Origin of the sequence: uncultured Tateyamaria sp., from assembly GCF_947504105.1 — a bacterium.
In the GTDB taxonomy this organism is placed as follows: Bacteria; Pseudomonadota; Alphaproteobacteria; order Rhodobacterales; family Rhodobacteraceae; genus Tateyamaria.
Map to the genome: position 1 here is coordinate 1 of NZ_CANNGP010000024.1, position 57,671 is coordinate 57,671.

At 56.5% G+C, this 57,671-nt stretch carries 40 protein-coding genes (1 of these 40 running past the window's edge); 16 read left to right on the forward strand and 24 right to left on the reverse strand.

Annotation, left to right across the window (positions count from 1 at the left end; genetic code table 11):
* Positions 1-342: 342 nt before the first annotated feature.
* The 3 genes from repB to Q1A75_RS14565 form a co-directional block, all read right to left on the reverse strand.
* Positions 343-1,311: a plasmid partitioning protein RepB gene (repB, locus tag Q1A75_RS14555; RefSeq protein WP_299553821.1), complete on the reverse strand. Its 969-nt coding sequence runs from the start codon at positions 1,309-1,311 to the stop codon at positions 343-345.
* Positions 1,311-2,495 carry a plasmid partitioning protein RepA gene (gene repA, locus Q1A75_RS14560; protein WP_299553824.1) on the reverse strand — a complete coding sequence of 395 codons (1,185 nt, stop codon included), beginning with the start codon at positions 2,493-2,495 and terminating at the stop codon, positions 1,311-1,313. Before repA ends, repB begins: the two co-directional genes overlap by 1 nt.
* A gap of 931 nt (positions 2,496-3,426) precedes the next feature.
* Positions 3,427-4,146 carry a helix-turn-helix domain-containing protein gene (locus Q1A75_RS14565; RefSeq protein WP_299592420.1) on the reverse strand — a complete coding sequence of 240 codons (720 nt, stop codon included), beginning with the start codon at positions 4,144-4,146 and terminating at the stop codon, positions 3,427-3,429.
* 178 nt (positions 4,147-4,324) lie between these two features.
* Here Q1A75_RS14565 and Q1A75_RS14570 point away from each other — a divergent pair, with 178 nt between their 5' ends.
* From Q1A75_RS14570 to Q1A75_RS14580, 3 genes are all read left to right on the forward strand, one after another.
* Positions 4,325-4,588 carry a hypothetical protein gene (locus Q1A75_RS14570; RefSeq protein ID WP_299553827.1) on the forward strand — a complete coding sequence of 88 codons (264 nt, stop codon included), beginning with the start codon at positions 4,325-4,327 and terminating at the stop codon, positions 4,586-4,588.
* Positions 4,589-4,691: 103 nt separating this feature from the next.
* Positions 4,692-5,240: a pyridoxamine 5'-phosphate oxidase family protein gene (locus Q1A75_RS14575; RefSeq protein ID WP_299553830.1), complete on the forward strand. Its 549-nt coding sequence runs from the start codon at positions 4,692-4,694 to the stop codon at positions 5,238-5,240.
* Between the two features lie 253 nt (positions 5,241-5,493).
* Positions 5,494-6,678 (forward strand): ATP-binding protein, encoded by a 1,185-nt coding sequence (locus tag Q1A75_RS14580; protein WP_299553834.1) that lies wholly within the window; start codon positions 5,494-5,496, stop codon positions 6,676-6,678.
* On the opposite strand, the gene Q1A75_RS14585 is transcribed toward Q1A75_RS14580, so the two are convergent.
* From Q1A75_RS14585 to Q1A75_RS14595, 3 genes are all read right to left on the reverse strand, one after another.
* Entirely contained in the window at positions 6,660-7,442 is a 783-nt protein-coding gene (locus tag Q1A75_RS14585) for a YdcF family protein (protein WP_299553836.1), read from the reverse strand. The two genes, Q1A75_RS14580 and Q1A75_RS14585, sit on opposite strands and share 19 nt — an antisense overlap.
* 160 nt (positions 7,443-7,602) lie before the next feature.
* Positions 7,603-9,207, reverse strand: coding sequence for a VPLPA-CTERM-specific exosortase XrtD (gene xrtD / locus Q1A75_RS14590; RefSeq protein ID WP_299553839.1), 1,605 nt, complete (start codon positions 9,205-9,207; stop codon positions 7,603-7,605).
* A 154-nt stretch (positions 9,208-9,361) separates the two neighbouring features.
* On the reverse strand, positions 9,362-10,198 hold the full coding sequence (locus Q1A75_RS14595; protein ID WP_299553842.1) for a 2OG-Fe(II) oxygenase: 837 nt from the start codon (positions 10,196-10,198) through the stop codon (positions 9,362-9,364).
* Positions 10,199-10,410: 212 nt separating this feature from the next.
* Between Q1A75_RS14595 and Q1A75_RS14600 the strand changes: the two genes are divergently transcribed.
* Positions 10,411-11,334, forward strand: a complete 924-nt coding sequence (locus Q1A75_RS14600; protein WP_299553846.1) for a glycosyltransferase family A protein — start codon at positions 10,411-10,413, stop codon at positions 11,332-11,334.
* 297 nt (positions 11,335-11,631) lie between these two features.
* On the opposite strand, the gene Q1A75_RS14605 is transcribed toward Q1A75_RS14600, so the two are convergent.
* Both Q1A75_RS14605 and Q1A75_RS14610 read right to left on the reverse strand, forming a co-directional pair.
* The gene (locus tag Q1A75_RS14605) at positions 11,632-12,603 is read right to left on the reverse strand and encodes a glycosyltransferase family 2 protein (RefSeq protein ID WP_299553849.1); all 972 of its coding nucleotides are present in this window, start codon (positions 12,601-12,603) and stop codon (positions 11,632-11,634) included.
* Entirely contained in the window at positions 12,600-14,072 is a 1,473-nt protein-coding gene (locus tag Q1A75_RS14610) for a hypothetical protein (RefSeq protein ID WP_299553851.1), read from the reverse strand. Before Q1A75_RS14610 ends, Q1A75_RS14605 begins: the two co-directional genes overlap by 4 nt.
* Before the next feature lie 370 nt (positions 14,073-14,442).
* On the opposite strand from Q1A75_RS14610, the gene Q1A75_RS14615 reads away from it, so the two are divergent.
* The 7 genes from Q1A75_RS14615 (at position 14,443) to Q1A75_RS14645 (ending at position 31,810) form a co-directional block, all read left to right on the forward strand.
* On the forward strand, positions 14,443-15,744 hold the full coding sequence (locus Q1A75_RS14615) for a hypothetical protein (RefSeq protein WP_299553854.1): 1,302 nt from the start codon (positions 14,443-14,445) through the stop codon (positions 15,742-15,744).
* 115 nt (positions 15,745-15,859) lie between these two features.
* Positions 15,860-17,872: a hypothetical protein gene (locus Q1A75_RS14620; protein ID WP_299553856.1), complete on the forward strand. Its 2,013-nt coding sequence runs from the start codon at positions 15,860-15,862 to the stop codon at positions 17,870-17,872.
* Positions 17,873-18,110: 238 nt separating this feature from the next.
* Entirely contained in the window at positions 18,111-24,554 is a 6,444-nt protein-coding gene (locus Q1A75_RS14625; RefSeq protein ID WP_299592418.1) for a type I polyketide synthase, read from the forward strand.
* Positions 24,551-25,558 carry a glycosyltransferase family 2 protein gene (locus tag Q1A75_RS14630; protein WP_299552975.1) on the forward strand — a complete coding sequence of 336 codons (1,008 nt, stop codon included), beginning with the start codon at positions 24,551-24,553 and terminating at the stop codon, positions 25,556-25,558. Before Q1A75_RS14625 ends, Q1A75_RS14630 begins: the two co-directional genes overlap by 4 nt.
* 14 nt (positions 25,559-25,572) lie before the next feature.
* On the forward strand, positions 25,573-30,219 hold the full coding sequence (locus Q1A75_RS14635; RefSeq protein WP_299552972.1) for a MupA/Atu3671 family FMN-dependent luciferase-like monooxygenase: 4,647 nt from the start codon (positions 25,573-25,575) through the stop codon (positions 30,217-30,219).
* Positions 30,216-30,857, forward strand: a complete 642-nt coding sequence (locus tag Q1A75_RS14640) for a 4'-phosphopantetheinyl transferase superfamily protein (RefSeq protein WP_299552969.1) — start codon at positions 30,216-30,218, stop codon at positions 30,855-30,857. The genes Q1A75_RS14635 and Q1A75_RS14640 overlap by 4 nt, the downstream gene beginning before the upstream one ends.
* 11 nt (positions 30,858-30,868) lie before the next feature.
* Positions 30,869-31,810, forward strand: a complete 942-nt coding sequence (locus tag Q1A75_RS14645; protein ID WP_299552966.1) for a hypothetical protein — start codon at positions 30,869-30,871, stop codon at positions 31,808-31,810.
* A gap of 1 nt (position 31,811) precedes the next feature.
* Here the strand turns inward: Q1A75_RS14645 and Q1A75_RS14650 are convergent, their stop codons facing one another.
* The gene (locus Q1A75_RS14650) at positions 31,812-34,256 is read right to left on the reverse strand and encodes a tetratricopeptide repeat protein (RefSeq protein ID WP_299552963.1); all 2,445 of its coding nucleotides are present in this window, start codon (positions 34,254-34,256) and stop codon (positions 31,812-31,814) included.
* Positions 34,257-34,395: 139 nt separating this feature from the next.
* Positions 34,396-34,983: a sugar transferase gene (locus Q1A75_RS14655; RefSeq protein WP_299552981.1), complete on the reverse strand. Its 588-nt coding sequence runs from the start codon at positions 34,981-34,983 to the stop codon at positions 34,396-34,398.
* Positions 34,984-35,555: 572 nt separating this feature from the next.
* On the opposite strand from Q1A75_RS14655, the gene Q1A75_RS14660 reads away from it, so the two are divergent.
* Together Q1A75_RS14660 and Q1A75_RS14665 are read left to right on the forward strand one after the other, a co-directional pair.
* Positions 35,556-36,617: a glycosyltransferase family 2 protein gene (locus Q1A75_RS14660; RefSeq protein WP_299552960.1), complete on the forward strand. Its 1,062-nt coding sequence runs from the start codon at positions 35,556-35,558 to the stop codon at positions 36,615-36,617.
* An 8-nt stretch (positions 36,618-36,625) separates the two neighbouring features.
* Positions 36,626-37,708 carry a hypothetical protein gene (locus Q1A75_RS14665; protein ID WP_299552958.1) on the forward strand — a complete coding sequence of 361 codons (1,083 nt, stop codon included), beginning with the start codon at positions 36,626-36,628 and terminating at the stop codon, positions 37,706-37,708.
* 5 nt (positions 37,709-37,713) lie between these two features.
* Here Q1A75_RS14665 and Q1A75_RS14670 read toward each other — a convergent pair whose 3' ends face one another.
* From Q1A75_RS14670 to Q1A75_RS14695, 6 genes are all read right to left on the reverse strand, one after another.
* Positions 37,714-39,066 (reverse strand): oligosaccharide flippase family protein, encoded by a 1,353-nt coding sequence (locus tag Q1A75_RS14670; RefSeq protein ID WP_299552955.1) that lies wholly within the window; start codon positions 39,064-39,066, stop codon positions 37,714-37,716.
* 15 nt (positions 39,067-39,081) lie between these two features.
* The gene (gene asnB, locus Q1A75_RS14675) at positions 39,082-41,034 is read right to left on the reverse strand and encodes an asparagine synthase (glutamine-hydrolyzing) (protein WP_299552952.1); all 1,953 of its coding nucleotides are present in this window, start codon (positions 41,032-41,034) and stop codon (positions 39,082-39,084) included.
* A gap of 66 nt (positions 41,035-41,100) precedes the next feature.
* Complete coding sequence (locus Q1A75_RS14680) at positions 41,101-41,934, reverse strand: CpsD/CapB family tyrosine-protein kinase (protein ID WP_299552949.1); 834 nt, start codon at positions 41,932-41,934, stop codon at positions 41,101-41,103.
* A 27-nt stretch (positions 41,935-41,961) separates the two neighbouring features.
* On the reverse strand, positions 41,962-43,500 hold the full coding sequence (locus Q1A75_RS14685; RefSeq protein WP_299552947.1) for a Wzz/FepE/Etk N-terminal domain-containing protein: 1,539 nt from the start codon (positions 43,498-43,500) through the stop codon (positions 41,962-41,964).
* Positions 43,497-44,393: an AAA family ATPase gene (locus Q1A75_RS14690; protein ID WP_299552944.1), complete on the reverse strand. Its 897-nt coding sequence runs from the start codon at positions 44,391-44,393 to the stop codon at positions 43,497-43,499. The genes Q1A75_RS14685 and Q1A75_RS14690 overlap by 4 nt, the downstream gene beginning before the upstream one ends.
* A 161-nt stretch (positions 44,394-44,554) precedes the next feature.
* On the reverse strand, positions 44,555-45,850 hold the full coding sequence (locus Q1A75_RS14695; RefSeq protein WP_299552941.1) for a glycosyltransferase family 4 protein: 1,296 nt from the start codon (positions 45,848-45,850) through the stop codon (positions 44,555-44,557).
* 493 nt (positions 45,851-46,343) lie between these two features.
* Here Q1A75_RS14695 and Q1A75_RS14700 point away from each other — a divergent pair, with 493 nt between their 5' ends.
* Positions 46,344-47,123: a VPLPA-CTERM sorting domain-containing protein gene (locus Q1A75_RS14700; RefSeq protein ID WP_299552938.1), complete on the forward strand. Its 780-nt coding sequence runs from the start codon at positions 46,344-46,346 to the stop codon at positions 47,121-47,123.
* Between the two features lie 194 nt (positions 47,124-47,317).
* Here the strand turns inward: Q1A75_RS14700 and Q1A75_RS14705 are convergent, their stop codons facing one another.
* From Q1A75_RS14705 to Q1A75_RS14740, 8 genes are all read right to left on the reverse strand, one after another.
* Positions 47,318-48,517, reverse strand: a complete 1,200-nt coding sequence (locus Q1A75_RS14705) for a glycosyltransferase family 4 protein (RefSeq protein ID WP_299552935.1) — start codon at positions 48,515-48,517, stop codon at positions 47,318-47,320.
* A complete protein-coding gene (locus tag Q1A75_RS14710) occupies positions 48,508-49,026 on the reverse strand; it encodes a glycosyltransferase family 61 protein (RefSeq protein ID WP_299640295.1) in 519 nt (172 codons plus the stop codon). Before Q1A75_RS14710 ends, Q1A75_RS14705 begins: the two co-directional genes overlap by 10 nt.
* 536 nt (positions 49,027-49,562) lie before the next feature.
* On the reverse strand, positions 49,563-50,678 hold the full coding sequence (locus Q1A75_RS14715; protein WP_299552929.1) for a DegT/DnrJ/EryC1/StrS family aminotransferase: 1,116 nt from the start codon (positions 50,676-50,678) through the stop codon (positions 49,563-49,565).
* Positions 50,679-51,064: 386 nt separating this feature from the next.
* On the reverse strand, positions 51,065-52,480 hold the full coding sequence (locus Q1A75_RS14720) for a mannose-1-phosphate guanylyltransferase/mannose-6-phosphate isomerase (protein WP_299552926.1): 1,416 nt from the start codon (positions 52,478-52,480) through the stop codon (positions 51,065-51,067).
* 70 nt (positions 52,481-52,550) lie between these two features.
* Positions 52,551-53,423 (reverse strand): hypothetical protein, encoded by an 873-nt coding sequence (locus Q1A75_RS14725; RefSeq protein ID WP_299552923.1) that lies wholly within the window; start codon positions 53,421-53,423, stop codon positions 52,551-52,553.
* Between the two features lie 51 nt (positions 53,424-53,474).
* Positions 53,475-54,275 (reverse strand): WecB/TagA/CpsF family glycosyltransferase, encoded by an 801-nt coding sequence (locus tag Q1A75_RS14730; RefSeq protein WP_299552920.1) that lies wholly within the window; start codon positions 54,273-54,275, stop codon positions 53,475-53,477.
* Positions 54,275-55,144, reverse strand: coding sequence for a hypothetical protein (locus Q1A75_RS14735; protein WP_299552917.1), 870 nt, complete (start codon positions 55,142-55,144; stop codon positions 54,275-54,277). Before Q1A75_RS14735 ends, Q1A75_RS14730 begins: the two co-directional genes overlap by 1 nt.
* Positions 55,145-55,148: 4 nt before the next feature.
* Complete coding sequence (locus tag Q1A75_RS14740; protein ID WP_299552914.1) at positions 55,149-56,231, reverse strand: Gfo/Idh/MocA family oxidoreductase; 1,083 nt, start codon at positions 56,229-56,231, stop codon at positions 55,149-55,151.
* Between the two features lie 464 nt (positions 56,232-56,695).
* On the opposite strand from Q1A75_RS14740, the gene Q1A75_RS14745 reads away from it, so the two are divergent.
* A complete protein-coding gene (locus Q1A75_RS14745; RefSeq protein WP_299552911.1) occupies positions 56,696-57,301 on the forward strand; it encodes a polysaccharide biosynthesis/export family protein in 606 nt (201 codons plus the stop codon).
* On the forward strand, positions 57,264-57,671 hold the beginning of the coding sequence (locus tag Q1A75_RS14750; protein ID WP_299552909.1) for a hypothetical protein. The gene runs 1,014 nt beyond the window's last position; only the first 408 of its 1,422 coding nucleotides appear in the window; it begins with the start codon at positions 57,264-57,266; its stop codon lies off the right edge, out of view. Before Q1A75_RS14745 ends, Q1A75_RS14750 begins: the two co-directional genes overlap by 38 nt.

Consider the following 57,671-nt stretch of genomic DNA (forward strand, 5'->3'; position numbering starts at 1 on the left):
TGGGTACAAAAACCCGTTCGCCGGCTTGCGCGTGCTGTTCAGCGACGCCAAGACCCGGCGTTGGCTTGCGCCAACCGGATGGTTGGTTGATGTTAGACATACCTTCACAGTTCTGAGGCATGCCTGTCTCAGGTGCTCCCCACGGAGCCTCGTCGAAGTTTTCCATTGTTTTGTCAGCCGACAAAGAGATCCCTGTCGCTCAAGAGCGTTTTTTCTTGTTCGGTGATTCGGGGACTGCTAGACTCTAGGTGTCAAATCTAAGAGTTGCGTTCTGCGCAGCAGCCCTCAAAGCCTCGGTTTTGGGGGTTTTTCTTTGTTCGCCTTTCTCCTTTCTGCTCATCCTCAGTTTTCATCCGACCGGTTTACAGCTGTAAACTCCGCGTAGGAATTCTTGATTATTTCGGCCAAATTCTCATCCAACCATTCTGCGAACCCGGCATTTGCGCCCGACTTTTTCACCGACATGGACACGGAACTGCGGCCGGTCTTGATCGTTACGCCGTCCACGGGCGAAACCTCGCTGGAACCCCTCCATTGACGGGTCCCACGCTTGGTGGCTTCCTTGATCAACATGTCCAAGCGATCGTCGGAGCTCACCCCGGATCCGAGTTTCTCGAGGAACGTCACTGCCGCTTGCTGAGTCAGCTTTCCTGCAAGGAGAATCTCTGCAAGCGCCGTCCATTTTGGCCGTCCAGACTTGGGTGCAGACCCCACGAGATCCCCAACTTTTGCCGGGACATTTTGGGTAACCTTTGCCAGGTGTGACAGGCCCGACTTGGACAGGTTTAAGACCTGCTTTGCCGTTGCGCTATCATGCCCAGCTTCAAGAATGGCCTCGGCGAACCGAGCCTTTTCGTAAAACGAGAGATTGCGGCGCACGGCATTCTCCAGCCCCTTGGCTAAGAGCGCGGTCGCATCATCGAGGTCCTGGACATTCGCTCGTACCTTGATGCCAAGCTCGCAGCAGGCTTTCAGACGACGGCGGCCGTAAATCGCCTCGAAACGGCCTTCCGTTTTCGAACGCCGCACTAAGATCGGAACCTGTTGGCCGCCTTCCCGGATGCTGTTTTTCAATGCCTCGAAGCTCTCATCATCATCCCCGGGGTTTACAGCTGTAAACTCGTCCAGCCGATCGGATGGCCCCCAGTCATCAACAAGGTCAGGGTCAATTTCGCGTATGGCCGCGAGCGACCCTTGCAGCGCTCCCAACGCGGGCGCGCTTGTTTTCGCGACCTTGTCGGTCGGCTTCGCACCGGAACGGGCAATCGTGCTCGCGATTCCAGACATCTCTTGCAGTGATTTCCTGGCCATTAAGTGCGTCCCCATGCTTGGTGGATCATACGCTCAACCTCGTTGCCAACGGCATCCATTGATCCCTTTGCACGATCATAGGTCGCGCGGGTCATCTCGGACCGAACGACCTCGTAAATCGACTGCTTGAGCATAGTGGCATCGCTGATCGCCGTGCTCTTAAGCGCGGTGGCCGAAATGACCCTTTCTTGAAATAGCGCGCGCATAAAGGAGGTGAGCTGCTGCGAGGGTACGTCCGTGGGTTCGTCCCGCGTAACGAGGAACTTGAAGTGATCATACTGCAAGGACGCACCCGCGTCTTCGATAACGCCCATGTAGGCACCCGCAAGTTCCAGGAACTGCGCGGTGGACGACACGTCCAACATCGATGGCGTGAGCGGCACGACCAGCGAACTCGCCGCCGCCATGCCCGCGATCGTGAGGAACCCGAGCTGGGGAGGGCTGTCCATCAGGACCAGGTCGAAATTTCCTTCAACCTGTGCAAGCGCATTGCAAATACGCGTGAAGAACGGCTGGTCGGGGTTCGAGTGAACGGCTGATTCTGTTTCGAACTCGGAGAGGATCAGCCGCGATGGTGCAATGGACAGACCCGGGAAATAGGTTTCCTCCACGATTTCCGCCATATCCACGGGATCGTCGTAACGGATCGCATCGTAGATCGTGAGCCCATCGAACTCGATCTCCGGGCTGATCCCGCACATCGAAGTAAGTGAACCCTGCGGGTCGAGGTCCACAACAAGTACCCGGTAGCCGCGAAGCGCGAAGTAATGGGCAAGGTGTATGGTCGTGGTGCTCTTGCTCGATCCACCCTTGAAGTTCATGAGCTGCCAGACTTGCAGCTTTTCTCCCGGAGATCGCCGGGGCACGTAGCGGCCCTTCGTACGCGACGATCGCTCGAGAATGTCACGCGCATTCCAGATTTCCTGGGCGGAGTAGTAGCGACGGCCGGCACGGATTTCGATTGGCTCGGGCACCGTGCCCTCGGCGTGTACCTTGCGCATGAATTGGCCGGAGACACCAAGCAACTCGGCCACCTCGGGAGCTGCAAAGCTACGCAGGGACTTGGTATTGTCAGGCGCGAACGCCGCGAGCAAGTGCTCCCTTATCGCGGCGTTCAACCGTTCCGAAATCTCGGTTGCGAGGGTTGATGGCCTTTCGGTATCAAGTGGTGTCACGGGAATCATGTGGTTGCCCCAAATTCTAAAATGTAGCCTTTTTCGCGCCACTTAGGAACAAGTGGTGTGATTCACCCGATTAAGTCAAGATTTTTTGCTTATTTAGTGTCTAGTTAGGCAGGAACAGACTACATTCACGCCCCAACTAACCATGTGGGTTTACAGCTGTAAACCCACCGCCGGGACCAAGCGCCCCGCAGGAGGTCATGGTCAGGTTTCCTTCGGCGCCCACGGAATCATGGCTTGCTGCGAGTCATTGTCCTGATAAGCGAGATTGGGGTTGAAGCGGTAGTCACAGATCGTCATCGTTAACTAGTCGGTGCCGGTGTCACGGTTCTGCTTCTTCCAGATACCGGCGCATTGAACCAGGCGGCCGCGTGGCGAGCGGCCGAGAACGTGGTGCGTGAGGGCTATCGGATTATCGCTTGCAATCGGCTCGACGGTTATGTCGATTTCCGAGGTCAGGATGGAGATCGAACCGACACCATTGGCGGACTCGATACCGGCACCTGCGAATTTAGTACAGTTGGCGGTAATTGCTGCGCTCCTTCATCTGGTGTTGCAATGATGGTCAAAGTGCACGGGCCTAAGACCTAGGTACACCGAAGGCGCATCGAAGCTCAGAAGGGCAGGGGGCCTGAACTATGTTCTGCACGGAATGACGCGACAGGGCAGGGAACAATTCCGGCAACTGACCTTCGTGTTCGGGACAGCCCCTGCGACCAGCATGTCATGCAACGCTATGTGAAGAATAGTGGCCCCATCTAGCGGCAAAGGCGAGGACGGCATATGAAAGCCGGCGAATAACTCTTGCCTGTACGCCCATCTCCGAAAACCGACATTGATAGGGCATAGCTAGATGGCAACAATGCGGACTTTTTTGCCCTATCCCATCAGACGTTGAATGTCTGCTTGCAAACATGGGCGGCCGTTGCACCTGCTAGCTTGTGAGCACAAGATCGTTGATCTGAGCGATATCATCGGCATGAGAGTGCATGCTGAACTTCAGCCACCTCTGGAACGTCTTGATGAACCTTTGATCGCCACTCATGAAGAACTTCTCATCGACCACGGCGCTTTCGAAAGACCTGCGAGCCAAGTAGAAGCTCGTCATGACAGCGACTTCGGTTTCGATGTAGAGGTCGACGTCAAAACCGGGATCACTCGCGCATAGCTCGACGGTCTCGCCGGGCTTGGTGATCAGCCAATATGTCGATGCCGGGGATGTCACATCAGAGAAATTTAACCGCATTACGTTTTGCTTGGCCGGTAGTTCGTCAAGATCGATCTGGCGACGCACGTTCCACATCAGCAAATCTGCATCCCGGTCCGCCAGCGCGATCTCGGCCTTGATGTGATGCTGCGCCCATTTCGCCAGGCCTGCCAAAATTGAATCCAGTTCCGCCGCTTTCTCCGTTCGGAGATAGTCGATGTTGCCGGTCGCCTGATCTTCTACGCGCTGCAGAATTCCGTTCTCTTGCAGCTCTTTCAACCACTTTGTTAGCAGCGTGGGCGAAATCCCCGGAAGCCCGCGCCTTATCTCATTGAAGCGCGTTGAACCGCCCCAAAGCTCGCCCAAGATTTGGATTATCCAGCGCGGCATGAGAATGTCGCATGCCTTCGAGGTGGGGCAAAAGAGGCCATAGGGTTTGGTTGTCATATTCCAAAGCTCCAGCGCAGCGAGCGCGTGATCCCTGTAGCTTACCCGCGCAACGCAATTTCAGGCTGGTACACTTTCTGTATCGGGGTCGGTCCAGTTTCTACACTGCCCGGTGACGGCGGGGGCATGCGAGGTTGATTGCATCAGAACAACGAACACCAACCCAAGGAGAAATCAGATGACCTTCATTTCGCACACCGCACCGCTGAACCAGACCCGGATGACCGAGACGTTTGCAGGGTTGGTTGAGGCCGCCGCAGCAATGGTTCGCAAGTTCATTGATCGCCAGATAATGAAAGCAAGCCTCAAAAAGCTGTCCGACAAGCATCTGCGTGACATCGAGCTGACCCGGAACGATGCATCCTCCATCGCCCACATGCCGCTGCCTTCCAACGGCGCGCTCGCATTGTCGGACATCGGCAAAACCCGGGCTGGCAATTGATAAAACTGTTCCAGCATTCAATGGCGGCCGTGTTGGTCGCGATCTGGCCATCGAGACCCAACACGGTCCTTTTGACTATCAGCTAACTATCGAAGGCATAACCATGGCGACAGGAAAGAAACTCAACGGAACACTTCGGAAATTTATTGAAAAGCAGCCCGTCTTTTTCGTGGCGACAGCGGATACGACCGGGCGTGTGAATGTCTCCCCCAAGGGAATGGACACGCTCAGGATCGAGGACGACAACCGGATTGTCTGGCTCAACCTGTCTGGCAGTGGCAACGAGACCGCTGCCCATGTGCAAGCGACTGGAGGCATGACCCTCATGTTTTGCGCATTCGAGGGCAATCCCATGATCCTGCGCGTCTACGGCCAGGCGAAAACCTATCATCCGCGCGATGCGGAATGGGGTTCACTGGTTTCCAAATTCGCCAAGATGGGCGGAAGCCGCCAAATCTTCGACCTGGATATCGACCTTGTTCAGACGTCCTGCGGCACGGGCGTGCCAGAGATGGACCTGCGCCGATCACGCGGCGAAGAAGATCTTGAACCTTACTATGACAGGTTGAGGCCTGATGGCGTAACAGAATACTGGCAACGCAAGAATGTCGAAACGATTGACGGCCGACCCACCGACATTTTCGAAGACTGACAGTGCCAGCTTTGTAACGGCAACCGGGAGGAACCGAACAACGAGCATTCTGAACACAGGCTTTGACACAAAGCCTATCGAGATGGTGCCGATGTGGCAGGTCGCGTTCCTTGCCCCGGATGAGGACGTAGACCGTGTCTTCGATGCGTCGCCGAAGTTGCACCACTGGTCTATGGAGCGACTGACCGCTGAGCAGCCTAAGTCTTTAGGCAGCCCATAAATAACCCTGTAAATCTTCCATTAGATGGCATAAATGCGAGGTATGATCACGCGAAATCACCTAAATCGGATCAACGAAGCCTTAGCCACCCAAGCGGGGGTCGTGCTTCTGGGACCTCGTCAGGTCGGTAAGACCACACTTGCGCAAGACATCGCAGATGCCCGCGATGCCATTTATCTCGATATGGAGCGTCAGTCGGACCGACAAGTTCTCGAAGAGCCGGATCTTTATCTCGATGAACAAGTCGGCAAGCTCGTGGTCATCGATGAGGTTCAACTGATACCCGGGCTTTTTGGAGCTTTACGCGGTCAGATCGACAGGCGGCGTAGAACGGGATATCGCACAGGGCAATTCTTGCTCTTGGGCTCAGCCTCGAACACGCTCTTGCAGCAAAGCGCGGAATCCCTGGCTGGGCGGGTCAGCTATCATGAACTCACTCCGTTCACATTGGACGAGGTAGGCGAGGAAACCTTACCCGGGCTCTGGCTACGTGGCGGATTTCCAGACAGTTTTTTGGCGACATCAGATAGAACCAGCATGACTTGGCGCGAGGACTTCATCCGTACCTATCTGGAGCGTGACATCCCAAGCTTTGGTTTACGTATTCCAGCAGAAACGCTGCGGCGGTTCTGGACGATGTTGGCACATGAGCAGAGTGGTTTGCTGAACGCTGCGAAGCTGGCTGCAGGACTGGGTGTTTCCGGGCAAAGCGTCGCCCGCTATCTTGATCTGATGGTGGATCTGATGCTGGTCCGACGTTTGCCGTCTTGGCATGCGAATGCCGGCAAACGATTGGTCAAATCACCCAAGGTCTATATCCGTGATGCGGGTCTAACACACGCTCTTTTGGGCATTGAGACCATGGAAGCACTGTTGGGCCACCCTGTAGTCGGCGGTTCATGGGAAGGTTTCTGTATAGAAAACCTGATCGCCGCAGCACCGCGTGGGAGCGAAGCAAGCTTCTACCGTTCCTCCGCCGGAGCAGAGATAGATCTGATCCTGAAGCTCCCCGCAGATGTGATCTGGGCCATTGAGATCAAACGTACGACCAGCCCAAAAGTCACACGCGGTTTCCATATCGCCGCCGAGGAATTGAATGCTGCAGAACGACTTCTGGTCTATGCATCTGACCGCGAAGTGCCGGGGCAGGGGGGTGTCCGTGCGATGCCTTTAGCTGCGGCTATCAAACGCTTGCAGGCTCAAGGAGATGGGAAGTAGGCGCTGATGTGCCCCTGATACCAATAGAGCGTGAGCCCTCTCCATTCCTTGACTGCCGCGTCTGTCATTCTCAGCCCGTCCGTCAGAGGATAAGTGTAGAGCGGGTCGAAAGGTGGAATCCACCGGAAGTCGACCGGGTAGGGCAGGGGTTCCATCCCCATGGTCCGAAAGACACCCATCACCCTGGGCATGCGGTGGGCCGAGCTTATGACCCACCAAGTTTTGTCCTTATCCTCGCCGATCAAGTTGATGGCATTGCGCACACGCTCGACAGTGCTGGTGGAGGAGGGATCGATGGCAATCCGATCCTTGGCAACGCCAAATTCCTGAAGGATGCGTTGAATGCCATGGGCAGGACCCAAAGGCGCAGGCAGTGTGCTGCCCGAACTGACGACAATGCGGGCCTGTGGATAGCGCTGTGCAATTAGTGCCGCGATCGGTACCGCGTCCCCGTTTTCCGTCAACTCCAATATGGCACCGGTGTGTTGGGCGTGTACTTCATTGACGCCACTGCCCACGATTACAATGCCATGGGGCGCTGGGGCCGTGTCGATTGATACTGGCGGAAAGCGGGTCACAAGAGGCGCCATCAGCAACTCGCCGGCGGATGTGTAACCAAAGGTCAAAAGCCCCATCGTGCCGAGCGTGCTACATGACAAGCCCAGCCTTCGCGAGCGCATGAGCATTAGACCCAAACCCAGAACAATCAGGAGGACCAGGAAGTTCGATGGTGTCGTCAAAAAGACAAGACTGGATCTTAACATGGCGTACGCTCCAAATTACTTCGCAGCCGCTAAGCCCTGCAAGAGCGCTGTGGCTGCGGCAATCGATGCCAAGTGCCCCGTCAGAACATTCGCGATACAAAACCTGGCAAATTGCACGGCTTAGAGCCTTTTGAATACTTCCGACCCGCGTGTGCATGCTTCAGTCGATTGGGATGAACCGAGGCAAGGTAGGCATCAGATCGGCGACCATCCCGTTCAATCGTTTAGCGGCATTGGCGTCGCTTTCACCCGCGTCGATCAGAGTTGTTAACCTGACGAGGGCCCCGTCCGTACGACCCGTACGAATACCATCCATCATCAGCCAGTATTTGGCTTCGAAATCCCAAGCGATGCGTCGACCTTTCTGCTCGAACCAATAATAAACCATCATCCGGATTTCACCCTTCTGAATGATCGCCTTATTCAGCTCGAAGGGTGTGGTGCTGTTTAGTTCGGCCGTCATGTCCGTGCGTTCAAGCCAGGCAATTTCCCATCCGCCACCGGGCAGGCAAATCTCTGGGCTGTGTACGCCCCCTTTGGACTGATCATTGTACCAGGCCAAGAAAAGACCGATGTCGGGATCAGAGGTGTCTTTGTGAGCCAGATCGATCTGCAGATAATCATCCGCGCGTAGAACGGTTTCGACATCCGCCGAAAGGTACTGTTGCGGACCTACCTGTTGCCAATCTCCCAAGCTGCGCGGGAACAACGCAAAGCTGTCACGAGGCACCGTGTAGTCGCCGCGTTGGGGGACAGCTTGAAACAGCGCGATTGCTGCCAATATAGCCAGAGTAGCTCCGATCAACGTTGCTGACGGCTGCACCAATCGCAACCGCAACGCCTGTGTCACCAACCCGTCCGTATCCAGATCTAATGCCTGAGGCAGGCTCATTTTTCGCTGATGAAACAGCAGCATGATCTTGGCCAACAAGAACAGTAGGGCAATGCAGATCACAAAAATGACCCAGCCTTCGAAAAAATGGGTGAACCCGTCCAGCCAATCGGGGCCAAAGTAGTCCACGATTACGCCGGCTAGAGCAATCCGCACCGAATTCATGAGCACTGTGATGGGGGCGGCGGAAATCAGAAGAACCGCCTTGTGCCACATGGGGCCGCGGTACAGCACCGCGAAGATGTAGGAAAAGCTGAGGATCGGGAACAGATATCGCAGGCCCGAACAGGCTTCGGCCACGTGCAGTTTCATGACGCCAAGATCGATGATGTTACCGTCAAGGAAGACCGGTATCGACATCAGTTTTAGTAACCACACCCCCAGTTCAGACGAGATGAATTGCAACCAGGTGGTCATCTTGTAGTAAAGTACGCCCGGCAGTGGGAGCATGTAAACCAAGTGCAATACGGGGGGCCAGAAATGCTTGCCCGTTCTCCAGCCAAAGCTGATAAGAAGGATGCCACCGACCCACAGGATCAGCGCATAGGCCACAATGTCATCTATGCTGGCTAGCTTGCCCAAGGTGCCAAGAGCTATTGCCGCAAGGATGACCACTATCCCCGGCCAGCGGGCACGCACCGGCCCAGGATTTTCTGGCACCGATTTCAGCTGGCGCAAGAACAGCAGAGCAGACAGGATTGGGATCAGTGGCCCGTGACTATATTCAGGAAGTTGCCAGGCCGCAAGAAGCGCGCGGGTGCCGTCCCAAAAGAACACCAAAGCCCCAAGAGCCATGATCAGCAGCCAGAATGTGCCCCAGTGCAGGAACGCCGTGCTGCGGTGCCAAAACGAAACGGTTTCCGAAGAATACATGCGCGTTCAAATCCAATAAAACCTTGTACGAATACTAGTCACTTTTGTGGCCTGACTATGGCCAGACTGCAAATACTGGGTCCAGTTTCGGGGCCCATCTGACGGAGTTTTTACTTGCGGCCCACAGTCTTCTACTTATGGGCGAGAGGTGTTTTCAGAACCCGATACGGCTGAGAGGCCCAGCCAGCTTGCGATACATGATGGGCGGCAGAATGTCCTGTATCAGCGCGCGACGCGCGACCAGCCGGTCGGCCTTGTCCTTGGAGCCAGGGCGCGGCTTGAAGAGTGTGGTGTGTTCCTTGCGCGTCGCATCCCACGTGGCGGTGTAGTAATAGAGCGCTATCGATTGGCGTGCTTCGCCCTCGGGATGGTTCACCGGTTCAGGGTTCCCGTGAAACGTATCTGAGCCAGTAGAGAAACAGACCATCCGGTTGAATTTCGGCACGAAGCTGTTCATCTTCTGGGTCATTCCCTTGTCCCAGACCTCGAACGAGCCGCCGTATTCCTCTTTCCAATCCCGGTTGAGGTAGATCAGCACGTTTAGCCGACGCTCGACTTGCATGGGCCCATGCAGGTTGAAATCGGCGTGGATATCCAGATGCCCGCCATTGAGCGTCTTGTGGATGCCGGCGCCCATAAAATAGGGATCAGGGATAAGCCCCTTGATACCGGTCATTTGCTCCAGAAACAGTATGAACGGGCGCGAATTGAACGCATAGAACAGGTTCTTGGTGTATGCGGGCAGGCGTTCGGGAATGAAGGAGAACTTCAGGTTCTCCTGGGCGCGGCTGTAGCCTTCTTCTGGTTCTGGGAGAGTTTTAAGCTCCTCCAGAACCTTTTCGAGCAGGGCTTCGGGCAGGAAGTTATCGATGCATGCGTGGTGATAGGGTTCTGCGACCTGATAGATTTCCGCCTTGGCAGCGCCTGCGGCCTTGGCCGTTTCATTATCGATCAAAAGCGTGTCGGGGTCGATGTTGTAATAAGCGGTCATCGGTCCTGCGTTCCCTGGAAATGCTATACTGTTTCAAAAAAATCGAAGTTTAACCGACACAACAATAGCTCAGTATGGAAACGTTGTTGAGACATTTTACATGTCACCGACGCAAAAAAGAGACCACGTTGCCAGTCGGCAACCCTTGCAGGGACGGCTTCTAACGGGCAAGAACGTTGCCATTGATTAATTCGCATTAGGACCGATGAACCATGGCTGATCCTCTCGGGTATGTCCTGATTTCCCCATGTCGAAACGAGGCCGAATATATGCGCCGCACGTTGGACAGCGTGGTGGCTCAGACTATCACACCGGCTTTATGGGTAATCGTAGATGACGGATCTTCTGACGAGACACCTCTGATCCTTGCAGACTACGCTGCGCGTCACGACTGGATCCGTGTTGTGCCCAAGCCCGACCGTGGCAAACGTGCTGTTGGTCCAGGGGTGATCGAGGCTTTCTATGTCGGTTACGACACGATCAATCCGTCTGACTACAGTTACCTTTGCAAGCTGGATTTGGACCTGGATTTGCCGAACGGCTATTTCGAAGGTCTTATGGAACGGATGGAGGCAGATCCACGCATCGCTTCGTGTTCGGGCAAGGCTTACTTCGAGGATGAAAAGGGCAACATGGTATCCGAGAGTATTTCGGATGACATGTCCCTTGGCATGACCAAGTTCTATCGCGTTACGGCGTTTGAGGCCCTTGGCGGGTTCGTGCGCGAGGTCATGTGGGACGGGATCGACTGCCACAAGGCACGTATGTTGGGTTGGAAGGCGGTCAGCTGGGACGTGCCGGAATTGCGCTTTAACCATCTGCGTCCGATGGGGTCGAGCCAAGCAGGCATTTTTACCGGTCGCCGCAGGCATGGGTTTGGTCAGTATTACATGGGCACGGGCCCTCTGTTTCTGGTTGCCTCTGCTATCAACAAAATGCGTCAAAAGCCCTATGTTTTGGGCGGTCTTGCGATCATGCAGGGCTACTTAGGTGCGATGCTGCGCAGTGCGGACCGCCACGCGGACCAAGAATTACGCGCCTTCATCCGTCGCTATCAGACGCGTGCTTTGATGGTTGGCAAGGCGCGTGCAGTTGCCGAGATCGAAAAGGAGCGGTCGTCGCTTTGGCCGGGATAAGGTCGCGTACCGGCTTGCTCTTAATGCGCCCGTGCTCAGTCTAGGCCTTTGAAGCGCCTGGGGCGTTGTTCGGTCTGGTTGGTGCACTCTTTGGTCTGGGTTTTATCAAAGGGTACGTCTTGCGTAAAAGCTTGTGGCCCCCAGCGCGATGGACAGCCATGTTGATTGTCATCAATGTGATGCTTTGGTGGGCTGTGAGGGCAAATGGCCTAAGAGGCGCATCTGTGTGGTTTTATCGTCGGTGGGGTTCTGGCTAGTGTGCCAAGCTCGCGCCTAGGGGTGGGCGCGAACTGATCCTCATTTGTATTCAATGAGCCCTCGAGGACGTCCGACCAACCGTCTGACATGAAATTCTACTACTCCAAGGGCTTCTGGAAATTTTCCGATGCTCAACAAGAGGGCTCTTTCCCATGCCTCGGCTGTTCCGCCCTCGCGCAGGCCAAAGCGTATGGCGCGTGTGGGATAGACGGCAAGCAACACAAGCGCGATAGGACCTGTGGCAAGGGCGAGAGCGAAGATCATGAACGGAACGGCGATTCCCCAAATCAGAGCCTTTCGCATTTCTGGAACACTGTGCCGTTCCGGGCGAGCGCCATGCAAATAAGCACCTTCGGCCCAGGCATGGCCTGCTCGCCGCGCGCGCGACCAGAACTGGCCAAACCGGGTCATTGCCGCATCATGGAGTGTCATCTCGTGATCGATGCGCTGTATGGCCCAGCCTGCGGCCCGCAGGCGGACACACATTTCCGGCTCTTCCCCCGCTATAAGGCCGGGATTGTAACCGCCTATTGCGTCTAGCGCGTCCATCCGCATCAGAGCATCGCCTCCGCAAGACCGGGCCTCTCCCACGGGCACATCCCACTCCCAGTCGCAAAACCGATTGTATATCGTGGCTTCTGGAAAGCGTTCCCGTCGGCGGCCAAAAACGACGCCAAGGCCCGCATCCGCTTCGAGTACGGCGGCTGCGGCAGCCAGCCAACCTGCCTGCAGCTCGCAATCGCCGTCCATGAATTGCACGAAAGCCGGTCGTGAGCCTGTTGAGCGCAGATGGTCCAACCCTGCATTTCGCGCACGCGCGGCAGTAAATTGGCGCGTCATGTCCAGTGCGACGACTTCGGCTCCAGCGGCGAGTGCCGCGTCTTGTGATCCGTCTGTCGAGCCGCTGTCGACATAGATCACCCGCGCTACGCCCTGCAGAGAGGCCAATCCCCGCGGGAGACGATCTCCCTCGTTGCGGCCGATGATGATTGCGGCGATGGGATCAGTCATGTGCGTCGTTCGATCCGCTTGCGTTGCCGGGTGTAGATGCTGACAGGGTCACCCGTATCATTGGGTTCTGCTTGCGTGGCCGGGTGCCGGGCGCCGAAGCGCAATGGTGGTGCGTCGACAGTTTGCTCCTCGCTTTCACTGATGCGCCCCAATTCCAGCCGTCCCCAAAGGGCCCCAGCGAGCAGCCATTTGTCCGGGGTCATACCTGAGTTGGGAATGAGATCGATCAAGCCGGCGGTCAGTGCTAACGCAATGATTGCGCTTTCCATTCCAATCCCGTCACGGCGAGCCCGCCACCAGATAAGAATGATGGGAAGGCCCAGCAGCCCAAATTTAGAAAAGTAACCGACCCAACCGCTTTCGGCCATGTCGATGATCCACCCGCCATCAGCCACTGTATCTTGATCAGTGAGAAACCAGCGGCCATAACCGCCCCAACCAAATAGCGGGCGTTCTTCGACACGCTGCAGCAATAGTTCCTCGAAGTGGAACCGGAAACCGAGTGATGCAGCACGGTCCGGATCAATGGACATGGCTTTCGCCAACAACCAGTCCACCGGGACAAGGTGGGCACCCCGGGCAACGGGATAGGACAGCGCGATCAACCCTATCAGCGCCGCAGCGAAGATTTGCAGCCGCTTTGGTAAGAACAGTACGAGCGGTATGAGTAGAACGGCGATGACCAGCGCCCCGAGGGATTTGCTGAAAACCAAAATTACAAAGAGCATGCATCCAGTCACCAGAAATTTGGTGCGTGTCGGTCCCGTATTGAGACGGGCGAGTCCGAACGTTGCGATTACGGCGGCTACAAGAAAGATGCTCAGGTAAAGCCCATGGTGCATAAAAACCACCGGGCGATATCCGTCGCCGCGCAAGTGTTGCAGCCAGGAATGCGGAAAGAAACCGTAGATCATGTTGTTGAGCTGTGGCGACATACGGAGTTCGAACAGGATCAGTGGCGTGTAGATCAGGCTCGCAATGCAAAAGCTCATAAGCAGAAGGCGATGCATTTTCGGATGAGCCAAGAATTTTCGCGCCAACAGCAAAGGCAGGATCGTGTAGATGGCTGCCAGAATGATGGCCCCCGCATCGTAGATGCGCAGGCCTGGTCGGAACTGACCGTTGGAAAAGAAAGCGTCTGGATTCGTCAGGACCGTGAGAATGGGGCCGATAATAAGTACGCTGATCAATCCGATGACCAGCATCTGTTTTGGCAGCCACCCCGTCAGAACAGTTATGTCTTTGGTCTGGCGCGCTTGGGCCATTGAGCAAAACAATAAAGCGCATAGAACCGGTATTGTCAGCTTGTCCAACGCACCGGCTGCTGGCAGATCGATACCGCCCTGCTCCGGTAAAAACAGATAGCCACCCAGCACACAGAAAATCAGAATGAACGCTGGTTCACGCCCCCGCGCAGCGACCCAAACGACAAGGGGCCAGCTGAGTAGAGCTGCGACCGGTGGTATCACGATTTTTTATCCATTGGTTTGCAACTTCGCGTTTGCCCCTGCCTGCCGAGGAGCTCAATGACGGCAGTATATGCCACGTTTTTCCTTAAAAATTAAGCACAAACCATGATGATAGCACGGCGCTTCTTATCAGGCCATGGGCCCTGCCCGATGTCTGCGAACGCTTCGTTAACCGCCTCAAAAAGAGTTGGGGCAATGCTTTGGTGCGATGCAGATACCGCTGTGCCTGCGGTCTTTATCAAATTGGCTTTCCAGCCGTTGGCGCAGTATTCCAAACGCATGAAGGGATTTTGCCCATGTCTGATGTTTTTATGTCCCACTGGACCACACCTGAACACTCAGGTGTCCATGTTGTAAGGGTCCTGTTCGGATGAGCGCCGGGACTGGGAGTTCCGGCTTGCGTGCCACGGCTGACAGCCAATTGGTGAGAGATTTGTCGATCAGCTCTGATGTCGACAACATCGTACCGCTGCCAGTCGACCGTGCTGTGATGACAGTGCAGGTGGAGGAGCCGACGCGATACGCTGGCGAGTACAGCGTTGAATACAATCGGCTCGATTACCGCCCCACGTATCTTATGCGCCCGCAAATTGCCTATGATGCGGTGGCTGGCACGCTGTACCTGGTCCAGCCTGGGCTTTGGGCCCATGACGACAGCATTGAGCCTCCGAATCTCACCTATCGGTGGAGACGGGATAAGAAGAACATCAAAGGTGCATGGGGCAGGACCTATGTCCTGCAGCCCGAGGATTACGGTCGTCCCATTCAGCTGCGCGAGCGTGGAATGAATACCCATGGCGGTCGGGCGCAAAACTCCCTCGCAATCATAGTGCCGCCGCCTGGTCAGTTCGAGGTTGTGCTTGAAGCTGATGGCACGTTGCGCATCGACGGCAATGATGGCCGCCGCTTTGCGGTGGACCAGACGAGCGATGCGTATGCAGGCAACTACCGCGTTGACCCAGCGGCACTGGCAGCGGGCCCCGTGGTCCTGGTGCCGCCCGTGCTTGCGGTGTCGACAACCGCCGCGCCGGGCGAGGTGCTGGCCATCTCTCCGGCACTTTTTGCCTATGACCCGGATTTGGGAGAACCAATTATTGACTATTCCGCTGGAGTAGATGCGAGTGATCCCTCCAATCCAGTCTATATCGTGCAGGTCGGCGATCAAGGCGACACTGTCGCGATCACCGCGACGGCAACGCAAGGCGGGCTCGCCACAGATAGCATGTCGAACGCCGTGGACATTGGTGCCGCACCGCCGCCGCCTGACCTGTTCGAGGTTGTGCTTGAAGTTGATGGCACGCTGCGCATTGACGGCAATGATGGGCGTCGCTTTTCGGTGGACCAGTCGAGCGAAGCGTACGCGGGGACCTACCGCGTTGACCCATTGGTATTGGCAGCGGGCCCTGTAGTCCTGGTGCCGCCCGTGCTTGCTGTTTCGACGACCACCGCGCCGGGCGAGGCCCTGGCCATCACGCCTGCTTTGTTTGCCTATGACCCGGATTTGGGAGAGCCGGTGATTGCCTATTCTGCTGCGGTAGATGTGAGCGATCCGGATGCTCCTGTCTACGTGATACAGTCAGGCGATCAGGGCACCACCCTCCGCATTACTGCAACGGCCTCGCAAGGGTTCCTTAACACGGCAAGTAACTCAAACGGAGTGACCGTGCCCTGAATGGGCTGGAACCCGTTGGCTTTCTTGCACAATCCAAACAGATAGGAGTATTCCAATGCCATCCGTGTGCTTTAGTGGTTTTCCGATGGGCAGTGTCGTGTCTATTGACGGCGTGATGACAACATCATGGGGCCAAATGTCAGAAGGCGATTCAATTTGGGACTTGGAGCCAACGCCGGGCGTTTCGGTTGAGATTAAAGCTCGCCGTAGTAATTTGCAGGCAGCGCCCGAGGCGTTCCAGTTCGATCTGACGCTTTCCGGGTTCGATACAAATACGCTCAGCGATGATGCGGCCTATGACCCCAGTTACCATGACAAGTGTGTTTTCTGGGACTATGGCGACAGTTATCAATTCACGGCACCCGAAAAGGTGCAAGACGGCAATCTCGACAGCCGTTGGAGTCGTGGTCCGCTGGGGGCGCACACATATCGCGAGTCTGGTGATTTCGTTGTGCGTGTGGCTGTCGTCGAGCCGTCGTCCGGGAATATTGGGTTCGGTACGTTTCGGATTGGTGGAGCGTCAGCGAACACACCACGCATTCGACCCGCGTCCGAAGCGTTCGAGGGCGCTGCCACGCTGTTCGTTGATACCAATGGCTTGGCTGGCGGCTATCCCAATGCCCCTGCTGGCGCGGTACGCTATGACAATATCCAAGCCGCGATTGAGCAAATGCCCAGCAGCGCTGGCCCGCGCCGTGTAATCCTGGAGCGGGGGCAAACACATGTTGTTACGGCTGCCCGCAATCTAGCCCTTTATAATACACCTCTTGGCCCGACCAGTTTCCGTATTGAGGCCAACTCCGGCACGGGCGCCAAGCCAGTTCTGACGCTGGAAAACGGTCGTTTTGGAAATGGTTCCTTGCTGTTCAATGATGCGCTGCGCGCTGGAACATCGCCCAATGCGGAAGCAGATATCGTTTTTGCCGGCCTTGATTGCCGAGGGCCTTGGGACAGTACAACAGAGTCCGGGGCGGCTGTGACCTTTGCTCTGGCCGCAGAGGCGGGTTCCAACTATACGCTTTATGATGATTGTGAGTTTTCCGGCTGGGCAATTGCCTACCAATCGGCCAACAGCGATCGGGAAACCATCTACACGATCAACAACACGGCGATTTCCGACTGGCAGGCATACGCAGTGTTTGACAGTTCCACACAGGTTTCAAGTGCCTATACCGGCGCGCGGTTGACGCAGCATGTCAATGCCTCGAGCGGCGGGCCAAGAACGTCACCTCCACGGCACAACACCCAAGGTCCCGTCCGTTTTGGTGGCCCAAAACGTGCCCACATTTGGGCAACTGACATTTTCTCGCGGAATGGATGGTTTGGCCAAGGCTCCGTCTACGGCGTACAGCCCTGTATCCGTTTCGCAGATAGTGCATCGCGCGCAGGCGCGCGGCTTAACCTTGGTGCCAGCGTGATGGAAAGTGCTGGGCCCGTTGTGACCATGGCAAATGGTGATGGCAACAATCCGGACACTCATGTGAATGCTTTGATCGATGGAAACATTCTCTTGGGTGGCTTCATGTCTACCGATTTGGCTGTGGTTTCATATGGTGGTAGTACATGGCGCAACAATTTCCTGATCCAACCGGATGTGCAGCGTGACAACAGGTCTATCGGTGGGTTTGGGATCAACGCCAACGTGATGTTCGTGTTCCGTGATTCCGGTTCCGGGATTGCGGCGGGCAACCTGACAACTCCGAGTATCATTTACAATAATACGCTGGTGAACTTGTTGTCTCCTGGGAACCTGTTCGGCAGCACCGGAGAAACCCGGCCGCTTATCAACGAGAATGGTTTTACGATCACTTACGAAAACAATCTCTTGCACGAGCCGAACCGCGATGTGCCGCGGACCCTTTATGGAACCGTCAACGTCTCGCCTCCCGATGGCACGCTGACACCCGTCTTTGCGTTCACGCCGCGCTACAATGGGTATCGGGATTTTGATACTGTCAGGACGTTGAATGCCGCATTTGCGACCCCTTCAGACAGTGGACGCATCTGGTTGCCAGAGGTCGGATCCCCAGCGCTTGGTGCAGCGATGGCCGAGCCCAACTCGATGATTTCCTTTGCCGGGACGCGCCGTCCCGAACTGCCATCAATCGGAGCGGCAGAAATCGAATAGGTCAAAGATACATGCTTAGGTAGAAATTATGAAGGTCCACTGGAAACAGTGGGCCTTTTGACCGTTGATCGCAGCTTGGTCAGACATTTTTCCAACACCTGTCACACTCGTGCCGCATATCCGATAATATTGGCTGGCATGAGCGGCCACCATACTGGTATACCATTATTTATTTATAGCCCTGAGCGTTCTATGCTGGGCGAAGGTTTTTTTATTATTGATAGGCAGGTGGATTTCTATGAGCCGTTCTGCATCGGATATGTCTGAAACAGATATTGCCATCGTAGGGCTGGCAGCGCACTTGCCGGGCGCTGATGGTGTCGAGGCTTATTGGGACAACTTGCGCCAGGGCATTGAGTCCATCCGCCACTATGCGCATCATGAACTCATAAATGCAGGTGAAGCGCCGCATTTGATTGAGCGGCCGGACTATGTGCCTGCCGCGGCTCCACTCGACAATTTCGAAACCTTTGACGCGGATTTCTTCGGCTTGTCGCCCAAGGAGGCGGCGATCATGGATCCTCAGCACCGCCAATTCCTGGAAGTGGCCTGGGAAGCGCTTGAGAATGCTGGTCACCCACCGTCTAAAACCACAGGGCCCATCGGGGTATACGCCGGTTGTGGCATGGGTAGCTATTTCTATTTCAACATCTGTTCCAACCGCGATCTGGTCGATGATGTTGGTATGTTCCTTCTGCGCCATACTGGCAATGACAAGGATTTCCTGGCCACGCGTGTCAGCCACATCTTTGACATGACCGGTCCCAGCGTGAACGTGCAGACCGCTTGTTCCACTTCGTTGGTGGCGACGCATTATGCAACACAGGCCCTGCTGAATGACGACTGCGACATGGCTATCGCAGGTGGAGTCACGATCGAGCTGCCACAGCATCGCGGCTATCTTTACAAGGAGGGTGAGGTTCTGTCTCCGGACGGCCACTGCCACGCCTTTGACCATCGCGCCCAAGGCACAGTGTTTGGCTCGGGTGCCGGGGCCGTGGTGCTGCGGCGCCTCAGCGACGCCGTGCGAGACGGTGATCACATTTACGCCGTGATCAAGGGATCTGCGATCAACAATGACGGTGCGGCCAAGGCAGGTTACCTCGCTCCATCGGTGGACGGACAGGCAGAAGCCATTGCAGAGGCGCACCTCATGTCCGGTGTGACAGCCGATACGATTGACTATGTCGAATGTCACGGCACGGGCACGTATCTGGGCGATCCCATCGAGGTGGCAGCCCTTACCCAGGCCTTTGAAGAGACCGCAGACGAGGCAGGCTTTTGCCGTATCGGTTCAGTTAAGACAAATATCGGTCACCTTGATACGGCGGCTGGGGTAGCCAGCCTGATCAAGACATCGCTCTCGCTGTATCACAAGCAGATCCCGCCATCTCTTGGCTATGAGAAGCCCAATCCGGCCATCGACTTTGAAAACTCTCCGTTCCGGGTCAATGACACGCTGAGCGATTGGATCAGTCACAAGGGCCCACGGCGTGCCGGGGTCAACTCACTTGGGGTCGGTGGCACAAACGCCCATGTGGTTCTAGAGGAAGCGCCCGAGCGTGCTGCGTCCGAGCCGTCGGATTGGCCATTCCAGATGCTGCTTCTGTCGGCCCGCTCCAAAGCGGCACTCGATGGCAATGCCGCCAATTTGGCTGCATATCTGCGCACCAATCCCGATAAGGATATGGCCGATGTGGCATGGACACTGAAAGAAGGGCGCCATGCATTTGAGCGCCGCCGCGTGGTGGTGGCTGAAACCAATGAAGAGGCGGCTGAGACGCTGCTGGAAGGCGATCCCCGTAAGATTTTCACGCACACCGCGCTGGATCGCCCCGATACAGTGTTCATGTTCCCCGGCGGTGGGGCGCAATATGCTGGCATGGCGCGTGATCTGTATGAGACCGAGCCGGTCTTTGCCGAATGGATGGACAAGGGGCTCGCAGTCCTTGCGCCCAAGCTGGACTACGATATTCGCGCGCTCTGGCTGCCTGAACCGGGGCAGGAGGCCGATGCCGATGCCCGGCTGACGCGGCCCTCTGTCCAACTTCCGCTGATCATGATCTGTGAGTACGCGCTGGCCCAACTGTGGATGAGCTGGGGGGTTCAACCTGCCGCCTTGGTTGGTCACTCCATGGGTGAAAACACGGCAGCTTGTGTGGCTGGTGTAATGCGCTTTGAGGATTGCATTGGTCTTGTTCACCTGCGCGGGCGGCTTTTCGACACTGTCCCTGCCGGTGGTATGCTGTCGGTGGCGCTGCCTGCAGATGCGTTGCGCCCTCTGTTGGGAGATGATCTGGATCTGGGCGCGGTCAATGCGCCCAACCTGTCGGTCGCCACTGGACCACAAGCGGCGCTTGATGCACTGCAAGACGCGTTGGCGGTCCGCGACGTGGATTGCCAGCGCATTCCGATCGATATCGCCGCTCACTCGCGCATGTTAGAGCCGATTTTGCAGAAGTTTGGCGACTATCTGCAATCGATCCAGCTCAGCGTCCCGCAGATTCCGTTTACCTCGAACCGTTCGGGCCAGATGATCACTGATGCCGAAGCCACTGACCCCGACTATTGGGTGGGCCACCTGCGCGGCACCGTACATTTTGTTGATTGTGTGGGTACTCTTGCGGACAAAAACCGCATCTTTATCGAGGTGGGCCCGGGCAAGGCATTGTCGTCTCTGGCCGGTCAACACCCGAGTGTCGAGACCAATCAGGTGATTGGCTCGTTGCGCCACTCTGCCGATACTACATCTGATGATGCCTATTTCATGGCCATGTTGGGCCGTGTTTGGGCCCTTGGTGGTGATATCGACTGGGCTCAAGTGTGGGGCGAGGCGCGACGGGTCAAGCTGCCGCTGCCAACCTATGCCTTCCAGAGGGCGCCCTACTTCATCGAACCCGCACAACATCAGATCGAAGCGGCTGATACCTGGTTGATGCGCAATGATGATCCCGACAGCTGGGGTTGGCGCCCATCTTGGCGTCCCGATTACGCCCCTTGCGATGTAGACGTGACGGGTGACCTGTCTGATGTGCCATCCCAGCGCTGGTTGGTCTTTGCGGATGAGGCCGGGCTGTGTGATCAGGTCACCGACCAATTGCGTGCGGCCGGCCATCAGATCGTGACCGTGCGACCAGGCGACACCTTTGCCCGATTGGACGAGGACAGTTACATCTTGTCGCCCGAACGAGGGCGCGACAGTTATGACGCGCTCGTGCGTGATCTGGTTGCCCGCGCTTTTCTGCCTGACCGGGTGCTGCATGGTTGGCTGGCAACCACCCGCGAAAGTTTCCGCCCGGGGTCGAGCTTTTTCCATCGCAATCTCGAACAGGGCTTTTTCAGCCTTCTGTTCCTCGCCCAAGCCATGGGTGACGAAGGGTGGGCACAGCCGATACACATGGATGTGTTGAGCTCGGGCGCCGTGCAGGTGTTGGATGAGGCGCTTAGCCATCCCGAAAAGGCAACGCTGAGCGGGCCGGCCCGGGTCATGCCACGGGAATTCCCGCAGATCACCGTGGCGACGCTTGATTTGGACCTGCCTCGGGCGAAGGGGCGGGCGTCGGCCGATATTCAGCCCTTTGTCGTGCCCGTGCTGGAAGAGATCCTGTCGCCCGCCAACAACCGCAGTGCGGCTGTGCGTGGGGATAAACGCTATGCGATGTCCTGGCGTCCGCAACCTCTGGCCACGCGCGAGGCTGGTTTGGACCGGCTGAAGAAGGGCGGCGTTGTTCTAGTGACAGGCGGGTTCGGTGGGATCGGTTTGACCTTGGCTCGCCAACTGATCGAAAGCGTGGGAGCACGCATTGTACTTGTATCGCGTGGCGGGCTGCCGCCGCGTGATGATTGGGACAAGGTGCTGGCCAACACCGCACCAGGGGATGCACTGCCCCGCCGGATCCGCGCTGTTCAAGAACTTGAGGCTGCTGGGGGTGAAGTGCTGTGCCTGGCGTCAGATGTCTCGAATGTCGAGGATATGACTGCATTGCGGGCCGAGATCGAGACGCGGATGGGACCGGTTTCGGGCATCATCCATGCTGCGGGTGTGATTGAAGACGGGTTGATCCAGACCAAGACTATGACCGAAGTGGAAGATGTTTTTGCCCCCAAATTGCATGGCACACGGGTGATCGAAGAGGTTTTTCCCGATGGCGAAATCGACTGGCTGGTACTGTTTTCCTCCAGCTCTACCGCTACGGCGCCGGCGGGTCAGGTGGACTATGTCGCGGCGAACGAATACCTCAACGCCTATGCCAAGTCGCGCACGGGCGACAAGACGCGTGTGCAGGCCATTGGCTGGGGCATTTGGGCCGATACCGGCATGGCCGCCGATGCAATGGTCGCCCGCATCGGGGCAGGGGCCGGGGCGCCAGTACTGCCAGCTGATGTGCCGCTTCTGGATCTAAAAACCTTTGATCGTGCGGGTCACCGCATTTTTACCGCCGACTACACCGTTGCCGACCGCTGGGTGTTGAACGATCACCGAACCGGGGCAGGGGATGCGCTGATGCCAGGTACGGGCTATCTGGATCTCGCCGCTCAGGCGCTGCGGGCGCAGGGCGAAACGGCAGCATTTGAAATCCGGGACCTGTATTTCTTGCGCCCACTTGCCGTGGGCGACGCGGAAGCACGCGCGATTACATTGCGCTTGCCGCGCAGTGATACCGGTTATGACATGACTGTTGAGAGCGGGCCCGAAGGTGCGTTGGAAATGAATGCGCAGGCGCATCTGTCACTCCTGCCCATGCGGATCCCTGCGCCGCTAGACCTTGCTGCCATTGCTGCCCGCTGCACCACTCCGGTGCGTGCGCCCGAAGGCGGTGCGCTCAAGGGCGCACAAGAGGCACATCTGCAATTTGGCGACCGCTGGCGCGTGCTGCAATCCACGGCACTTGGAACAAGGGAAGGGTTGGCCGAATTGGCGTTGCCACCTGTTGCAACAGATGATCCTGCCGCAGGTTATCGGTTGCATCCGGGTCTTATGGACTTGGCCACGGGCTGGGCCATGGATTTGATCGAGGGATATGACCCGATGGCCTACCTCTGGGTTCCGGTGTCTTATCGGTCGGTCAAGGTCTTTCGCGACCTGCCTGATCGGATATTGTCGTGGGTGCGCAGCTCCGGTGACAATAAAGCCACGGGCGAGATCGCCAATTTTGACGTGACACTTGTCACGCCCGAGGGCGAGGTCTGTGTGGAGATCCGCGGGTTCTCCATCCGGCGGATGGAAACCAGCGTGGGTTTTGCGGCGACCGAAGATGCGCCTGCCGCGACCAGCGGGGCGGACGTGATCCAACCGCTCTCGCCCGCCGAGGAACGGCTGCGCCACAATGTTGGTCAGGGTATTCGGGCCGAGGAAGGGGCGGCGCTGTTCCTGCGAGCCCTCGCGCTTAATTCACCCCAAGTGGTTCTGTCATCGCTCGACATTCCGGGGTTGATCGAGCAGGCTGGCCAGATCCAAGACGGTAGTTCGAGCAGCGGGCAAACCTTTGAACGGCCCCAGCTCGACAGCGAATACGTCGAGCCGGAAGGGGCTATTGAGACCACTCTTGCAGGCTTCTGGGCCGAGCTTCTGGGCGTTGATCAGATTGGGGCCGAAGACAGCTTCTTTGATTTGGGTGGCCACTCGCTGATCGCGGTTCGACTTTTTGCCAAGATCCGAAAAACCTACTCCGTGGACTTCCCGATATCGGTCCTGTTCGAGGCGCCAACTATCCGCAAGGTGGCCGCGCTGATTGCCGAGCGGGGCGGTGTCTCTGAAGAGAACGAGACCGGCAGTGATGCAGCTGTTGACGCCGAGAAACGGCCAGCACGTCGCTTTACCCATCTTGTGCCGATGCATTCCGGCGAAGGGGGGCCGCGCCTGCCGTTCTTCCTTGTGGCGGGCATGTTCGGCAATGTCCTCAACCTGCGCCACCTCGCGCATTTGCTGGGCTCGGACAGACCGTTTTACGGGCTGCAAGCGCGCGGTCTTTACGGTGACGAAGAACCCCACCGTACCATCGAAGAGGCCGCCACCGATTACATCGCTGAAATGCGGCAAGTGCAGGAAAAGGGCCCTTATATGTTGGGTGGTTTCTCGGGGGGTGGAATTACCGCCTTTGAAATCGCCCGGCAGCTTGAGGCGCTAGGCGAAGAGATCATCTCGGTTGTTCTGCTAGACACTCCGCTGCCCGTACGTCCACCTTTGTCGCGGCGCGACCGGGTGATGCTCAACTGGCTCAACCTCAAGGACGACGGGGTGTCCTATGTCTCCACTTGGGCCAAGAACCGCATTGCCTGGGAATTGCAGAAGCGCCGAGGCAGCGGGGATGATGCCGCCGAAGAGGGTCAGCAGTTTCACGACGCAGCGATCGAAGCGGCGTTCCTGGAAAGCGTCGGTAAATATCAGGTGACCCCATGGGACGGGCCGCTGACCTTGTTCCGCCCGCCGCTGATGGCGCGGTGGGAGGTGGCTCCGGGGCGGCTGGTGGACAAGGATCGCCACTACATGTTCCCCGACAATGATTGGACGCGCTTCGTGCCCGGTCTTGTTATTCACGAGGTGCCGGGCGATCACGACTCCATGGTTCTTGAGCCGAACGTGCGGGTTTTGGCCGCGCGTATGAAAAAGGTGCTCGAGGCGGCTGAAACGGCGTGGGCTACCGCGCCAACCCCGCCGAATTTCCGGGAGGCGGCGGAATGAGTGTGCCTGAGCCGACGGTCCTGACAGTCCTGCTGAACTACAAGACCGCTGATATGACGTTAAAGGCTGCCGAAGCCGCGCTGGCGGCCATGACAGGGATCGCCGGCGGACTAGTGATTGTCGACAACGACAGCCAGGATGGCTCGTTCGAGACGCTTTCGGCAAACGTTTCGAACCAGGACTGGGACGCCGAGGGTAGGGTGCGTGTGATCCAGTCGGGCAGCAATGGCGGTTTTGGCGCTGGCAACAACGTAGGCATCCGAGCTCGCCTCGCGGACGGAGCTGCGCCGGACTACGTCTACATCCTCAATTCTGATGCTTTCCCCGCCTCAGATGCCATTCGGGTGCTGTTGGAACATCTGGAAGCCATGCCGAAGGTCGGATTTGCAGGTAGCTACATCCATGGGCCCGAGGGCGACACACACCTGACCAGCTTTCGTTTTCCCTCTATCGCCAGCGAGTTAGAAGGATCGATCCGGTTTGGCCCAGTTTCCAGGCTTCTAAAGAACTACAAAGTCCCCATTGAAACCCCGACGGAAACCCGGACCGTTGACTGGCTGGCAGGGGCGTCGATGATGATGCGTCAATCGGTACTGGATCAGATTGGACTTTTTGACGAAACCTTCTTTCTCTATTTCGAAGAAACCGACCTGTGCTTGCGGGCTGCCCGCGCGGGGCACGCCACCAACTACGTGCCCATCAGCAAAGTTGCGCATATCGGATCAGCTTCCACCGGTATGAAAACCTGGCAGCGCGTGCCTGACTATTGGTATGACAGCCGTTGGTATTACTTCTCCAAAAATCACGGACGGGTTTATGCGGCGTCGTCCACGCTATTGCATTTGGTCGGTGGAGCACTGCATTGGTTGCGCTGCAAGGCGACAGGCAAGGCGTGTTCTATTGCGCCCGGGTTTCTGACCACGATGCTCCGCCATGATCTGCGGGCGCTTTTTGCAGCGTCCGCACCAGCACGCATTCCAACCATGTCACAGTCTCAAGCATAAGGTTCGGTACGGTTATGTCTCAGTTCTCTGCGGTCCTGATTGGTCACGAAAGCCTTGTCATCCAATGCGGAGAGCTTCTGCGCACTGAAGGACACCGCATTGCGGCTATTGTCACACGCAATGCGGATGTGCGGGCCTGGGCGGCCGATGCGGCGGTGCCTGTACTGGAACCCGGCGTTGGTCTGGCCGCCCATCTTGAGGGGCAGGCGTTTGATTGGCTGCTGTCCATTGCCAATCTCGACATCATCCCCGATGCGGTTTTGGCCTTGCCGAAACGCGGCGCGGTCAACTTCCACGACGGCCCGCTGCCGAAGTATGCAGGACTTAATGCCCCGGTCTGGGCGGCCCTTGCCGGAGAAACGACGCATGGCATTTCCTGGCATTTAATCGAAGGTGGCGTGGATGAGGGTGATGTGCTGGCCCGCGCCTCTATCACCATCACACCTGAAGACACCGCGCTGACGTTGAACACGAAATGCTATGGAGCGGCGATCGAGAGCTTTCCGGCGTTGATGGCCGAACTGGCCAAGCCCGCGCCCAATCGGCAGTCGCAGGATCTGAGCCAGCGCAGTTATTTTGCACGAGATGCACGCCCGTTGCCGATGCTGGACTTTACCCAACCCGCCGAAGTGTTGGTGCGCTTTATTCGAGCTCTGGATCATGGCGAGTATTGGAACCCGCTGACCTTGCCCTGCTTTGACGCTGGCGGCCAGCGATGGCTGGCCCGGACCGCACTGGTGTCGAACAGTGCCTCGGGCGCTGCGCCGGGTACGGTTGTGGTCGCGGACAACGATCAGCTGGTCGTGGCCACAGGGCAGGGTGATCTAGGGCTGACCCGGATCACCGACACTCAAGGCCGTACCGTGCGCCCGGATACACTCGCCAGCAAAGGCACCTTGTTGCGTAGCCCTGCGGAGGCGGAAAAGGACGCACTGGAGACAGATTTAGCAGCCTTGGCCAAGACTGATCCTGCATGGCGCAAAATCCTTGAGGACATGGCACCGCCAGACCTGCCCTTGATTTCCGCAGCCACAGAGCCTGCGCAGGTGCTGGCCCGTCCGGTCGCCGTGCCCACCGACATCACTCCTGATCAGATAAGGGCCGGTTTCGCCCTGATGATGGCCCGGATGACTGAAGATGCCTGTGTAGATCTGGCACTTGCCCTTCCGGGTCTCTCCCATGCTGCTGACTGGGTGCCGGTGCAGGCCGTACTGAGCGACAGTATTGCCCAGATGAGCGATGCGCTCGCTGCCGATATTGCCGCTGCAAAAGCTCGAGGGTCATTTGCAGCGGACCTGATCGCGCGCCTTCCTGGCAGTGATCCGGCCTTGCCGGTCGTGGCGCTGTCCGATGATATTGAAGCTGGGTTGGTTGGTCCCACTGCCCTGACCCTTGCAGTCACGCCGGACGGTACAACGCTTTTTGCGGACGCTACCCGCATGCCAGTCGAAGTGATCGATCTCTATGTCGCAAGACTGGCCCATGTGTTGGACAAGCTTGGCAGCAGTGATGACGCCCATGCCCTGCCGATCCTTTCACCTGCGGAACGTGAACTGACGCTCAAGACCTGGAACGAAACGGCCACCGACTACGACCCAGCTCAATGTGTGCATCAGGCGTTTGAAGCGCAGGTGGGACACACGCCTGCAGCCGAAGCGCTTGCCTTTGAGGGGCACAGCCTGACCTACGATGCGCTCAATACCGCAGCCAACCGGCTGGCACACAAATTGATCGCATTGGGTGTCAAACCTGGTGTGATCGTTGGGTTGCATCTGCCCCGTTCGGCCGAGCTGGTGATCGCAGCCCTGGCGATCATGAAAGCGGGCGGCGCTTACCTGCCTATGGATCCCGCCTTTCCCACTGACCGTATCGCGCTTTATGTCGAGGATAGCGAAGCCGGTTTGGTCATAACCAATGCTGAACTGGCAACGGCCCTGCCGGAAAGCGGCACACAGATATTCGACGTCGCCACGAGTGTGGCGGATCAACCTGATACAAACCCGGCAAGTGGGGTCAGCGGGGTGGATCTGGCCTACATGATCTACACCTCCGGCTCGACCGGGCGGCCCAAGGGCGTGATGGTAGAGCATCGCAACGTGGCCAATTTCTTTGTCGGCATGGACGACCGTATCGATCACGAGGCTGGCGGTGTCTGGCTGGCGGTGACCTCACTATCCTTCGACATTTCGGTGCTTGAGCTGTACTGGACATTGGCACGTGGCTTCAAACTTGTACTCTCGGGTGATGAAAACCGGGTGCTTGTGGCCGGAGAAGAGGTTGGTGCAGGCGCGGTGCCCGGGGGTATGGAGTTCAGCCTCTACTACTGGGGCAATGACGACGGAAAGGGGCGTGACAAATACCGTTCCCTCCTGGAAGGCGCGAAATTTGCCGACGAAAACGGCTTTGTCGCAGTCTGGACGCCCGAACGGCATTTCCACGCTTTTGGCGGCCCCTATCCTAATCCGTCTGTGACCGGTGCAGCAGTGGCCGGTATGACCCGCAATATCGGGGTGCGTGCAGGTTCGTGCGTCGCGCCGTTGCACCATACCGCCCGCATCGCCGAGGAGTGGGCGGTGATCGACAACCTGACCAATGGGCGCGCCGGGCTGGCTATTGCCAGCGGCTGGCAGCCTGATGATTTTGTGTTGCGCCCAGAAAACACACCGCCTGAAAATAAGCCCGCCATGTTTCGCCAGATTGAAGACTTGCGCAAACTCTGGGCCGGTACGCCGGTGTCTTTCCCGCGCAAGGACGGGCAGATGCATGAAGTGGTCACACAGCCCCGCCCGATCTCTGACACGCCGGATTTGTGGGTCACGACCGCAGGCAATCCTGAGACTTGGAAAGAGGCTGGGCGCAATGGGTGTCACGTACTGACCCATCTCTTGGGGCAATCGGTGGACGAGGTTGGTAAAAAGATCAAACTCTATCACGGAGCCCTACGCGAGGCGGGCTACGACCCGGCGCAGTTCAAGGTGACGCTAATGCTGCACACCTTCCTTGCCGCTACCCGGGATCAAGCCCGTGAGATCGCGCGCGAACCGATGAAGGACTACCTGCGCTCAGCCGCCGGTTTGATCAAGCAATATGCCTGGGCCTTCCCGGCCTTCAGGAAACCCGAAGGGGTGGACAATGCGTTCCAGCTGGACCTCGGTTCACTGACTGACGACGAGTTGGAGGGCATTCTGGACTTCGCCTTCGAGCGTTATTTCAACGACAGTGGTCTTTTTGGTACCGTCGAAGACGCGCTGGCGCGGGTGGAGCAGGTCAAGGGCATCGGGGTTACCGAAGTGGCTTGTCTGATTGACTACGGGATCAATGTGGACACGTTGTTGGACGGGTTGACCCCGCTCGCGGAGGTTGTGCGCCACGCAAATGCAGATACCGCGCCGGCAGCAGATGACTTCTCGATCGCGGCTCAGATCGCGCGCCACCACGTTACCCATCTGCAATGCACTCCCTCCATGGCGCGCATGCTGGTGATGAACGACGCAGCCAGCGCGGCGCTACGCCCGATCAAGTATATGATGCTGGGGGGTGAGGCGCTGCCTGGTGCATTGGTGCGCGATCTGAATGCGCTCACCGGTGCGCATATTGAAAATATGTACGGTCCCACGGAAACCACGATCTGGTCGACGACCGGTCCCGCGTCCGCGGACGCGGGTGTGGTGGGCATTGGCTCGCCGATTGCCAACACGCAGGTCTATATCCTTGATGGTGCTATGCAGCCACAGCCCATCGGTGTTGCAGGTGAGTTGTATATCGGTGGAGACGGCGTGACCCGCGGGTATTGGCAGCGTCCCGAGCTTACCGTAGAACGCTTTGTCCATGATCCATTCCGTACCGATGTCGAAGCGCGGCTATATCGCACCGGCGATCTGGCGTGCTGGCTGCCAAACGGTGAACTGGATTTCCTCGGTCGGGCCGACTTTCAGGTCAAGCTGCGTGGATACCGGATTGAGTTGGGCGAAATCGAGACAGCCATCGACGCGCTCGACGATGTGCGTCAGTCTGTCGTGCTGGTGCGTGAAGATGTTCCCGGTGTGCAGCAGCTGGTCGCGTATCTGTTGACAGACGGGGCGGTGACCGAACCGGCGTTCAAGGCAGCATTGGCTGATGTGCTGCCTGCCCACATGATCCCGAACCGCTTTGTGACTCTGGATGCTTTCCCCCTGACGCCCAACAAGAAAGTCGACCGCAAGGCCTTGCCTGCACCGGGCGCACCTGCCCGCGCCGCGGCAGCATCCGTTCCGGCGCCTCAAGGCAATTCGCATGCCGCTACTTCAGACGCAGGAACCGGCTTCGACGGTGATGTCACAGAAGCAATTGCGGGGATCTGGGGTGCGATCCTCGGGTTGGTGGATATCACTGCGCGGGATAATTTCTTTGATCTCGGCGGGCATTCGATCTTGGCGGTCCAGGCGCACCGGGAAATCAAGGTACAGCTGGGGGTGACGAAACTGTCGATTACCGACATCTTCCGCTTCCCCGTTCTTGGGGATTTGGCGCAAGCGGTCGAAGCCAAGTTAGGGCCTACCCAATCTGCGCCTGCTGTAGCCTCGGCACAGGTTACCGTTCCTGCAGCGGAACCTCCGACGGGGCGCGCCGACGCTACGGCGCAAAGGCGTGCAATGCGCGCGCGCCGGCGTCAGGGCAGATGACCCATTTCGAAGTGTTGCGCCAGCAAGTGCAGGTGCATTTGAGCCGCGGCGTGGGTGTTGGTGTGGCGAATCCAAGGGCCTCGGCCACCGGCCTTTATCCCGCCGAAGAAACTGCCACCCTCCGTATGGTCGACAAACGCTTGCGCGAATTTTGCGCCGGGCGCCTTGCCGCGCGGCAGGCGATGGAGGCCATTGACCTGCCGCTGGCACCCGTGCCGATGGGTCCGGACCGTTCGCCATGCTGGCCTGAGGGTGTCTTGGGATCGATCACCCATTGTGAATGCGCTGCTTTGGCTGTGACCGCGAGGGCCGATACCGTTCGCGCCCTCGGAATTGATCTGGAAGAGGCTGAACCGTTGGAGCGGGATCTTTGGGACACGGTTCTGACCACAGCCGAGCGGGAACGGACCAGCGACGGCCTAACCGCTAAGTACATCTTCTGTGCGAAAGAGGCGGTCTACAAAGCACAGTTTCCAATGACCGGGCAACAGCTGGGCTTTGATGATGTGGAGGTCACGTTGCAAGGTGCGCAATTCACAGCCAGCATTCCAGATGCAAAAGGTACTTGGTCTGGTGTGATTTCAAATGCTTCGGTCCTATCTAGGAACTTGATTATCAGCATTGTGACTTTGCACTAAGGATTTTTTCCATGCACAAACGTCTGTTGCGCAAATCTACGGCTTCCTTATTTCTGCTGCTTTCGGCCTGCGGTTTGGTCAGTCGTTGCGGCACACCGGACCCGGTAGACGAGGCGACGTTCAGTGCCCTCTACACCAAACCAGCCGATCTACCGGACGCACCGCTCAAAGTTTATCATCTTGGTCACAGCTTGGTTGGTCCCTACATGCCCGTGATGCTGAAACAGCTTGCTGGTGAGGGCCATGGTTTCAACAGCCAGCTGGGGTGGGGATCTCCTCTTGAGCAGCATTGGGAACCGGATGTGCCGATCAATGGCTTTGACGAATCCAATGGACCACCGGCCTACCGCGACGCAAAGGAAGCGATGGTATCGGGTGAGTATGACGCGGTTGTTCTGACCGAGGCCGTCGAAATTCGCGATACGATCAAATACCATGATCCGCATGACTACCTGCGCAAATGGGCGGCAGCGGCTTGGAACGGAAATCCGGACGCTCGCGTCTATCTTTATGAAACCTGGCATAACCTCGATGATTCCGAAGGCTGGTTAAACCGGCTCGACCTTGATCTAGAGCGCTATTGGGAGCGTGAAATCTTGAAACGCGCTCAAGCCTACGGGGAGATCGATAAACCGATCTACGTCATTCCGGCAGGTCAGGTGATGGCAGCCTTTGTGCGCAAGGTAGAGGCCGCCGGTGGAATCGGCCCGATCCAGGATCGTGCTGACCTTTTTGACGATACGATTCACTTTAGTCACTACGGCGGGTACCTGGTGGCGTTGACCCATTACGCCGTGCTTTATGGACGCTCGCCTGTTGGCCTGCCACACCAGATGCAATTGGCCGACGGCAGCCCAGCGGATGATCCTGGGCCAGATGCGGCGCGGGCGATGCAGGAAACGGTTTGGGAGGTTGTGACGTCCTATCCACCCAGCGGCGTAAAACAGAACTGAGCTATTCGTCTGTTGCGGGTAATTGTTCGATGCGGGTAATTTCAGCACGGGCGGTTTCGAACTGTGGACGCGGATCATTTTCGTCAGCGAGCTCAAGCATCCGGCGATATTGTGCGATGGCTGCATCCCGTCGATCAAGCGCGCCATAGACCTGTCCCAGATGGAACTGCACGATTGCATCCGATGTCAGAGCAGTTGCAGCCGCTTCCAGATAAGACAGGGACTCTTCAACATTACCGCGTCTGAATGTAATCCACCCGTAGGTGTCTTGCAGCGCCGGCACGTCAGTGTCGCGCAGGCGTCGAGCCACGATCCAGGCACGTTCGAAGCTGTCGGCATCAGTCTTGTAGGTGGCCAGCAGGCTGGCCAAATTGTTGGCTGCGATCAGATCGCCGGAGTTTCGTTCGTAAATCCGTTCATAGTTCGCAATTGCGCCGTCAATGTCACCCGCAACCTCAAGCTCGGCCGCTTGCAACCAGAGAAGGTCGCGGTTGTCCGGATCGATCGCAAGCCCATCCTGCAGGGTCCGGCTGGCCACAGTATCTCTGCGTTGAATACGCTGCAGGCGGTAGAGCTCGCTCCAGATCCGCATGCGATTGCGATCTTCTTGCAAGAGCGCGCTTAGCAAGGTTTCAGCGACAGCCAAGTCGCCGTTGGCGGCATGAGACGTTGCAAGGATGAACCGCAGGGACAGGTTTTCGGGGTGCTCGGCTACCAGGGCCGTGGCCTGTTGCAGCGCTTGTGCTGTCTGACCCGAACTTAGCTGTGCCCGCAACAACGCCATTTGAGTGTTGAGGCCGGAGTCTTCGCGAGCTGCCAACTCCTCCAGATAACCAAGTGCCTTTTCAAGACCCTCTCGGCTGCCAAGAAGGCGCGCTTGTAAAGCGTCCACCACGGCCAGAGTCCGGTCCGTACCGATGCTGCGTAGGTGTTTGATCACGTGATCGGCGCGCGAGTAGTCTTCGGAGGCCAAATAAATCTCGCCCAAGAGCACCAAGAGATCGGTATTTGATCTGTCGCGACGCAATGCGGAGAGCAAGACTTCCTCCGCAGCCAGATAACGTTCATCGGCGGCCAGCACGCGAGCATAGCGCAGCGTAGGGGCTGCAGCATTGTTGGACGCGTCCACCGCCAGAGCCATGAAATCCCAGGACAAGTCACGATTGCCTGCACGCGCATTGGCCTCTGACATTGAGGTAAGTGCAGCCACATCGTTGGGGGCTTTGTCCAGAGCTAGACGCAGGCCCGCAATGGCGGCATCCGTGTCATCGGTTGCGATCTGCCAGGCGGCCTGCATCTTGAGAGCATCAACATTGCCGCTATCGGTGCCCAAAACCTCATTAACCAGGCGTTGCGCCTCAACCACATTGTTCGTTTGGGTCTGCATCTGCGCCAGCGTGATCTTGATGTCGCTGGCCTGCGCCGTGGGCGTATCCTGATCAAGAAGGGCTTGTAGATCAGCAATCGCCTTATCTTGTGCTCCGGCTTCAAAATCGAGCACCGCCAAAAGGATCTTGAGTTGATCAGGTTGTGGTGAAACCGTCAAAGCAGTGGTGAGTTCGGCCCGCGCCATCTCGGGGTTCCGCATGTCGCGCAAGAAACGCACCAGCCCGATAAACAGCGTTGGATCTTCGGCGGCGGGATCGGCAATTTCGCGAAAGAACGACTCGGCTTTGTCGATCTGTTTGCGCGCCACATAGAACTGGATCAGGTCCTTCTTGGGACCATCTTCATCGGCAAAGAGGTCCACCATGTTCAGCAGCTGGACTTCCATCGCAGAAAAATCCTGCAATTGGTTCAGTAACCCGAGACGTTGAGTATAAAGCGTTCGGTTTTCTGGTTTGAGGGCGATCATACGGTCCAATTGACCCAATGCGAGTTCCGGTTTTCGGTCGCGCATATAGGCATCAAAGAGGACTTGCTGCAGCACATCGCTGTCAGGCCTGTCCGCAGCGAAATGTTCTGCTGTATCGCGCAGCGCGTCCCGGGCAGGACCATCGCGGGCCTCAATGGCTTCCTGATAGCGTAGTGCGAGGTCGATGATCTGGCTTCGCGGTGCATCGGGGGCTAGCGTGACCGCATGTGTGGCATGGCGCGAGAATTCCTGCCAGTTGCGGGCTTCAAAGGCGATTTCTGCGAGTACGGTGCGTCCTTCGATATGATCGGGCTGCTGTTCGACAAGTCGCAGATAGTGTCCATAAGCTGCGCTCTTGTCGTTCTTGTCCAGCATCAGCCGCGCCATGGTTTCGCGTGCTTCAACATGGTTGCTCATCAGCTCGAACACATTGCGCAGCTCGATGGCGGCCCGATCCAGATCGCCTGCGTCGATCAATTCAAGCGCCGAGGCGAGATACTTTTCTGCCCGCTCCTCAGCAGAATCGCAGGCTACAAGGAAAAGGCACATGCCCAGAGCCATGACAAAGTTGCGCACGAATGATGGCCACATGGTTAGATCCCGTAAAGATGTCCGGCAAAAAAGACCCGCCATGCGGATCATGCCGGAACTCACCATCTTTTTAGCGGGTTGGCTGCGCCCGGGCAATTTATTCCCAAGGCAGACGCCCTTTATGTAGATCAAGTTTGTATCAGTGCCCAGTCGCGTTGATCACCACAGACACAGTCTTGGCCAGAATGTTCACGTCGGTGCCGAATGAAACCGAGCTTGCGTACTGGTCGTCGTATTGAGCTCTGTCAGCAAAGTCGCAGTTGTTGCGGTCAGAAATCTGCCAGAAGCCAGTGATGCCCGGACGAAGCCAGTAGTATGCCACTCCAGGGTACTGTGCTTTCTGGCACACCATCATGGGCCGGGGTCCAATAAGGGACATCGACCCGACGAGCACATTCCAAAGCTGCGGCAACTCATCAAGAGATGTCTTGCGCAGAATGCGCCCAACCTTGGTGATCCGGGGGTCGTTTTTCAGCTTTTGCGTACTATCCCACTCAGCGCGCGCGGCAGGGTTTGCCGCAAGGTAGCTTTCCAGGCGGGCGTCGGCGTCGGCCGTCATAGTGCGAATTTTCCAGATGCGGAACGTGCGCCCATTCCGTCCAACACGCAGTTGCGAATAGAACGGTTTACCACCGTCCAACGCCACAAGCGCCGCCATCGAAAGAACGATGGCGATGATGATGGGTGCTGATGCGATAACCAAGAAAAGGTCCAGGGAGCGCTTCACATAGGAATGGTAGAAGCCGCCTACGCGAAAGTTGCTGCGCCCCCTGAGATAAACTGAAATTTCATTATGAAAATCGTGTGACTGAATAGTCATTACAAAACACCTTCCGGCTAAGCCAAGAAAAGGACCAGCCAATAAAAAAGTTACACTACACTACTTATAAAATTCGATATTCTACGCGACGGGAGCAGATGTGCCGCCACGTCACCTGTTTACCATTTGTTAACCCGGCGCCAAAGGAAATTAAGCGCGAATCCGCCCAAAGGCGTGATAAACTTCAAAAAGATTTTGCTCCCGATCTGGAATTCTCAACCGAAGATAGAGTGAGCACATCTATTTCGGGAAATTTATACAAAATTTTTTCTAACGTCCAGCATATCAAGAGAATCGGTTGAGACTTGGACATCATCCTTTTTGGTACGACGACCTGCACAGTGGTTCGTCTTCGATGTTGGGATCTGCATCACTCAGTGATATTTTGCCGATCAAACCAACATGTCGGTTGTAACGGCGTCATCTTGCCGATAGGCCTATCGATACATTTTTTACACGTATCAAGGTGGGTATGCATCTTGCCTTTCATAAGCCGCGTAATTGACAAGCTGCGCTATGTTTATGCGCAACGAGCGAAAAAAGCTCGGATCAAACGCGCCTCAAAACTCGTTTCAGGTCCGCAATCGATCATCTTGGGCGACGCAGATGTCGCGATGGTTTGTCTGATCCGAAACGGTATGTATTATCTGGACACGCTGTTGTCGCATCATCGGGGCATCGGAGTTCAAAAATTCCTGTTCATCGACAATGGATCGGACGACGGAACGCTGGAACGGTTGGCACATGAACCGGGCGTCACCGTCATTTCTAACTTGCTGCCCGTTGCGACATACGAATGTGACATGCGTGCCGAGATCGCGCGCGAGGTTATTCGCGGCGGTTGGTTTCTGTTCCTTGACAGCGATGAGTTGCTGGACCTGTCCCATGGAGAGGGGCGCGACATTGCCGAATACGCAGCCTATTGCAAAGCGCATGGCGCGACATGTGTCATCGCGCAACGTCTGGACATGTATGCGCCGCACCCGTTGGCGGAAACTGAGTCCTGGAAATACGAAGATTCTGTACGTCTTTTTGACCGTTTCAGCGAACACGGGATCGACGAGTTCGAATATCACGACCAGGACAATGTCGATGTCTGGTGGTTTCTAAGCTCGAATATCGTGACCAACTCGGACATCAAGCTCAAATTCGGTGGCATTCGTGGCGAGATCTTTGGCGAAGATTGCGGTCTGACCATTCACCCCTTGGTCAAGAACCTGCCAGGGATTGACCTGCGTCCACATCCTCATTTTGCCAGCCGTGTGACATGCGCCGACTTTGCTGTTCTTGTGCGGCACTACAAGTTCGCGGGACCTTTCTTAAGTCGGGAACGTCAACAGGTCGCCCGTGGTACATGGCAACATGGCGAAGGTGAAAAGCGTTTGAAGGTCATTCACGACTCCGATTTCTGCATCTCGAGCGTGGAAGATCAACACTTTATCGGCACAACAAACTTGGTTGCGAGTGGGTTTCTGGCCTGTTCCGAGCGCTTCTTGTCGCAATTTCCGGCTCCAAAGCAGGGCGCAGAGCACACACGTTAGGACGACGATTGAAAGTTCTTCTTTTTCTGATTTACGGCGATCAGCGCGTCTATCATCTGGAATTGACGTACAGCATTTTGTCTGCTTGGCAGTATCTGAAGGACGACCCGGCTGGAATCCGTATTGTCCTGGCGTCGGATGAAGCCAATCAAAGGCCGGACCTGCCCGTCGAGCCCTTGCTTTTGTCGCCGCGAATGATGGGGGATTGGAGCATGCAAGGCACCTATCATCATGCGATCAAGCTCCATGTTTTGCGTCATGCGTTGCAACAGTATGACGTCCCCACGGCGTTTATCGATAGCGATACAGTGTTCAAGGCGCACCCAAAGCGCTTGTTTGAACGCTTCGGTCCCGGACAGGCTTTAATGCACGCCTGCGAAGGTCCACTGGAAAACAGTGCCGAGTGGCCGGAGTGGGAGGCCTTGATTCAGAACTGTGGCGCGCGCGTGGCTGGACGCCCCGTAACCTCACGGACGACAATGCACAATGCTGGCGTCTACGGGTTGATGCCTGAACATGGCCCCCTGATGGAAACGGCTGTCTCTATCTTGCAAGATCTCCGCAAACACGGTTCGGTCTTTACTGCGGAACAGCTGGCAGGCTCTATGGCCCTCGGCGAGGTGCTCGAAATTTCGGAGTGCCGGGATCTGATCGAGCATTATTGGCACGGGCCACGTGCCTATTTTCACTATCAGATGGGTCAGATGTTTCCCCATGTGCGGGTAAGCGGTGGCATTGCAGATGTGAATATGTCGCTTCCGTCCTTGCGGCGTCACATCCCCAGCAAACCGGCGCATCAAATTGCCGCGCGCCTCAAGCGATTGTGGCGGCGCGCGCCTTCTGAATACGAATTTGCCTACCGCGCCTATCTTGGCGCATGTTCGACCCGCGTGTCAGACCCTGAACTGGCAAATGTCTGGGCCTTGACCGCGCTGAATATGCTGACTTGGGGAATGTCAGACAGGCAGCCCTCATCGCGTATCATCCAAAAAGACTTTGTTTTGTTTGCAGCATCCACACTGCGCGATCAGGGTTGGATGGAGCCTGGCCTGCAAAAGCGATGGGAGGCCTACTGGTCCACGCGGGCGTAAGCCGTTTAGAAGGTGGTGAGCACCTCAAGTCCACCGCGATGGAACCACAGCATGAAACTGGTCAGACCGGCTGCGATGATGGCGTAGAAAAGATCGTGCCATGGATCCCATGCGCCGTGTTTGTAGGCAAGTCGCGCCACCAAAGGATGCACGAGTATCTGGGATAGCCACAGCCCAATCAACGCTCCGGGCAATCCGTAATACTCCATCCCCAAGATGAACAAGGCGATCTGTGTTGATGCCTTTGCCAAGAGAAGGAAGAAGACCCCGCGGGAATCCCCGCGTCCGAGTGCCGAGAAATCGTATGTCATGCCGATGAGGTAGGGCACGCCCATACAGGCGATGGCGACGACGACACCACCTGCCGCCAAGAACCGATCATCATATAGAAAATCGACGACCCAGATGCCCAAGAATGCGGCCGTGAACTGCATGGAAAACACTGCGGCGGTCATCATGAACCGCATCTTGCGCACCTTGTTGAAGTTCTCGCGGGTTTCGTGCGGCGGGCATTCACGATGGAGCGGGATCATCACCCGGCTCATCACCATCGCAGCGAGCGCCTGCGGGAAGCTGGCAAGAAAATACCCGATATTATAGATGCCAAGGCTTTCCAGCGTCAGGTATTTGCCAAGGATCGCCTTGTCACCTTGGGTTAGTAAGAAACCGCAGAGCGTGCTGAGAAAAATCCACTTTCCGAAATTGATCAGATCCCAACCTGCTTCGGGGTCCCAGCGGAACCGGTTTGGAGCGCCCGGCAGGAAGAGATGCATGATGCACAGACGAATGATCGCACCCGTAGCGCTGCCGATGACCAACGCCCAGATCGAGCGCAGTGTCCATGCCAGTATCAGCATCACCAAGAGACTGAAAACCTGCGAGATGATATCCAGCACAGTCATGCGCCCCACCATCAGATGTCGGCTGGCGCTTTCGATCCGCGTAGGATTGAACCCAGCAATCAACAGGCTCAATCCGGCCACGGGCAACATCATCGTCAGCCGGTCATCTTCATAAAACCAAGCCGCCAGAGGGCCCAGCCCACAACACATCAGCCATAGAATCCCCCCGCGGATTGCTTGCACAGTCCACGCTGTGTTCAGGAAATCGGTATCGTCCCCTTTGGGGCTTTGCTGAATTGACGGCGCAATTCCGATGTCCGACAGCATGGTCAGACCCACCAGGAAAACGGTGATGATCGCCATGAGACCAAAGGCTTCGGGAAACAGTAGGCGCGTCAGAACCAGGTTCGACGCCAGACGCAGCACCTGCGCGGCGCTGAATCCGATAAACGTCCAGCCCGTGCTGCGCAAAAGCCGGGCTTTCAGCCCGTCGCCGCCTAGCATGCGTTGCAACATCGCTCTATGCCCTACCTAGTTGCCCATCGGGCCAAATTCTTCCAGCCAAGCCTGGAACATAAGCACATTCCATAATTGCAGCCCCCAATTGTGGCTGCCCTGCTGGTGCTGATCCCACATCTGACGGATCAGAACGGACTCCAGAAAACCCTCGCGCGCCAGTCGGTCGGGTGCAATCAACGCTTCGGCCCAGTCGCGCAAGCCACCGCGAAGCCAGAGCCCAATGGGCACTTCGAACCCCATCTTGGGCCGTTCGATCAACTCTCGCGGGACATGGCGATAGAGTACCTGACGTAAGAGCCATTTCGACTTCCCGTCGCGGATTTTCATGTTGATCGGTAGAGGCCAGATGAATGCTGCCACCCTATGATTCAGAAGAGGTGCTCGACTTTCCAACGCCACGGCCATCGTTGCTCTATCGACCTTGGCCAGGATGTCGTCCGGCATGTAGGCCAGCATATCAAGCTGCATCATCCGTTCAATATCGGTCAGGCCGCCGCGCAGGGGCAGGTGGTCGGCCAAGATGGAAGGTGGGTTTGTGCCATTGATCACGGCAGCCTCCGGAAAGCGCCAGACCGACACCATCTTGCGGTGCAGTTCATCGACGTTCCGGCTGCGGGCATAATTGGCAATACGGTGCAGGCGCTGACCGTTGGGTTCCTTGCCTTGCGGCGTGGGTCGGATCGGTTCCATCAGGGTATTGAGCACCCGGGCTGGCACGGCGCGGATGGCTCCTGCACCGAGGCTGCGGAGTGGTTGGGGCAGGGCGCGCAGGATCTTAAGAAAGCTCGCTCCCTGGCGATAGCGGTCGTATCCGCCAAACAGCTCATCGCCCCCGTCCCCTGACAGTGCCACGGTCACGTGTTCGCGGGCCAGCCTGGCCACCAAGTGGGTGGGGATTTGCGAGCTGTCGGCAAAGGGTTCGTCATACATCACCGGCAAGGCAGGGATCACGTCGCGCAGATCGTTGTCGCCCACGTAAAGCTCGGTATGATGAGTGCCAAGATGCTTGGCGATGGCCTTTGCAAACTCTGCCTCATTGTAGCGCGCTTCATGAAACCCGATGGAAAATGTATGCACTGGCCGGTCTGACAGGTGTTGCATCAGCCCCACGATGGTCGAGCTGTCGATGCCGCCTGACAGAAATGCGCCCAATGGAACATCCGACATCATCTGATTGCCTACCGCGTCCAGTAACAGCGCTTCGAGTTGATCAATCGCCTCCTGGTCCGAGGGCGCGGGCCCTTTGGGCGCAGTAGCCACAGCCCCTCCGTCCCAATAGAACTGGCGGTGTGGCTCGGGGGTGCTTTGTGACAGGGTCGCCATCTCGCCCGGCCGCAGTTTGTGCACACCTGTGTAGATGGTCAAATCTTCGGGCACATGGCCATGGCGCAGCATCGCCGTGAGTGCATCGCGCCGCACTGTACCCTGAAAGGCGGGATGGGCACGGAGGGCCTTCAGTTCAGAACCAAAGAGGAATGCAGTCCCCTGCCAGCCGTAGTATAGTGGCTTTTCCCCCAGCCGGTCACGGGCCAGAGTTAGGGTGCGATCCTTGCGGTCCCAAAGCGCAATGGCAAACATGCCCTCTGCGCGGGCCAAGGTATCCTCAAGGCCCCAGGCCGTGACGCCTGCCAGTAGAACCTCTGTGTCAGAACTGCCACGCCAAGGTGGTGCATGACCGGCTTCTTCCAAATCTCGCCGCAAAGCGGCGTGGTTGTAAATTTCGCCATTGTAAACAATCTGATAGCGGTCGCAGGCTGACACCATTGGTTGATGGCCTGCTGGTGACAGGTCCACGATGGCCAGCCGCAAATGACCAAGGCCAACCCCGGCTTCGGGGTCAACCCACAGTCCCTGACTGTCCGGGCCACGATGGGCAATGGCATTCATCATTGCCTTCAAATGTGGCTCGGATCGCGCTCTGTATTCAGACTGTCCGGAGAACAAAAATCCGGTAATGCCGCACATATCTAAATTGTAACCCTAAAATAAACTGGAAATATTCGTGGTCCGCGTGGACCGGAGAAGAACTGTTTAATTGATGTCATTGGCGGATAGTGCGCTCCGGCGACACCCGTTTAGTGCAACACCCAAGACATTGGTATTCGCGGCAACTTCGGTTTCGCAGCGGTCCAACAGGCGAAAGCGGGTCTGCTCGGCGCGCGCAACAATCAGCGCGCAATCAACATGCTTCAGAAAAGCCAGGGCCTTGTCCGATGACAGTGCAGAAGGCAGGTCAAAGATCATGATATCAGGGGCAAAATTCTGTTGCATCTCGTTCAGAAAGCCAACTGTTCGGTCCATCATCAGATAGCGTGTGGGGTCCCGTTCAGGGTGAGGCGAGACGGAAACTGCTACGTTGTCGGTCACGCGGACGGCTTGTTTGGCAAACTCAACGTTCCCGATAATTACTTCTGGCAGGCCATAGCGGATCTTGAGATCAAAAAACGTGTGGACTGAGGGTGATCCAAGATCGAAGTCGAAAAGCATCGAGCGCATGCTCGATTGCCGAGCCAAACCCAGCGCGAGATTGCATGCAAGGGTTGTCTTGCCACTGTTGGGTTCGGGCGAGGTGATGGCAAGCCGGGTCCAGCCGTTCTGCTGCATCTGCAGTACGATCTTGGTGCGCAAAATATCAAAAGGCGTGGCGTCGGTGGTCGCCTCACGCGATACGATCCGATGGCGGCGCAGCACGGCCGGTGCCAGATCCACGCGCTGCAATGCATCCCATGCTGGTGTGGGGCCGTCCGGAGCAGGGGTCTTGGGCGTTTGCAGTCGCCGGGGTGTGACCGGGGTAGCAGTTGCCGAAAGACTGGTCTCTTGACGGGTGATGCGAGCCTTGGCGAGGGCTGCCTGAAGCTTTTCCATGTGATGATTACCCCCTACATCCGCTGCTCATGCGAGTCCCAGCTGGGCCAGGACCCGGTTCGCGATGATTTCGAGCGGCATGAACTCAGTATGCACATAATATAGAGCAGCAGGCACGCCCACGATGACGGCGGTCAACGCTGCCATCTGCATGATCCTGCGGCGCCAGCGTTCAGCTCGACTGTCCAGGTAAGGGATGACACCTATGGGCATGATCTGGAACCGCGATTGCAGCTCCGCCGGATGGCGTACCTTCTGGTTGAGAATTTCAAGCAGCACGAAATAGGCGAGAGCGAGCCCCATGCCGATGGCAGCCCCCATTGCCGCAATGCGCTTGCGCGGAGGTCCCGACGGTTCTTGTGGTACGCTTGCCCCCTCGATCAGGCTGATCCGCTGACCCTGGGCGTTGATTTCTATACGCTCCGCCATGCGGGCTTGATTGAGGTTTCCCAGAACCGTGTTGTACCGCACGCGGGCGCTTTGCAGGTCCCTGTCCAACCGCTCCAGCGTGATGGAATTGGTGGCCGTCGCCGCAATCGCGCGGGCCAGTCGCTCGAGCTCATCATTGACGCGTGTGATTTCCAAGTCGATCTGTTCGACCCTCTGATCCATCTCCGCCAGTGTGATATCCAGAAATGAGGGTTCGAATTCTTCTTCGTTATCGCCTTCTCCTGGTTGGGAACCTGCGATGCTGAGCTCGAGCTGTTTGATCTGACCACGAAGCTGAACAACCCGTGGGTTGGCCTCGGAGTATATCGTTAGCGCTTCTGCCAGCTGCACTTCCAACTCTTGCACGCGAAGCTCTTCAGGGGAAAGTGTTCGGCGGGTGTTATTGCCCAGGCGACCGGTCGCCTCGAACACGGCAATCATCTCGCTACGCTGACTGACAATCGAAGCACGGTCTTGTTCAAGGCGCCCCACACGCTCTTGCAGTGTGGATTGGCGATCCTGCCGATAGAGCAGGTCCTCGGGCAGTGCATCTACGTTCTGGTTCTTGAAGGCGATGATGCGATTGGATTGGGTGTCTATCTCGGCTGCAAGCCGCTCCGCCTCCTGTTCAAAGAAGGACAGTGTATTCTCCGCGCGTTCGCGGCGGAATGAGCTGTTGGCTTCCAGAACTAATGTCACATAGTCATTCACGACGTTGGCTGCGGTTTGCCCGCCCGAGGCTTCAAAGGTCAGTGACATCAGTGTGGCTTGACCCCGGCCACCGCTGCGAAAGATACGGGTGCTGTCCCGCATACCTTGCACAACTCTATCCGGTGTCATCGCGCTCATGTTGTCAAACACTTGATATTTTTGCGCGATCTCGATGAGATTGGCGCGGGTCATCAATTGCTCCTGGATCAGTTGCAACTGTTCTGCCGCTTCTGTCTGAACCATCGAGACCACCATTTCGTCCGGTATTTGCGGCGGATCAACTTGCAGGCGGGCGGTAGATTCATAGGTTGGCGGCAACTGGAATGCGATTATGACCGCAAGGCAAGAGCATAGCAGAAACAGGGCCATCATTGCTGGCATGCGGCGTATGAGCAGTGACCAGTAAAAACGCAGCGGAAGGTTCATTCGGCGGCCTCCCCCGGGAAGCCATCAGGTACCACAGTATACCTATTCGACAAAAAAAACTGGTGCGCGGGTGCCGACAAGATGACCCCATCGGCCAGAAGCTCGTCAACCAAGCGCTTTTCTACGACCGTTGTATCCGCACTGACCGCATAAACCAAAGAAAGATCACATATCTTATTGATCTCTCTAGGTATTCCCCCGCTGACCCGATGTATTTCCATCATTGCAGCTTCGGTAAATTCCTCGCCTGTTCCACCTGCATGTTGCAACCGCGAACGGATGTAGTCGCAACTGGTAGTGTGATCCATCGGGTCCAGGTGATAGCTGACCGACACACGCTGTGCGAATTGGCGCAGTTCCGGTCGTGCAATGACCTCCCGCAACTCGGGTTGGCCCAAAAGTACCAGTTGTAAAAGCTCGTCTTTACCCGAGTTGATATTGGTGAGCATCCGTAACTCTTCGAGCGTCTCCGGCGACAAGTTCTGAGCTTCATCTATAATGAGCAGGACCGACAATCCGGCTGCGTATTGCTCTAGTACGAAATCAACGAATTGTTGGAACAACGAGACATAGTCCGCCTGCGGCTCAGCAGGTTGATCAAAGGCGTTCAGCACCCAACGCAGCAGTTCGCCTCGCCCCCCTTGTGCATTGGAGATAAGCCCAACCACCACGTCATTTGGAATCTGGGAAATGAGCTCTTGCAACAGTGTGGTTTTACCTGCGCCTACTTCCCCGGTAAGCACGGTGATAGGCGCTTGCGTCATCAGGCCATACTCTAAGACAGAAAAGGCACGGGTATGGCCCCGGGACCAGAAAATAAAATCAGGATCGGGCAGCAGCGCGAAAGGACGCTCCCGGAACTGGAAGTGCTTGAGGTACAAATCCGCTTTCAAGGGTCTACCCAAATAAATTAGCCTAGCGCAGCTACAAAATTAACTCACATAAGAGTGCGCGGTTATATCACTTGATCCGCCAGAATTATAGAGCTGCGCGGTACATTTACGGTAAGTGTGGCATAGAACTACGGCAAAATCGCGGCTTTGTCATGCAAGCATTACGCGCTTTCCCGCGTCGCGAGAGGGTCGGGTTTGCCTTGGCTATGACCAAGCACCCAGTCATAGATTTCGATGATCTGTCTTGCCTTGGCCGACCAAGTGAAATGCTTCAGAGCCAGGGACTGTGCAGCTTGCCCAAGTTTTGGCAATACAGTTGGATCAGCCGCAATGTCCTCAAGTTGTTTTTGAAGCGCTGCGATCACCGCAGATCGATCGTCAATAGCCACCTTGAACCCTGTTCCCGGCACAACCAGTTCACCTGGTCCACCATAGTCCACGACGAGAGGCACGACACCCAGTGCCATTGCTTCCAACACCACACCACCGCCAAATTCACGAATACTGGGGAACGTTAGAAGATGGGTTTTGGCAGCAATCCCCTGTACCGTTTTGTGATCGACCCAACCATGAAACGTGATCGCGTCGGCAACGCCCAATCGATCCGCCAGCGCGCGCACCTCTGGCATCATTGGACCATCCCCGATCATGTCGAGCATCATGCGACCGTCCTTCAAAAGCGGTGCTGCGGCTTCAACAAGCATGTCAGTCCCTTTGCAAGGGTCCATGCGGGCAATGAAACAGGCGCGCAACGGCAACGTCCCTGGTTGCTCTGCCGTCTGATTGAAACGTGCAGGGTCGATGGCATTCTCGGGCAAGTGCACGCATTTGTGGTGATGGGCCGAGGGGATCTCTCGGAAAGTCGATTGAGAGCCTGTGATTATTGCGGACGCAGCGCTCAGCATGGCTCTGCGGCCCGGAACAAGCCGATATGTCCAGCGAATATAAGACAGCCAGTCCCGTTCACGCCGTCTTTCGCGTTGAAAACCCTTTGGCCAGGGCACACCGCCATTAAGGGGGCCCACGACAAAAGGCACACCCGCCTTCGCGCATTTCGGCGCGAGCGAACTGTTGGCTGATTGGGACAGCGGCGTGACACGGTGTACTACATCATACTTACCGGCCATTATGTCTGCACCGAATTTTCGCCAGACCAGACGCTCGAAGTAGGGATAGGTCACGGCCGCAATTGCCGTTGTTCCGGACCAGCCCAATTTTATTTTCTGGGAAAGCGCGTACATCGGGCCAGCCAACGCTTCTGTATCGATGGCGGTGAAATCGACACCTTCCACCCACCCCGCGCGCACGATCGCATCGCGGTTGCGTACCTGGGTTACGAGATGCGCATCGGTCGCATCATGCAATGCCGAGGCAAGAGACCAGCCAACCAACGGCACGCTTGTCCATTCCGGATTGGCCGCTTCTGCAATCACGAGAACCCGGTGTTTGCGCTCCATCTCGTTCCCACCTTTTGAATGTTTGTGGAACGCACAGCCCGTGCGAGTGTCAAAGGTCTAAAGTCAAATACTTGGATTTGGTGACATAAATCGTTCTATTCGACAAGAGGTGTGACCTGCAGACAGTCGCGAAGTTAAGGCCGGATAACTCACTTGATGCGCCGCCTGTCAAAAGATGGGACTCGCGTCACCCTCATCGGAACACTGCGCAGATGTTCCGAACGCCGCCAACTGCCTTCCGTTGTATATGTCATACCATCAATGAGGCAGCTCATTTGGAACGGGCACGCACCGCGCCTCTGGCGGAACACTCTGATTCTTTTGATGAACAATGATCAATGCACTGATTCGTTCACAATCCAGCGTAGCGGATCGGCAACCTGAGGTAGGAGATACGGGGGTGCGCCCCACCCACCCCCGTCAATTATTCAACTGATGCGTGAAAAAACTGTCTTTATCAGGTGTTTGCCGGATTCCGGACTTGGATCAACGCATGACACCCATTAGAGTATGGAACTGTATAGATGGCGTTATAGATCGTCTGGCATTGTATGAAGTGGTACGAAAAATGAGTTTGAATTTATTCAATAGTATTAAGGCGGGTGCGGTCGCCGTAGCGATCACATGCGTCGGATCTGCAGCAAGCGCTGTCACAATTAACTTCGACGTTGATCGGTCTTACACGTCACTGACAAACACGTACACCAGCACAGATGACTCAGTGAGCGTTGAAGTGGACGGCGTACGCGTTAATGGTGGCGGGACACTTGGCAGCAACACGAATAATTTCTGGACTGCAAGTTGGAGCGACAACGGCTCGGGCGGCGGTTTGGGTGTTTACACTTGCAGCTGGTCCAACTTGTGCGTGGACAACGGCCAGATCGATGGCGGGGGTCCAAACGAAATGGCAATGATCGACTTTGGCGATCTGATAGTTGAGATCACTTCGATCACGTTCTCATTCTGGGACAGCAATGATACGTTCGCTTACGGCGTTTACGACGACGCAGGACCCGGTGCGACGCCCGTCGTGTATGATGACAATGTTGGCGGCAGTGCCAGCAATCCTTATACGTTCGGATTTGGTAGTGGTGATCTGCAGGGTTCCATAATTGGTTTCGGTGTCGACAACTGGCGTGATAACTTCCTTCTGCAAAGTATCAGTTTTGATGTGATCGCAGCAGTACCTCTTCCGGCTGGTGGTCTTCTGATCTTGACTGGCCTGGGCGGGCTGGCGCTGATGCGCAGACGTCGGAGCGTTGCAGTCGCCTAAATCGGAAAAAGAACTCAAGAATTGGGGCCAGCCTTTGAGCTGGCCTTTTTTTATGCCTTGTTCATTGTCCCGCTTGCAGCGGCACCTTCTGCTCTAAGTGGGAGGGTTCAACTTAAGGGATGGCCTCACGGTATATCCCATCCCTGTCTTCGGGTTTTGTGTCGGCTCGGTGAACGTGCAGCTGTGATTGCGCGTTAGATCTGTGTCTGTGGCATGGCGATTTGCATCAAATGTGCGATCCGCCGTTCCTCTGTCCTTTCAAAACAGTGTTGCAGCGCGAAATCGCGGGACAGCTGTGCCATCTGTGCAATTTCGTCTCGTGCCGTGTGTAGTCGGGCTATTTCTTTGGCCAACGCTGAGCTGTTCTGTAAAGGAACACTCCAACCCGCATCCGACTTGCGTAGAACGCCTGCCCAAGCTTCATTGGCATAGCCAACAATCGGTGTCCCGCATGACATGACCTCGGGATAAGTGCTGGATGGGTCGCCTTGCGGGTGGCAGCAAACAAATAGGTCCGCCTTTTCGCGGAGAAAAGGCACCCAGCCCGTTTTGAAATCCATCGATGGGCGCAACCGTATGTTAGGGTCACCCAAGGACGAAACCTCGCTCTGCAAAGCCTGCTCCAAGGGACCACTGCCCACGATATCCAGCGTGAAGGGTACATCAAGATCGCGCAAAGCACGGGCCACTTTCGGCAGATCCAGAACACCTTTCATCGCCACGAGGCGCCCACCAAATACAAGTCGCAAGGGCTCGCCTTCCTTAACTCGTCTTGCTTTGGCGGCGAGATCAGCCTCGGAAATGACGTGCGCATCACGCACCCGATTATCAAAGAAGAGATGGGCGTCGGGAACCAAAGTCCTGTAATGATCATAAGTAGGCGTTCCGCTGCACTGCAGCCCGGCAGCATAATTGCGCAGTATATATGTGCGTGTTTTTTCAGCCCATCGGATCCATAGCTTGCGCCTCAATCTCAACACCGGATTCGCTGTTGTGGCATCCACAATCTGCGCCTCTGTCTTGGGTGTATATTCACTGGTGAAAACAATCGGCACCTGGATCTGGTGGCATATCTCGGCCGTTTCAGCCTCCTGAGGCGCGAGATGGGCCAATACGGCCGCCGCGTTGCGTAGTCTTTGACACAAACCATCTCGCGTCTTTGGGCGACGTTCGAGCGTCGGCGATGACGCCTTCAAATCGATTTCGACCAAATCCATTTCCGAGTTCGGCTCTTTATCCACGGCGATCAAGGATGTCACATTGCCGGGCCACAGCTTTTCAAACTCGGCAACGCCGTCCAGGTACTTTTGCGTCAGAAAAAGTGAACCACTTCCGTCCTGATGCGCCGCAAGGCTTGGCAGCAGGATTAATTCCGACTGCTGTGTCATGCGCATGCCACCAAATCCAGAATATGTTTGAGATCGTCAGGGTCGACGGTAAACCCATCTTGCGCCGGGTGACCAACGATGAAAGCAAACCCAAGATCCAGTCGGTCGGTAAACTCCTTGTATGGCAGGGCAAATCGATCCGGTGGCTGAATGACGACAAGCGTGCCCATATCGGCCAGCGTATACATCGTATGGGCCAGATGGCTGCCCTCAACGCCAACAATGATCGGTGCATCAAGCAAGCGTTTTACAATCTCATCGGCGGTCAGTTTTGCCGGCTCGACAATATCAAAACCCATCCCTGAAAGAAGTTGTTCAATGACTGCCTCGTTTGCAACCACGCGTCGCTCTCCCGTCGCCCCACGCTTGAGGTAGACCCCAGTTGGCGCGCTGGTGCTCAAATCTTTAAAGTAGTCCCTTAGCCGCTGTCGTAGTTGCCTATAGCGGGCCGCTTTTGAACTGTTTTGGGCGTAATCCGAATATACAGTCAGCTCATCGATCCGCGCAGCCGCCATACGGGGTGGACGGGGCAGGGACAAGATCTTGCGGTAACCTGCCTCGTGTTCGTACGTGTTGGTGGACACCGTGATGCATGGAGCCCCTTCAGGCGGCAAGAGGCCCAAGGGCAACTCATCACGCATGTAACTTCCAAAGTAGTGACTGCCCGCCCATTGAGACATCATATGAACCGCCTCGAACCTCTGCACAGGTCCTGCTTCGTTCGCTGGATGTCGCTGCGTCCTGAATCCGGGCTGTGCCTTGGCTGCGCCGCAGTAGAGAAAGGCGCCGCGCAGGTCTACGTTCCTGATTAAATATGCCCGCGAGGCCGCATGGTCTGCCCACCCACCCTTTACAAGAAATTGCTGCCGTCCCCAATCACACCAGGGCGAGATACCCGTAACCCGTTCCATTGACCCATCCAAATGGATGGCGGGTGGAACTTCCACTGTTTCTGCCGGGCAGATCTCCCAACTGTGATCCGCTTGCGATAACAAATCCCTTCCGCTGCCCGCCAGTAATCGCCTGATGCCCCACTTCAGATAGGGCGTATTCAGGCGCATGGGTCGCAAATGCAAGCAATGACCCTGTCCTGATCCTCGGGGGCTAGGTCAGGATAGAGCGGCAGGCACAACACTTGTTCTGCCGCCGTCCGCGCGGCCTCTAAACCGTCGGACGACGCGTCGCGATACATCGGAAGGTCTGTCAAAAGGGGATAGAAATAGCGCCGCGCCTGAATGCCCGCATCCTGCAGTTTCTGATATAAAATATCCCGTGACATCGGATAGTTCGCACCCACCAAGATCGGAAAGGAGTAGTAGTTCTGTCCTTCCCGGTTGGGTGGACAAACACATCGAATGCCCGGTATCTTTGAAAGTCGATCCCAATACCGCCGCACAACCTTGGCTCTGTTCTCGATATCTCTAGCCACGTAAGGCAATTGCGCGAGGCCAAGCGCTGCATGAATTTCACTCATCTTGGCATTGAGTCCCAACGCTTCAATGTGCGTTTGATCCACGATGCCGTAGTTGCACAGTCGGTCGAGTGCCTGTTTGGTCTCAATATCGTGCGATATGATCGCCCCACCCTCAAAGGTGCTGAAAACCTTGGTGGCATGAAAACTGACTACGGACAGATCGCCATGTCGCAACAAACTGCCATCTTGGTCAGAGGCGCCAAAGCAGTGTGCCCCGTCATAGACCACAGGGATTTTGTAGCGGGCACCGATCTCGGCTAAAGCCGCGACATCGCAAGGATTGGCATAGCAATGGACCGGTAAAATCGCACGGGTGCGCGATGTAATGCGCCTTTCGACATCACTAGGGTCCAGATTCAACGTTTTGGGATTAATATCAGCAAAGACAATGTCATGCCCAAGCCAGCGGGCTGCATGTGCGGTGGCTACGAAGGAAAAGGCAGGCGTTATAATTTCGCCCTGATCAGCGCCCAGACTCCGCAACGCGACCATGCAACCCAATGTAGCGTTGGCCACAAGCGAGACATGCGGCACATTCAAGTAACGCTCAAGATCAGCTTCAAAACGTTGCAGGATGGGGCCGCGATTGGTCAAGAAGCGGCTATCCCAGACTTCTCTCAGAAGATCCTCGATATCATCGCGCGGCGGCAAGGTAGGACGCGTGACATATAATGGATCTTGAGACACCAGCATTCCTAGAAACAGCACAATTTATTTTTAATATTCCCCGGTTATACAACGTTCCTAATTCTTGAGCGAGATAAAATGTCGTGCCACACTGCTTCTGACGCTTGGGAAGAGGATAGTGGTTTGCCACCGTCTTTTCATAGCGGATTGTGTCAGAGATATTTGTTGAGGCGCATGCTTTCAGTGTTCGACGCTGCAATGTTCTTCAGTCCCCGGGCGCGCCCAAACAATGCATGTGAGATTTTCAAAAGGATTAACTATATGTTTTTAATATAACTTTTTGACAGAGGGTTTGACGTTCAACCGTCAATCTTGCCGGTAATGATGGTTATGTTATTTTTATTGAGGCAAGCTTAACATGCGCTGAGTTCTGCACTGGATGCTCGAAATGCTTACCCTCGCGCGTAGACGTCTTCGTAGCGAATGATATCGTCTTCTCCGAGGTAGCTGCCTGTTTGTACCTCGATCAGCACCATGGGTACTTTGCCAGGGTTTTCCATGCGATGCTTGGCACCAAGAGGGATGTAAACGGACTCGTTTTCGCTTACAAGTTTGACCTCCTCATCGATCGTCACTTGGGCTGTACCTTCGACAACAATCCAGTGTTCAGAGCGGTGATGATGGCTTTGCAGGCTCAAGGCGGCTCCGGGATGCACATGGATGCGTTTGACCTGAAAGCGCTGGCCGATCACAAGGCTTTCAAACCAGCCCCAAGGACGATGATCTTTGGGGAATGTCGTCGCCTGAAGCGCTTGTTTTTCCTTAAGGGCGACGACGGCATTCTTCACATCCTGAGCGCGAGATTTGTCGGCAACAAGCACTGCATCGGGCATGGCTACCGCAACGATATTGTCCAGGCCGATACCCACAAGTTCAAGTGTTTCGACCTCGGATCGCAACAGCGTATCGTGGCAATCAATGGCCGTGGCCCCGGTTGAGGTGGCCACACCGTTCGCATCGGGACCCGTTTCACGCCACACAGCGTCCCAGCCACCCAAATCGGACCAGCCAGCGTCGAAGGGCACAACGCTTAAATTGCTGGCGCGCTCCATGACGGCATAGTCGATCGAGATTTCTTCGGTCTTGGCCCAAGGCTCCGGCGCGAGCCGCAAAAAGCCCAAATCCGGTTCAGCCATTTCAAAGGCTGCGCGCACAGGCGCCATGAGAGCGGGCGCATGCGCTTCGAACGCGGCAATGATATCGCAAGCACGAAATAGGAAGATCCCACCATTCCACAAATGCCGCCCATCGGCCACCATGGCCGTGGCGCGTTCCATATCAGGCTTTTCAACAAACCGGGTAAGCGGAACCGGCGCACACCCCTGCGGAATATCGGCCAACTCCAGGTAACCATAGCCCGTTTCGGGATGGGTTGGCGCGATTCCAAATGTCACCAATTGACCGTTCTGTGCAGGTTCAGCCCCCGTATCCACGGCTGCGCGGAAGGCATCCGCATCAGGGACAACATGATCCGAAGGGGCGACCAGCATCAGTCCATCCGGATCACTTGACGCGACCTGCAAGGCTGCTGCCAGAATGGCCGGTGCGGTATTGCGACCTTCTGGCTCGATCAAGATCGCACCCGGATCAATGCCGATGTCGTGCAACTGCTCTGTCACGATAAAGCGGAAGTCAGAAGCGGTGACAACGACAGGCGCGGCATATTCCGGACCTGCAAGACGCCGCGCCGAGGCCTGAAACAATGTCTCTTCACCGAGGATCGCAGCAAATTGCTTAGGATAGGACTTACGGCTCAACGGCCAAAGACGCGTGCCAGACCCCCCGCAGAGTAAAATGGGGGTAATCATGGTTTGTCCTTAGAGGTTGAATGCATCTGAAAAGACATCATGCACTTCCTTTCGCCAAAGCGCCCTTTCCTCAACGCGCTGCCTTCAGCTTGAGCAGGTCCTGAAGGTGTTCTTGACGCTCACCGCCCACGTATGTGTTGTATGCAGGGTGCTCAAACAGGTGCGCATAGTAAATCTGGAATCGATAGGCCAAGTGATCAAAACTTAGCAGGTTCTGGTTCCGGTGAATCTTGACCGCGTCCTGTTTCGCATTGAATTCGTTGATCGCCAGAATTTGACCGTTATGAGGCCCGTACATCTCGGTTTCCGAGCCAAGTACGTCGTCAAAATACATGAACTGGCGTGGCAGGAAGGCATCGGGATGCGACTTGATCTTGTCATAGAGCCGGAAGCTTTCCCGGGTCGACGACCAGTAGTCGGTATCGTTGAAGATCGCACCGATCGGTGCCGGGTTATATTCTTCGATGAACCCGTCGATGCTGTCGCGGATATTGCCCAACACCAGCTTGGCTTGCGGGACACGTGCCTTGAGTGCAGGCACATCCATCCGGTACTGCGCCGCTGCGAACCAATAGGGCAGATCGGCCTCACCTTCGGGGTCCGGCATGCCTTCACCGGTATCAAAGCCATAGCAGTCGACCGTGACACCGGTCATTTTCTTCACCTCTTCGGCGAATGCGCACATGTAGACAAGACCATTGCCACCCGCGACGCCAAATTCGATGGCGGAAATCCGGTCATGCCCCAATCGAACGGCCAGTTCGGCTGCCTTTAGCATGCAGTAGGAGTAGTGCGGCCGCTCAACGACCTGCATGTCCATCTTGAACGCCGATGAATACTTCATGAAACCGTCTGTTGCGCGCACCATGGCGCGGACCGGCAACGCCAGCAGGGAACGCTGGAATTCCGGAGATACCAAAAAGCTGCCAATAAACTTCTTCATTACACTGTCCCAATGTTTTTCTTTAGTATGATGTGACCGGGTCTGTCGCTTCTATGTGTCCTTGAACGGATCCCTGTAGCGTCCCAGCTTTTGTTTCAGAACCGCCCACAAGAACGGCGGCTCGTGCACCACGTAGCGGTGAAAGCGCGCGCGGGGCTCCTTCAGCAAACGATAAAGCCATTCGAACCCCCATTCGGTGATCCAGGCCGGCGGGCGAGCAAAAGTACCGCTTTCGTAATCGATCGTGCCCCCAAGGGGCAGCCACAGCTTCACGCCGGGCATGCGAGCGCGGTACTTCATGATGAACTTTTCCTGCCGTGCCCCTGCCAGCCCGACAAGGCAAACCGTTGCGCCGCTGTCATTGATGGCCGCGATCATCCGGTCGATCTCGGCTGGGTCTTTGTCAAAGGCAAAGGATGGACTGTCCGTGCCCACGATCATCTCGCGCCCAACCTTGGCATTGATATTCTTTGCAGCAAGCTCGGCGATGCCGGGCTTCCCGCCACACAAGAACACGGTCATCGATGGGTCGTCCGCATAGCGGGTGTAGAATTTCGGGAAATAATCCGAACCGGAAACACGCTCGCGCACCGGAGTACCGAGCCACTTGGTGGCGAAATACATGATCTGGCTGTCACAGGTGATGACATCGAACTGATCCAGCAGATCGTAGAATTCGCTGTCCTGCTGCAGTTTCATGATCATGTCCACGTGCAGTGTCAGCATCACGCCCTCGCGGAATTGCTCCACAAGGTCATCCATGGAGATGTCATGCACCCAAGCGTTCAGCATCGGCACGCGTTTCATTTGTCCCAGACCCTGGTCCGTGTCCATGTTGCTCCCATCAGCCATCACACTGCCTCGCCCATATACCGATCAACCAATTCCTTTGTGCCCCGGATGTTACCTGCAGACGACGCGCCAAAGACAATACTTTCCACTCCGGGCAATTCAGAAATCCAGTGGATCGCCTCGTCTGCGGGGATCGCGCCAGACGCATAGACCGACATGGCTACCGCACGCACCCGTCCCGATTTGAGCGCATCAAGATACGCATCGAAACCGCCCGACATACGAAACCCGATCTTGTTTATGTTGGAACAGATGATCGGTCGCTTGATCCCTTCCTTTTCCAACGCATCCAGAAGGACAGGCATGTTCATGGTGATGTAGGCTGGCTCTGCACCCCAGCTTTCCCGCACATGATCATCAAAGATCTTGAAGGCCCGGGTGAACCCCATGCCAAGCAGCAGATCAGTAAAAACATTCTGGATGAACACAACAGGGGCCTTGGCGCCTTCGAACATCTTCATTTCCATGTCGATCAGCACCTTGGAGATGCCATCCACCTCTTTTGTGGCCAGTGCCTTGCCTCCTGCCAGCGCCGTCGACAAAAGGCCATCCTTGGGCATGAACTCTCGCAGGGCACCCACCATGCCGTGCTCGGTCACCGCGTTGGCATATTTGTGGGCATAAGGCATGCACGGATAGAATTGGAACTGACCGTACTTCACCGGATCCGCTTTCACCCGCTCGACCACCTCGGCGATGCGGTCGTGGGTGGTACACATGAATGTATGGATGCCCGCCTCATAGGCGGTGTCGAGCACGTCCATGATCGCATCGGTTTTCTGAAACCGCATGGCTTGGGCACGGGCCTTTTCCTCGGACATGTGGTTGATGCCGAAAAACTGGTTGTCGCCAAATAAAAGCTTGTCCATCGCCCTACCTCCCGAACCAACCGCGTTTCTTCACCGCCTCCGGCATCGCTGCACGCGCCTCGCCCACGGGCATACCGGTCTCGGAGTTTTCGATGATCATCGCCATGGTCTTGTCGGTCTGCGTGGCCGATGCAAAATCATTTTGTCGTGCTGTTGGCTCACCCGCTTGAATGGCGCTGACGAACTCGTCGAGTTGAGCGGAGTACTCCTCGCCTCGCAGATAGAACCAGCAGTCCTTGGTAAGTTCCGTTGTGTATTTCACCGTCCAACCGGCGTCATAGCCGTCCACGGGTTTGCGCAGATAGGCCTGACACTCCTGTCGATCCGCATAAAGCCGCCCGTTGGTACCGATCAGGCTGATCTTGGTCGACATCTTGCGGTGGCTTTCATCGGACCAGTTGACCGACAACTGAGCGGTCGGCCCGTCGCTCCAGCGCAGGGTCGAAAAGACCTCGTCATCAGTCCCTTCGGAAAACACCTTCCCCAGATGGGACCCAATTACCTGATCCGGTGTGCCGAAAAACCAGTTCAAAAGGTTCAGCGGGTGTGCGGCATAGTCATAGAGACATCCCCCGCCTTCGGCTTTCTCTGTCCGCCAGGTTGCCTTTTTCGAGCGCAGCACCACGGGACCGTAGGCCTCGGCCAGCACGTGGGTGATGCGCCCGATGGCGCCCGCTTCGATCAAGCGCTTCATCTCGCCAAAGGCACCCACATAACGATAGTGATAGCCTACCTGCGCCACGCGGCCCTTTTCCTTAGCCAGATCGGTCAAGCGCTGGCTGTCAGTCCAATTCAAGCAGAACGGCTTTTCGCAAAAAACGTTTAGACCTTTGTCCAAGGCGGCCGTAACCATCGGCGCGTGCAGACGCGACGGTGTTGCAATCACAACCGCGTCCAACGGCTCTTGCGTCAGCATGGTGTCAAAATCCTTGTAGATGGGCGTGTCTAGGTTCTTACCCAGCACATCGACCATAAAGCCCGCGCCATCGCAGGCGACTGTGTCCACGCCAGGATGCGCGTTGACCATAGAAAAATGGCTTAGGCCCATCTTGCCCAGTCCAACGACGGCAACTTTGAGTTTTTGCAAAACCTTGCCTTATCTCTTTGTTCAAAAATCTAATAAAATGCACGCTTCGAATATAGCGCTATTAACGTGAAGAAATGTATCTGTCATGCACATCGCCATGCAACTGTTATTGGTCAGTTTTATGACCACAAGATGAGCATTGCGGGGCGGCCGCTCGTGAATCGATTACCTTCTACACTACATCACGGGCAAATGGGCGTCCGTTACAACAGGCAGATACAGCCGTACAAGACACCCCAAATACCAGCCAGCATGGAAATCCCTGCCCTGTTATCGCAGTCCTGAAGGTCCTGCTCAGGTCACTTTGGGCCCGGATCACGCGCCAGTCTGAGCCCTATCCAGCGTGTCAAATAGAGAACATATGCCCAATAAACCCCGTTGGTAGGCGGAAACATGCTTTCCAGAAGGCGAAACTGCCCCTAGGACAAAGAAGAACGAGCATGGTCCGAACCGGGAACCAACCTGTGACGCGCATCATTTTTATTATTTCGCTGGCGTTTGCCATCGTATTTAGCACTTTGACCGGAGCCGACGCGCAAAGCAACTACCGCGTGCGCACGGGCGACACACTGGAAATTCAGGTGCTTGAGGATCCGAGCCTCGATAGGTCGGTGCGGGTGCTGCCTGACGGTCGCTTCAGCTTTCCGTTTGCGGGAACGTTGCGCGCCGCTGGGCTGACCACACCCCAGATCGAACGTAACATCCGTATTGCGATCGCCAGTAACTTTGCTTCTGACCCAAATGTATTCGTTTTTGTCGTACCGGAAGAGCGCGAGCCGCTCGAACCGCAAACGATCAACGTCTATTTGCTGGGCGAATTCAACACGCCGGGTCTTGCCGAAATGCCGCCCGGTACAACTATCTTACAGGCGCTTTCCATGGGGGGCGGTATGACACGGTTCGCTGCTGTCAAACGGCTGCAACTGCGTCGCACAGATCATAAAACGGGCGTCCAAACGGTCCGCAAAATTAATTACAAAGCCCTGGCTGAAGGGGCTGCATTGAGCAACGATATCGTGCTGAAGGACGGGGATGTCATTCTTGTACCAGAAAGACGCCTGTTCGAATAAGTCCCGCGAACAGGGTATTGGAGGCGCAGCGCTATATTGGGTGCGCCTGGTGGGAACAGGTTCGATTTGTAGTTTTGTACTGGCGTTCAACAGCCAGGCCCAAGACGTGCCAGAGGGCGCTCAACGCATTATCCTCGATCTCCGCAATGGCCTGGAGTGGTCGGACAACCCCGATTTGCTTGTCGATGGAGAAAGTCGTCTGATCAATCGGACGCGCTTGGATTTCTCACTGGAACGACGGGCATCCATCGACACGCTGACCGTGGGGCTGGGTGGGGATCTGTTGCTGGGCGAAGACAGTGACGACACCGTGGAAAATGCCGACGCGCGGCTGCGGTGGGACCGGGATGTCGGGCGGTCACGCCTCGGC

What these genes read in the sequence shown, in the direction of transcription:
- repB (WP_299553821.1), bottom strand. Translation starts at nt 1,311, where the DNA reads ATGGCCAGGAAATCACTGCAAGAGATGTCTGGAATCGCGAGCACGATT.
- repA (WP_299553824.1), bottom strand. Translation starts at nt 2,495, where the DNA reads ATGATTCCCGTGACACCACTTGATACCGAAAGGCCATCAACCCTCGCA.
- Q1A75_RS14565 (WP_299592420.1), bottom strand. Translation starts at nt 4,146, where the DNA reads ATGACAACCAAACCCTATGGCCTCTTTTGCCCCACCTCGAAGGCATGC.
- Q1A75_RS14570 (WP_299553827.1), top strand. Translation starts at nt 4,325, where the DNA reads ATGACCTTCATTTCGCACACCGCACCGCTGAACCAGACCCGGATGACC.
- Q1A75_RS14575 (WP_299553830.1), top strand. Translation starts at nt 4,692, where the DNA reads ATGGCGACAGGAAAGAAACTCAACGGAACACTTCGGAAATTTATTGAA.
- Q1A75_RS14580 (WP_299553834.1), top strand. Translation starts at nt 5,494, where the DNA reads ATGCGAGGTATGATCACGCGAAATCACCTAAATCGGATCAACGAAGCC.
- Q1A75_RS14585 (WP_299553836.1), bottom strand. Translation starts at nt 7,442, where the DNA reads ATGTTAAGATCCAGTCTTGTCTTTTTGACGACACCATCGAACTTCCTG.
- xrtD (WP_299553839.1), bottom strand. Translation starts at nt 9,207, where the DNA reads ATGTATTCTTCGGAAACCGTTTCGTTTTGGCACCGCAGCACGGCGTTC.
- Q1A75_RS14595 (WP_299553842.1), bottom strand. Translation starts at nt 10,198, where the DNA reads ATGACCGCTTATTACAACATCGACCCCGACACGCTTTTGATCGATAAT.
- Q1A75_RS14600 (WP_299553846.1), top strand. Translation starts at nt 10,411, where the DNA reads ATGGCTGATCCTCTCGGGTATGTCCTGATTTCCCCATGTCGAAACGAG.
- Q1A75_RS14605 (WP_299553849.1), bottom strand. Translation starts at nt 12,603, where the DNA reads ATGACTGATCCCATCGCCGCAATCATCATCGGCCGCAACGAGGGAGAT.
- Q1A75_RS14615 (WP_299553854.1), top strand. Translation starts at nt 14,443, where the DNA reads ATGAGCGCCGGGACTGGGAGTTCCGGCTTGCGTGCCACGGCTGACAGC.
- Q1A75_RS14620 (WP_299553856.1), top strand. Translation starts at nt 15,860, where the DNA reads ATGACAACATCATGGGGCCAAATGTCAGAAGGCGATTCAATTTGGGAC.
- Q1A75_RS14625 (WP_299592418.1), top strand. Translation starts at nt 18,111, where the DNA reads ATGAGCCGTTCTGCATCGGATATGTCTGAAACAGATATTGCCATCGTA.
- Q1A75_RS14630 (WP_299552975.1), top strand. Translation starts at nt 24,551, where the DNA reads ATGAGTGTGCCTGAGCCGACGGTCCTGACAGTCCTGCTGAACTACAAG.
- Q1A75_RS14635 (WP_299552972.1), top strand. Translation starts at nt 25,573, where the DNA reads ATGTCTCAGTTCTCTGCGGTCCTGATTGGTCACGAAAGCCTTGTCATC.
- Q1A75_RS14640 (WP_299552969.1), top strand. Translation starts at nt 30,216, where the DNA reads ATGACCCATTTCGAAGTGTTGCGCCAGCAAGTGCAGGTGCATTTGAGC.
- Q1A75_RS14645 (WP_299552966.1), top strand. Translation starts at nt 30,869, where the DNA reads ATGCACAAACGTCTGTTGCGCAAATCTACGGCTTCCTTATTTCTGCTG.
- Q1A75_RS14650 (WP_299552963.1), bottom strand. Translation starts at nt 34,256, where the DNA reads ATGTGGCCATCATTCGTGCGCAACTTTGTCATGGCTCTGGGCATGTGC.
- Q1A75_RS14670 (WP_299552955.1), bottom strand. Translation starts at nt 39,066, where the DNA reads ATGTTGCAACGCATGCTAGGCGGCGACGGGCTGAAAGCCCGGCTTTTG.
- asnB (WP_299552952.1), bottom strand. Translation starts at nt 41,034, where the DNA reads ATGTGCGGCATTACCGGATTTTTGTTCTCCGGACAGTCTGAATACAGA.
- Q1A75_RS14680 (WP_299552949.1), bottom strand. Translation starts at nt 41,934, where the DNA reads ATGGAAAAGCTTCAGGCAGCCCTCGCCAAGGCTCGCATCACCCGTCAA.
- Q1A75_RS14685 (WP_299552947.1), bottom strand. Translation starts at nt 43,500, where the DNA reads ATGAACCTTCCGCTGCGTTTTTACTGGTCACTGCTCATACGCCGCATG.
- Q1A75_RS14695 (WP_299552941.1), bottom strand. Translation starts at nt 45,850, where the DNA reads ATGGAGCGCAAACACCGGGTTCTCGTGATTGCAGAAGCGGCCAATCCG.
- Q1A75_RS14700 (WP_299552938.1), top strand. Translation starts at nt 46,344, where the DNA reads ATGACACCCATTAGAGTATGGAACTGTATAGATGGCGTTATAGATCGT.
- Q1A75_RS14705 (WP_299552935.1), bottom strand. Translation starts at nt 48,517, where the DNA reads ATGCGCATGACACAGCAGTCGGAATTAATCCTGCTGCCAAGCCTTGCG.
- Q1A75_RS14710 (WP_299640295.1), bottom strand. Translation starts at nt 49,026, where the DNA reads ATGGCGGCTGCGCGGATCGATGAGCTGACTGTATATTCGGATTACGCC.
- Q1A75_RS14715 (WP_299552929.1), bottom strand. Translation starts at nt 50,678, where the DNA reads ATGCTGGTGTCTCAAGATCCATTATATGTCACGCGTCCTACCTTGCCG.
- Q1A75_RS14720 (WP_299552926.1), bottom strand. Translation starts at nt 52,480, where the DNA reads ATGATTACCCCCATTTTACTCTGCGGGGGGTCTGGCACGCGTCTTTGG.
- Q1A75_RS14725 (WP_299552923.1), bottom strand. Translation starts at nt 53,423, where the DNA reads ATGAAGAAGTTTATTGGCAGCTTTTTGGTATCTCCGGAATTCCAGCGT.
- Q1A75_RS14730 (WP_299552920.1), bottom strand. Translation starts at nt 54,275, where the DNA reads ATGGCTGATGGGAGCAACATGGACACGGACCAGGGTCTGGGACAAATG.
- Q1A75_RS14735 (WP_299552917.1), bottom strand. Translation starts at nt 55,144, where the DNA reads ATGGACAAGCTTTTATTTGGCGACAACCAGTTTTTCGGCATCAACCAC.